The 57,671-nt window shown below is 61.9% G+C and carries 46 protein-coding genes, 4 tRNA genes and 2 riboswitches (2 of these 52 running past the window's edge); of the genes, 21 read left to right on the top strand and 29 right to left on the bottom strand.

Going from position 1 to position 57,671, the window contains the following annotated elements; translation table 11 throughout:
- The 6 genes from murB to E8L22_RS02595 form a co-directional block, all read left to right on the top strand.
- Positions 1-184, top strand: partial view of a UDP-N-acetylmuramate dehydrogenase gene (gene murB, locus E8L22_RS02620; protein WP_136523717.1) — the 3' end only. Its footprint begins 722 nt before the window's first position; the window shows 184 of its 906 coding nt (coding positions 723-906); its start codon lies beyond the left edge, outside the window; it ends in the stop codon at positions 182-184.
- Positions 185-208: 24 nt separating this feature from the next.
- Positions 209-1,126, top strand: coding sequence for a D-alanine--D-alanine ligase (locus tag E8L22_RS02615; RefSeq protein WP_136523716.1), 918 nt, complete (start codon positions 209-211; stop codon positions 1,124-1,126).
- Positions 1,127-1,242: 116 nt separating this feature from the next.
- Positions 1,243-2,067 carry a cell division protein FtsQ/DivIB gene (locus E8L22_RS02610; RefSeq protein WP_136523715.1) on the top strand — a complete coding sequence of 275 codons (825 nt, stop codon included), beginning with the start codon at positions 1,243-1,245 and terminating at the stop codon, positions 2,065-2,067.
- Between the two features lie 15 nt (positions 2,068-2,082).
- On the top strand, positions 2,083-3,321 hold the full coding sequence (gene ftsA, locus E8L22_RS02605) for a cell division protein FtsA (RefSeq protein WP_135868487.1): 1,239 nt from the start codon (positions 2,083-2,085) through the stop codon (positions 3,319-3,321).
- Between the two features lie 110 nt (positions 3,322-3,431).
- Positions 3,432-4,586, top strand: coding sequence for a cell division protein FtsZ (gene ftsZ, locus E8L22_RS02600; RefSeq protein WP_136523714.1), 1,155 nt, complete (start codon positions 3,432-3,434; stop codon positions 4,584-4,586).
- 491 nt (positions 4,587-5,077) lie between these two features.
- Complete coding sequence (locus E8L22_RS02595) at positions 5,078-7,183, top strand: sensor histidine kinase (protein ID WP_136523713.1); 2,106 nt, start codon at positions 5,078-5,080, stop codon at positions 7,181-7,183.
- On the opposite strand, the gene E8L22_RS02590 is transcribed toward E8L22_RS02595, so the two are convergent.
- The 3 genes from E8L22_RS02590 to lexA all read right to left on the bottom strand — a co-directional run bounded on the left by E8L22_RS02590 (position 7,180) and on the right by lexA (position 12,262).
- Entirely contained in the window at positions 7,180-10,218 is a 3,039-nt protein-coding gene (locus tag E8L22_RS02590; protein ID WP_136523712.1) for a DNA polymerase III subunit alpha, read from the bottom strand. The genes E8L22_RS02595 and E8L22_RS02590 overlap by 4 nt on opposite strands.
- 107 nt (positions 10,219-10,325) lie before the next feature.
- Positions 10,326-11,576 carry a DNA polymerase Y family protein gene (locus E8L22_RS02585; protein ID WP_136523711.1) on the bottom strand — a complete coding sequence of 417 codons (1,251 nt, stop codon included), beginning with the start codon at positions 11,574-11,576 and terminating at the stop codon, positions 10,326-10,328.
- Positions 11,552-12,262 carry a transcriptional repressor LexA gene (gene lexA, locus E8L22_RS02580; RefSeq protein ID WP_136523710.1) on the bottom strand — a complete coding sequence of 237 codons (711 nt, stop codon included), beginning with the start codon at positions 12,260-12,262 and terminating at the stop codon, positions 11,552-11,554. Before lexA ends, E8L22_RS02585 begins: the two co-directional genes overlap by 25 nt.
- Before the next feature lie 276 nt (positions 12,263-12,538).
- Positions 12,539-12,615: riboswitch (cyclic di-GMP riboswitch) on the top strand.
- Between the two features lie 77 nt (positions 12,616-12,692).
- Here lexA and E8L22_RS02575 point away from each other — a divergent pair.
- The 5 genes from E8L22_RS02575 to E8L22_RS02555 all read left to right on the top strand — a co-directional run bounded on the left by E8L22_RS02575 (position 12,693) and on the right by E8L22_RS02555 (position 18,667).
- Positions 12,693-12,887, top strand: coding sequence for a hypothetical protein (locus tag E8L22_RS02575; protein ID WP_136523709.1), 195 nt, complete (start codon positions 12,693-12,695; stop codon positions 12,885-12,887).
- 37 nt (positions 12,888-12,924) lie between these two features.
- Positions 12,925-14,157 carry a DUF4388 domain-containing protein gene (locus E8L22_RS02570; protein ID WP_136523708.1) on the top strand — a complete coding sequence of 411 codons (1,233 nt, stop codon included), beginning with the start codon at positions 12,925-12,927 and terminating at the stop codon, positions 14,155-14,157.
- 75 nt (positions 14,158-14,232) lie between these two features.
- Entirely contained in the window at positions 14,233-15,039 is an 807-nt protein-coding gene (locus tag E8L22_RS02565) for a DUF2459 domain-containing protein (protein ID WP_136523707.1), read from the top strand.
- Between the two features lie 181 nt (positions 15,040-15,220).
- Entirely contained in the window at positions 15,221-15,421 is a 201-nt protein-coding gene (locus E8L22_RS02560) for a hypothetical protein (protein ID WP_136523706.1), read from the top strand.
- Between the two features lie 231 nt (positions 15,422-15,652).
- Positions 15,653-18,667, top strand: a complete 3,015-nt coding sequence (locus E8L22_RS02555; protein WP_136523705.1) for an ATP-binding protein — start codon at positions 15,653-15,655, stop codon at positions 18,665-18,667.
- Between the two features lie 24 nt (positions 18,668-18,691).
- On the opposite strand, the gene E8L22_RS02550 is transcribed toward E8L22_RS02555, so the two are convergent.
- The 6 genes from E8L22_RS02550 to E8L22_RS02525 all read right to left on the bottom strand — a co-directional run bounded on the left by E8L22_RS02550 (position 18,692) and on the right by E8L22_RS02525 (position 23,098).
- Entirely contained in the window at positions 18,692-19,312 is a 621-nt protein-coding gene (locus E8L22_RS02550; RefSeq protein WP_136523704.1) for a class I SAM-dependent methyltransferase, read from the bottom strand.
- Positions 19,313-19,406: 94 nt separating this feature from the next.
- Positions 19,407-20,327, bottom strand: coding sequence for an AEC family transporter (locus E8L22_RS02545; RefSeq protein WP_136523703.1), 921 nt, complete (start codon positions 20,325-20,327; stop codon positions 19,407-19,409).
- Positions 20,328-20,399: 72 nt separating this feature from the next.
- The gene (locus E8L22_RS02540) at positions 20,400-21,296 is read right to left on the bottom strand and encodes a LysR family transcriptional regulator (RefSeq protein WP_136523702.1); all 897 of its coding nucleotides are present in this window, start codon (positions 21,294-21,296) and stop codon (positions 20,400-20,402) included.
- Positions 21,297-21,318: 22 nt separating this feature from the next.
- Entirely contained in the window at positions 21,319-21,666 is a 348-nt protein-coding gene (locus tag E8L22_RS02535; RefSeq protein WP_136523701.1) for a helix-turn-helix domain-containing protein, read from the bottom strand.
- A complete protein-coding gene (locus tag E8L22_RS02530) occupies positions 21,650-21,910 on the bottom strand; it encodes a type II toxin-antitoxin system RelE family toxin (RefSeq protein WP_136523700.1) in 261 nt (86 codons plus the stop codon). The genes E8L22_RS02535 and E8L22_RS02530 overlap by 17 nt, the downstream gene beginning before the upstream one ends.
- 48 nt (positions 21,911-21,958) lie before the next feature.
- A complete protein-coding gene (locus tag E8L22_RS02525) occupies positions 21,959-23,098 on the bottom strand; it encodes a PQQ-dependent sugar dehydrogenase (RefSeq protein ID WP_136523699.1) in 1,140 nt (379 codons plus the stop codon).
- 173 nt (positions 23,099-23,271) lie between these two features.
- On the opposite strand from E8L22_RS02525, the gene E8L22_RS02520 reads away from it, so the two are divergent.
- Entirely contained in the window at positions 23,272-23,508 is a 237-nt protein-coding gene (locus E8L22_RS02520) for a hypothetical protein (protein WP_136523698.1), read from the top strand.
- 95 nt (positions 23,509-23,603) lie between these two features.
- Here the strand turns inward: E8L22_RS02520 and E8L22_RS02515 are convergent, their stop codons facing one another.
- Positions 23,604-27,206 carry a DUF748 domain-containing protein gene (locus tag E8L22_RS02515; protein WP_246044526.1) on the bottom strand — a complete coding sequence of 1,201 codons (3,603 nt, stop codon included), beginning with the start codon at positions 27,204-27,206 and terminating at the stop codon, positions 23,604-23,606.
- Between the two features lie 209 nt (positions 27,207-27,415).
- Between E8L22_RS02515 and E8L22_RS02510 the strand changes: the two genes are divergently transcribed.
- A complete protein-coding gene (locus tag E8L22_RS02510) occupies positions 27,416-28,153 on the top strand; it encodes a sulfite exporter TauE/SafE family protein (protein WP_162604767.1) in 738 nt (245 codons plus the stop codon).
- Between the two features lie 26 nt (positions 28,154-28,179).
- Positions 28,180-28,695 carry a GNAT family N-acetyltransferase gene (locus E8L22_RS02505; RefSeq protein WP_246044523.1) on the top strand — a complete coding sequence of 172 codons (516 nt, stop codon included), beginning with the start codon at positions 28,180-28,182 and terminating at the stop codon, positions 28,693-28,695.
- Between the two features lie 30 nt (positions 28,696-28,725).
- Here E8L22_RS02505 and E8L22_RS02500 read toward each other — a convergent pair whose 3' ends face one another.
- Complete coding sequence (locus E8L22_RS02500) at positions 28,726-30,786, bottom strand: tetratricopeptide repeat protein (protein ID WP_162604766.1); 2,061 nt, start codon at positions 30,784-30,786, stop codon at positions 28,726-28,728.
- Between the two features lie 478 nt (positions 30,787-31,264).
- Between E8L22_RS02500 and E8L22_RS02495 the strand changes: the two genes are divergently transcribed.
- From E8L22_RS02495 to E8L22_RS02485, 3 genes are all read left to right on the top strand, one after another.
- Positions 31,265-33,016: a flavocytochrome c gene (locus E8L22_RS02495; protein WP_136523695.1), complete on the top strand. Its 1,752-nt coding sequence runs from the start codon at positions 31,265-31,267 to the stop codon at positions 33,014-33,016.
- Positions 33,017-33,108: 92 nt separating this feature from the next.
- Positions 33,109-34,377 carry an MFS transporter gene (locus E8L22_RS02490; protein WP_136523694.1) on the top strand — a complete coding sequence of 423 codons (1,269 nt, stop codon included), beginning with the start codon at positions 33,109-33,111 and terminating at the stop codon, positions 34,375-34,377.
- A gap of 103 nt (positions 34,378-34,480) precedes the next feature.
- Positions 34,481-35,101 carry a DUF922 domain-containing protein gene (locus tag E8L22_RS02485; protein WP_136523693.1) on the top strand — a complete coding sequence of 207 codons (621 nt, stop codon included), beginning with the start codon at positions 34,481-34,483 and terminating at the stop codon, positions 35,099-35,101.
- A 65-nt stretch (positions 35,102-35,166) separates the two neighbouring features.
- On the opposite strand, the gene E8L22_RS02480 is transcribed toward E8L22_RS02485, so the two are convergent.
- Both E8L22_RS02480 and E8L22_RS02475 read right to left on the bottom strand, forming a co-directional pair.
- Positions 35,167-36,126: a hypothetical protein gene (locus tag E8L22_RS02480; RefSeq protein WP_136523692.1), complete on the bottom strand. Its 960-nt coding sequence runs from the start codon at positions 36,124-36,126 to the stop codon at positions 35,167-35,169.
- Positions 36,127-36,413: 287 nt separating this feature from the next.
- Positions 36,414-37,367 (bottom strand): HD-GYP domain-containing protein, encoded by a 954-nt coding sequence (locus E8L22_RS02475; RefSeq protein ID WP_136523691.1) that lies wholly within the window; start codon positions 37,365-37,367, stop codon positions 36,414-36,416.
- Positions 37,368-37,622: 255 nt separating this feature from the next.
- Here E8L22_RS02475 and E8L22_RS02470 point away from each other — a divergent pair, with 255 nt between their 5' ends.
- The gene (locus tag E8L22_RS02470) at positions 37,623-40,520 is read left to right on the top strand and encodes a patatin-like phospholipase family protein (RefSeq protein WP_162604765.1); all 2,898 of its coding nucleotides are present in this window, start codon (positions 37,623-37,625) and stop codon (positions 40,518-40,520) included.
- Between the two features lie 17 nt (positions 40,521-40,537).
- On the opposite strand, the gene E8L22_RS02465 is transcribed toward E8L22_RS02470, so the two are convergent.
- The 7 genes from E8L22_RS02465 to E8L22_RS02435 form a co-directional block, all read right to left on the bottom strand.
- Complete coding sequence (locus E8L22_RS02465; RefSeq protein WP_136523690.1) at positions 40,538-42,136, bottom strand: hybrid sensor histidine kinase/response regulator; 1,599 nt, start codon at positions 42,134-42,136, stop codon at positions 40,538-40,540.
- Positions 42,130-42,333 carry a hypothetical protein gene (locus E8L22_RS02460; RefSeq protein ID WP_136523689.1) on the bottom strand — a complete coding sequence of 68 codons (204 nt, stop codon included), beginning with the start codon at positions 42,331-42,333 and terminating at the stop codon, positions 42,130-42,132. Before E8L22_RS02460 ends, E8L22_RS02465 begins: the two co-directional genes overlap by 7 nt.
- 82 nt (positions 42,334-42,415) lie before the next feature.
- Positions 42,416-42,492: riboswitch (cyclic di-GMP riboswitch) on the bottom strand.
- 118 nt (positions 42,493-42,610) lie between these two features.
- A complete protein-coding gene (locus tag E8L22_RS02455) occupies positions 42,611-44,512 on the bottom strand; it encodes an Lnb N-terminal periplasmic domain-containing protein (protein WP_136523688.1) in 1,902 nt (633 codons plus the stop codon).
- Positions 44,513-44,608: 96 nt separating this feature from the next.
- On the bottom strand, positions 44,609-45,079 hold the full coding sequence (locus E8L22_RS02450) for a DUF3015 family protein (RefSeq protein ID WP_136523687.1): 471 nt from the start codon (positions 45,077-45,079) through the stop codon (positions 44,609-44,611).
- Positions 45,080-45,395: 316 nt separating this feature from the next.
- Positions 45,396-47,384, bottom strand: coding sequence for a methyl-accepting chemotaxis protein (locus tag E8L22_RS02445; protein ID WP_136523686.1), 1,989 nt, complete (start codon positions 47,382-47,384; stop codon positions 45,396-45,398).
- A 247-nt stretch (positions 47,385-47,631) separates the two neighbouring features.
- Complete coding sequence (locus E8L22_RS02440) at positions 47,632-48,942, bottom strand: NCS2 family permease (protein WP_162604764.1); 1,311 nt, start codon at positions 48,940-48,942, stop codon at positions 47,632-47,634.
- Complete coding sequence (locus tag E8L22_RS02435; RefSeq protein WP_136523685.1) at positions 48,942-49,496, bottom strand: hypoxanthine-guanine phosphoribosyltransferase; 555 nt, start codon at positions 49,494-49,496, stop codon at positions 48,942-48,944. The genes E8L22_RS02440 and E8L22_RS02435 overlap by 1 nt, the downstream gene beginning before the upstream one ends.
- A 204-nt stretch (positions 49,497-49,700) precedes the next feature.
- On the opposite strand from E8L22_RS02435, the gene E8L22_RS02430 reads away from it, so the two are divergent.
- The gene (locus E8L22_RS02430; RefSeq protein WP_136523684.1) at positions 49,701-51,380 is read left to right on the top strand and encodes a radical SAM protein; all 1,680 of its coding nucleotides are present in this window, start codon (positions 49,701-49,703) and stop codon (positions 51,378-51,380) included.
- Positions 51,381-51,450: 70 nt separating this feature from the next.
- On the opposite strand, the gene E8L22_RS02425 is transcribed toward E8L22_RS02430, so the two are convergent.
- Together E8L22_RS02425 and elbB are read right to left on the bottom strand one after the other, a co-directional pair.
- On the bottom strand, positions 51,451-52,038 hold the full coding sequence (locus E8L22_RS02425; protein WP_136523683.1) for an outer membrane beta-barrel protein: 588 nt from the start codon (positions 52,036-52,038) through the stop codon (positions 51,451-51,453).
- Positions 52,039-52,163: 125 nt separating this feature from the next.
- The gene (gene elbB / locus E8L22_RS02420) at positions 52,164-52,820 is read right to left on the bottom strand and encodes an isoprenoid biosynthesis glyoxalase ElbB (RefSeq protein ID WP_136523682.1); all 657 of its coding nucleotides are present in this window, start codon (positions 52,818-52,820) and stop codon (positions 52,164-52,166) included.
- Between the two features lie 134 nt (positions 52,821-52,954).
- Between elbB and E8L22_RS02415 the strand changes: the two genes are divergently transcribed.
- A complete protein-coding gene (locus tag E8L22_RS02415) occupies positions 52,955-53,152 on the top strand; it encodes a 4Fe-4S binding protein (protein ID WP_136523681.1) in 198 nt (65 codons plus the stop codon).
- On the opposite strand, the gene E8L22_RS02410 is transcribed toward E8L22_RS02415, so the two are convergent.
- The gene (locus tag E8L22_RS02410; protein WP_136523680.1) at positions 53,153-54,388 is read right to left on the bottom strand and encodes an MFS transporter; all 1,236 of its coding nucleotides are present in this window, start codon (positions 54,386-54,388) and stop codon (positions 53,153-53,155) included.
- A 171-nt stretch (positions 54,389-54,559) separates the two neighbouring features.
- Between E8L22_RS02410 and E8L22_RS21455 the strand changes: the two genes are divergently transcribed.
- The gene (locus E8L22_RS21455; RefSeq protein WP_198420107.1) at positions 54,560-54,718 is read left to right on the top strand and encodes a hypothetical protein; all 159 of its coding nucleotides are present in this window, start codon (positions 54,560-54,562) and stop codon (positions 54,716-54,718) included.
- Between the two features lie 64 nt (positions 54,719-54,782).
- Here the strand turns inward: E8L22_RS21455 and E8L22_RS02405 are convergent.
- From E8L22_RS02405 to E8L22_RS02380, 6 genes are all read right to left on the bottom strand, one after another.
- Positions 54,783-54,857, bottom strand: a tRNA-Glu gene (locus E8L22_RS02405).
- Between the two features lie 49 nt (positions 54,858-54,906).
- A tRNA-Lys gene (locus tag E8L22_RS02400) sits at positions 54,907-54,982 on the bottom strand.
- A 37-nt stretch (positions 54,983-55,019) separates the two neighbouring features.
- A tRNA-Glu gene (locus E8L22_RS02395) sits at positions 55,020-55,097 on the bottom strand.
- Positions 55,098-55,100: 3 nt separating this feature from the next.
- Positions 55,101-55,176 (bottom strand) — tRNA-Lys (locus E8L22_RS02390).
- A gap of 72 nt (positions 55,177-55,248) precedes the next feature.
- Positions 55,249-56,547 (bottom strand): adenylosuccinate synthase, encoded by a 1,299-nt coding sequence (locus tag E8L22_RS02385; protein WP_136523679.1) that lies wholly within the window; start codon positions 56,545-56,547, stop codon positions 55,249-55,251.
- Positions 56,540-57,671: the 3' portion of an ATP phosphoribosyltransferase regulatory subunit gene (locus E8L22_RS02380; protein ID WP_136523678.1), read on the bottom strand. 188 nt of this gene lie beyond the right edge of the window; only the last 1,132 of its 1,320 coding nucleotides appear in the window; its start codon lies off the right edge, out of view; it ends in the stop codon at positions 56,540-56,542. The genes E8L22_RS02385 and E8L22_RS02380 overlap by 8 nt, the downstream gene beginning before the upstream one ends.

Below are 57,671 nucleotides of genomic sequence, written 5' to 3'. Positions count from 1 at the left end.
GGGGCTGCGCGGCAAGACGGTAGGGGGAGCACAGGTCTCCGAAGTACACACGAACTTCCTGGTGAACCGCGGCGACGCCCGGGCCGCCGACTTTCTCACTCTGGCCGCTTTCATAAAGCACCGGGTCAAGGAGGAGAGCGGCGTCGAGCTCGAGGAAGAAGTGAGGATCGTCGGCGAAGGGTAGTGAACAGGAAAAAGGAATCAGAGCATGACCATAGATGAGCTGAAAACCAAAAAGATCGCCGTGCTGCTGGGGGGGCTTTCCGCCGAGCGCGAGGTGTCCCTCAACAGCGGCAAGGCCGTTCTCGCCTCCCTGCAGCGCCAGGGTTATGACGCCGTCGGCATCGACGTCGGGCGCGACCTCGCCCAGCGCCTCGCCGAGGAGAAGGTGGAGCGGGCCTTCATCGCCCTGCATGGCCGCTTCGGAGAGGACGGCTCGGTCCAGGGGCTCCTCGAACTGATGGGCGTTCCCTACACCGGCTCCGGCGTGCTCGCCTCGGCGCTGGCCATCGACAAGGTCGCGGCCAAGGTGATGTTCGCAGCGGCGGGGCTCAAGCTTGCTCCGTACCAAGTACTGCGCCGCGGCGAGGAGCTGAAGCTCGAGAACCCGCTTCCGGTCGTGGTGAAGCCCTCCAAGGAAGGGTCGTCGGTCGGCGTCAGCATCGTGAAAGAGCCAGGGCAGATGGAGAAGGCGCTGGAAGAGGCCTTCCGCTACGACTCCGAGATCCTGATCGAAGCGTTCATAAGCGGCAAGGAAGTCCAGGTCGGCATCCTGGACGGCCGTGCCATGGGCGCCATCGAGATCGTTCCGAAAAACGAGTTCTACGACTACGAGGCTAAATACACCGACGGCGGCGCCGAGCACATCCTCCCCGCACGCCTGCCGGAGAACGTGTACCAGGCGGTTCTGAAGGAAGGAGAGAAGGCGCACGCCGCTCTCGGGTGCGACTGCTACAGCCGCGTTGACTTCCTGGTCAACGAGCAGGGCGAGTGCTATCTCCTCGAGGTCAACACCCTGCCGGGGATGACCGACCTGAGCCTTTTGCCGGAGATCGCACGCGGCTCCGGGATCGATTTCGACCAATTGGTGACGCGCATCCTGCTCGCCGCGTCGCTCAAGATTTAGAAGGAAAGTGCTGCCTTTACCCCCCTTTGCGAAGGGGGGCGAGGGGGGATTTAAACCAGTCAGTCAAACCGTTGCTATGCAGTGCATTGAAATTAAATTCGAACGGTAATTGTGCCATGCGCGATCTTCATACCAAAAAACAGCGGATACCCAACAACAGGGTCAAGAAACCGCCCAAACAGCGCAAGCCGATCAACTGGACTCCCATCCTCAAATGGCTCTCCAGGGGGATCGGCGCTTCGGCCGTCTGCGCGGTCGTTGGCTTCGGTGGCTGGAAGGCCTATGGGGTGGTATCCCGCACCACGCTCCTGCGTCTCGAAACGATCGAGGTCTCACCGCTTAAGAGGGTGAGCCGGGACGAGCTCATCACCTTGGCCGGGATCCGCCCAGGCGACTCGATGCTCGGGCTCGACCTCAAGACGGTCATGGCCCGCCTCGGGAAGAACCCCTGGCTGGAGCAGATCCAGGTGCGCCGCTACTTCCCGCACACCCTCTCGATCACCGTTGCCGAGAGAACACCGGTCGCGGTGGCGAACGTCGGCTGCCTCTATTACCTGGACGACAAGGGCGTTCTCTTCAAATCGCTGACGGAGGGTGACCGGCTCGACTACCCGCTCATAACCGGGATTACCGAGGAAGAACTGGCTCAGGACCCGAAGGGGACCCAGGAGGCGCTCAAAAGCGCGCTGCAGCTCATCGGGACGCTCAAATCCGGCAGCGTCTTCAGCCTCGCCGACATCTCGGAGATCCATTACAGCAGGGGGTACGGATTCACCCTCTTCACCATGCAGGGGGGGATCCCTGTGAAACTCGGCAATGGCGAGTTCGGTGACAAGCTGGCGCGCCTGTCCCGCATCTACGGCGACCTGAAAACGCAGATGCAGGCTTTGGATTACATAGACCTCGATTACATAGACAAAATCATAGTTAAAAAAGTGTAGGAAAAGGGGGGGAGCATGTCTGCAACAAGAAGGGATAACCTGATCGTAGGCCTCGACATAGGCACAACCAAGATCTGCGCCATCGTCGGGAACGTCACCGAAGACGGCATCGACATCGTCGGCATCGGTACCAGTCCTTCCAAGGGGCTGAGAAAAGGCGTCGTGATCAACATCGAGAGCACCGTCTCCGCCATCAAGAAGGCGATCGAAGAGGCGGAGCTCATGGCGGGTTGCGAGATCAAGTCGGTCTACGCCGGTATCGCAGGCGGGCACATCAAGGGGTTCAACTCCCAGGGTGTCATCGCCATCAAGAACCGCGAGGTCTCTCCCGAGGACGTGAAGCGCGTGATCGAGGCCGCCAAGGCGATCGCCATCCCGATGGACCGCGAAGTGATCCACATCCTCCCCCAGGAATTCATCATCGACGACCAGGATGGCATCCGCGAACCGCTCGGAATGAGCGGCGTCAGGCTCGAGGCGAAGGTGCATATCGTAACCGGCGCCGTGGCGAGCGCGCAGAACATCGTCAAGTCCTGTAACCGCGCAGGTCTTGAGGTTGCCGACATCGTCCTCGAACAGCTCTCCTCCTCCGAGGCGGTCCTTTCCGCGGACGAGAAGGAGCTCGGCGTAGCTCTCGTCGACATCGGCGGCGGCACCACCGACATCGCCATCTTCGTGGACGGCGCCATCAAGCACACCTCGGTGCTCTCCCTTGGCGGCAACCACCTGACCAACGACATCGCGGTAGGTCTCAGGACCCCGATGGCCGAGGCCGAGCGCATCAAGCAGAAGTACGGCTGCTGCCTCTCCTCCATGGTCGGCAAGGACGAGACCATCGAGGTGCCGAGTGTGGGCGGCAGAAAACCGCGCATCCTCTCCCGGCAGCTTCTGTGCGAGATCCTCGAACCCCGCGTCGAGGAGATCTTCACCCTGGTGAACCGCGAGATCGTTAAGAGCGGCCTTGAGGACATGATCGCCTCGGGCGTCGTCATCACCGGCGGCTCCACCATCCTCGAGGGGATGCCGGAGTTGGCCGAGCAGATCTTCAACCTCCCGGTGCGCCGCGGCCTGCCGCAGCGGATCGGCGGTCTCACAGATGTCGTCAATTCGCCCGTTTACGCGACCGGTGTAGGCCTTGTCGTCTACGGTTCCAAGAACGTCGGGGTACACGAGTTCCCGACCCAGCAAAGCGACGAGACCGTGTTCCGCAGGGTGAGCCGCAGGATGAAGGACTGGTTCGGAGAATTCTTCTAAAAAAGCACTATATGTAGTGCTTTTGGGCTTCCATTCTCTACATAAACGTAGTATAAAACGGCCTAATATTTTAACGCCGCCGGGGGGCGCGCTACTAAGGGGGGTAGTTCATGTTTCAATTCGATGAAAGCATCGACCAGAGTGCGAAGATAAAGGTGATAGGCGTTGGTGGTTCCGGCGGGAACGCAGTCAACACCATGATGGCAGTGGGCGTCACCGGGGTCGACTTCATCGTTGCCAATACCGATGCCCAGGCGCTCAGGATGTCCAAGGCGCCGGTTAAGATACAGATCGGCACCCAGCTCACCAAGGGGCTCGGGGCCGGGGCGAACCCGAACGTCGGCCGTGAGGCCGCCCTCGAGGATAAGGATAAGGTGACCGAGGCCCTCAAAGGCGCGGACATGATCTTCGTCGCCGCGGGCATGGGCGGCGGCACCGGCACCGGTGCAGCCCCGATCATCGCTGAGATCGCCCGCGAGCAGGGCGCGCTCACCGTGGGCGTCGTGACCAAGCCGTTCACCCGCGAAGGTCGTCAGCGTCTCGCCAAGGGCGAGGACGGCATCAAAGAACTGAAGAAACATGTCGACTCCCTGATCGTAATCCCCAACGACAGGCTCCTCGGCCTTGCCGGCAAGTCCATGTCCATCCTCGACGCGTTCAAGCCTTCCGACGATGTGCTGCGTCAGGCGGTGCAGGGCATCTCCGACCTGATCACCCAGTCCGGTCTGATCAACGTCGACTTCGCCGACGTGAAGTCGATCATGAGCGAGCGCGGCATGGCCATGATGGGCATCGGCCTCGGCAACGGCGAGAACCGCGCCGTCGACGCAGCCCTCAAGGCGATCTCCAGCCCCCTGCTTGAAGACATCGACATCTCTGGCGCTAAAGGCGTCCTGGTCAACATCTCCGGCTCCTCCGCCATGACCATGGACGAGTTCGACGCGGCCAGCAAGGTGATCCACGAGAAAGTGCACGAGGATGCCAACATCATCGTCGGTCTTGTCATCGACGAGACCCTGGGCGAGACCATTAAGGTCACCGCGATCGCCACCGGTTTCGGCGACCGTTTCGACCTCGACAAGGGGCGCCACGAGATGAAGAACGTGAGCTCGCTCGTGAAGCCGCAGCCCGAGATCAACCGTGAGATCCCGACCTTCATCCGCGAGAAGCATCAGCGCGAGACCGTCAGGCAGCAGCGCTCCTTCATGATGGACGACGAGGACCAGTACGACATCCCGACCTTCCTCAGGAAGTCCGTAGACTAGCTTCAGACGCAGCCAAGGCAACGAGGCCCGGCCCCCGAAAGGGAGCCGGGCCTTTTTCGTCCGGCAAATCCGCTCGGAGGGAATTGCAGCTCCCCGCGCGCTGCACAAGCCCAAGCGTTCCCCCCTTTGCGAAGGGGGGCAGGGGGGATTTGCCTTGGTCTGACCATACCAGCACCTGCTGACAACGATTGCGCACTTCTCGTCCAGGTAGAATGCAAGTTCTGGAACCTGTTCAACCAACGGGAGCTGAGGAACAAAAGTAAATCCCCTCCGTCCCCCCTTCGCAAAGGGGGAAGCGCGTGGGCACCTGCTACGCTTCGTGGACCCATTTTTCCGACCACCGCGGAATTCACAGATGAACGTTCGCGCGGTCTTTTATCCCCGCCTGCCCACTTTATCCTTAAGGATTCCCTGTCTTATCCGATGAAGCGAGAATGGCATATCCCCGATGCGTGGTGCAGGACCCGTCCGACCAGGAGTATTTGCAGTCAATGAGCGAACAGCCCCTCTACAACAGCAAGATCATCAGCATCTTCGTGACGCTGCTGAAGAAGAAATATCCCGGCGTCGACGTGCGCGACATCCTGTGCTACGCGGGCATCACAGCATACGAACTGAGTGATGAAGGTCACTGGCTCACCCAGACTCAGGTGGACCGTTTCCATGCCAGGATGACGCAACTGGTCGGTACCGACATCGCCAGGGAAGGTGGCCGCTTTGCGACCTCCAAGGAGGCACTCAGCGCGAGCGCCAAGTACACCCTCGGGCTCATCGGTCCCGGCAACACGCTCCTCGCCGCAGGGAAATGCGCGAGTCACTTCACCCGTTCCTCCCGGTTCGTCGGACGCAAGATCGCGGAAAACAAGGCGGAGATCACGGTCACCCCGTACGAGGGGGTGCAAGAGAAGCCGTACCAGTGCGAAAACCGCATCGGTTTCTTCGAGGCGATCGTCACCATGTTCGACTACGACATTCCCCAGGTCGAGCATCCGGAATGTATCTTCAATGGTGGGAGCTGCTGCCGTTACGTGGTGACCTGGAAGAAGACGAGATTCGCGACCATACGCCGCGCGAGGAACATCATGATTCCGCTCGGCCTCGCGGTTTACGCGCTGCTGCAGCATCGCTTCGGGATCGGGCACCTGCCCGAGGTGCTGGCGGGGATCGCCATCTCCGCCCTCGCCGCCTCTTACGTCGCGGAGCGGCTCGAGAAGCAGGAAATCCTGGTCACCCTGGCGAACGTGAAGGAATCGACCGAGCGGACCATCGACCAGATCGGGATGAACTACAACAACGCCCGGATGGTCAACGAGGTAGGTCAGGCCTTGAGCCGGCAGACCCGCACCGACGAGGTGCTGCGCAACGTCATCGGGGTAATCGAAAAGCGGCTTTGCTATGACCGCGGCGTCATCATGCTTGCCGACGACCGCAAGTCGCGTCTTAGGTTCAGCACCGGGTTCGGCTATAGCGACAAGCAACTCGAGGCGCTGCTCAACAAGTCATTCGATCTCACCTCTCCCGGCTCACAAGGGGTCTTCGTGACTGCCTTCCGGGACAAGGAAAGCAAGTTCGTCGGGGACTTCTCCGAACTGGAGCACCTACATTCCGAGCAGAGCGTGGCCTTGTCCCGGGAGATGGAGGCGGAATCCTTCATCTGCTGTCCCATCGTCTGCGAAGGGGAGTCGCTGGGAATCATCGCCGTGGACAACAACACGTCGAAGCGCCCGCTCACGCACAGCGACCTGAGCCTTCTGACCGGCATTGCCCCGGTCATCGGCATGAGCCTGCGCAACGCCATCTATCTGGAGCGCGAGCAACGCATGGCGGAGCAGATCCGGCAGTCGCAGAAGATGGAATCGGTCGGGGTGCTGGCCGGCGGTATCGCCCACGACTTCAACAACCTGCTTACCGGCATGATGGGGTTTGTCGCCCTAGCGCAGATGAAACTGGCTGAGGACAATGACGTCCAGCCCTTCCTGGAACAGGTGATGAGCGCCGCAGAGAAGGCCGCCTCGCTCACCCAGGGGCTCCTCGCCTTCAGCCGCAAACAGGTCAACCATCCCGAGCCGGTCAACCTGAACCAGGTGGTGGAAAACGTGCGCAAGCTGCTAATCCGCCTGGTCACCAACAAGATCCGCCTCAATTTCGAGCTCTGCGACGCGACGCTGGCAGTGGTCGCCGACTCGAGCCAGATCGACCAGTTGTTCACCAATCTCGCCAACAACGCCCGCGATGCCATGCCCGAAGGGGGAACCCTCACCATCAGCACCGGTTCCATGGAGATCACCGAGGAATGGGTGTACGAGCACGGCTTCGGCGTCATCGGGTCGTACGCCGTGATAACGGTGACCGATACCGGGGTCGGCATGGACGAGGTGACGAAATCCCACGTGCTCGAGCCCTTCTTCACCACCAAGGAGGTGGGGAAGGGGAGCGGGCTCGGGCTTGCCATCGTGTACGGCATCGTGAAGCAGCACGACGGCTATCTGGTCGTCGACAGCAAGCCGGGCGAAGGGACCACCTTCACGATCCTGCTGCCGCTCATAGGGGGCATTCCCGCGGGGATCGACGTCGCCGACCAGCCCGCAGCGCTCTAGCCGTTTTCCCCCAGGAAGCCAACCCACTTCACCCTTAGCGTCGCCACCCCGAACTCCTCCTCCACAACTCCCTTCAGGAGATAAGGGCGCCGCTGCGAAAGTTTGCGGCAAAAACGGGCGTAGACGTCGGGGAAGAAGGTCGCGTCAAAGATGGCGGTGACGTCCTCGAAGGAGACGAACTCCATGGGACGCCCGTGCTTGTCCTCCACCATCTTCGTCGTGATCCACCACCCCACCATGGTCACCCATTTTCCCGAATGCTTGATGAGTTCCGCCGCCCTGATGGGACGGTGCCGCTGCCACTGCGCCTTATAGAGGGAAAGGGGGTGCCGGGAGGCGAGAAAGCCGAGCGCCTCCACCTCCTGCCGCAGCACCGTCTCCGCATCGTAGGGAGGAGCCTTCGGGAGCGCCGTCTTATGTTCGAAGAGAAGCGCCGCGTCCTGCTGTTGGAAATGGAGCAGCTCCCAGAGAAGGGCAGGCCGCCTTTCCACCCCTTCCAGCGCATCGAAGCATCCCGCCTTCACGAGCCGCTCGGCATCGGCGCGCTGCACGCCGCTTCGGCGCAGGAAATCGGCGAAGGAGGCGTAGCACCCCCCATCCCGCCGCTCCTTGAAGAGCCGTTTTGCCCCTTCCCGGGTGAGCCCGTCGATCTGCATTAGGCCGATGCGTAGCGTCTTTTCCTTGCCCAGGTAGTGGTACTCGCTCTCGTTGATGTCCGGCGGCAGGATGGCGAGCCCCAGGCGGCGCCCTTCCGAGATGTAGGCGAAGGGGGAGTAGTATCCCCCCTGGTTGGAGATCACCGCCGCCATGAACTGGGCCGGATGGTTCGCCTTCATGTAGGCGGCCTTGGCGCTCAAAAGGGCGTAGCTCGCCGAATGCGGCTTGCAGAACGAGTAGCCGGCGAAGGAGAGGATCTGCTCCCAGATCGCCGCGAGGACCGGGGCGGAGACGCCCCGCTCCGTTCCGCCTGCGACGAATTTCGCACGGAAGTCGGCGAGCCTCTTCTCCTTGTGCTTTTTCGTGATCACCTTGCGCAACTGGTCACCTTCGCTGGCGGAAAAACCGGCGAGCTCCATGGCGATCTGGGTGATCTGCTCCTGGTAGATGGCGATGCCGAGCGTCTCCCCGAGGACCCCCTCAAGAAGCGGGTGCAGATGCTCCCACTTTTTCCCCTGCATGCGCGACACGTACTCCTGGATGAAGCTGTTCGCCGCGGGCCTTATGATGGACGACGCCTGCACCAGCACCTCGAAGAGGTCGGCGTCGAAGGTCTCCGGCGGCGCCGTGGAACTCCATATCTTGCGCAGCAGAAGGCGCACCGAGGGGGATTCGAGGTAGAAACAGCCGATGGTGAGGCCGCGCCGCATGAGGCTCCGGGTGCGCTCGTCCTCGAGCGGACGCCAGCTCGCGTAGTCAATCTCGACTCCAGTCTGTTCCTTCACCGCCGCCATCGCGTCGCGGATCACGGCGAGCGAGCGGTTCCCGAGTATGTCGATTTTGACGAGCCCCGCATCCTCGGCTTGGTCCTTCTCCCACTGGATGACCGGCAGCCCCTTGTGTGAGATCTCCACCGGGACGTACCGGCGTATCTCGTCCGGGACGATGACGAGCCCGCCGCAGTGCAGTGAGAGATGGCGCAACTGCCCGTTCAGCCTCCTTGCCGTCGCCACGATCTCCAGCCAGTCCGGAGATAGGCTCTCCCCCTGGAAGAGCGGGTGCTCCGACATGGCCGCCGCCGTCTGTTCCGGCCGCCAGAAGCCGGAGACGCGCTCGGTCATCTCCTTGATCTCGCAGTCCGGCAGGCCGTAGACCTTCGCCACCTCGCGCAGCGCCGATCTCCCCTTGAAACCCACCTGGTTCGCCACCATCGCCGCGCGCCGCGCCCCGTAACGGGCGAAGGCGAAATCGAGGATCGCATCGCGCTCGTCCCACGGGAAGTCGACGTCGATGTCCGGGGGATCGCTGCGCCCCTCGTTCAGGAAGCGTTCGAAGAAGAGGTTGTGCCGGATCGGGTCGACGTGGGTGATGCCGAGGCAGTAAGCGACGAGAGAAGCCGCCGCGCTGCCGCGTCCGCAGGTGCGCTGGGACTGTTTGGTGATCTCCTCGACGACGAGGAAGTAGTGCGCAAACCCCTTGTCCCGGATGATGGCGAGCTCCTTTCCGAGCCGGGCCTCTACCTTTTCGTCTATCACGCCGTAGCGCCAGACGGCACCGGTGCGGGCGCGGGACTTCAGGGTCGCGAAGGCGTCGTCGTTATTGAGTTCCCGGAAGGCGGGGAAGATGGTCGTCGAGAAATCCCACTCCCTGCGGCACATGGCGGCGATGCGGGCCGAGTTTTCCAGCGCGTGCGGGCAGTGCGGGAAGAAGTCTGCCATCTGCGTCGCGCCGTATAGCGCGTCCGATGCGGAGCCGGTCAGGTCCGGCGTGAGTCTTGAGAGTTTCGTGTTGAGGTGGATGGCCCGTAGTACGCGGTGCAGATGGAAGTCGCACAGATCCGCCCCGCCCCGCGCAGGGGACTGCACTTCGAGGTGTGGGGCGCGTACAAGCGCCCGTGCCGTAGCCACCGGCGGCAGACCGAGATCACGCGACAGCGCGAGCGCCCGGTGCATGTCGTGCCCCGGCGACAGCTCCACGAAGAGCCGGTCCGCGGAAGCCGCTTTCAGTTTAGAGAGAAGGCGAGCGTCGTCGCTCAGGATGACGACCCCGCGTCGGTAACGGGTGAGCGCCCCGCAGAGGTCGAAGCCCTTTTCGCAGTGGAGGTCGGAGAGAAGCCGTGAGATGTTGGCGTAACCCTCTTGGTCCGAGGCAAGCAGCAACGCGCGGTTTTGCTCCGTCACCGCCTCCGTTCCGATGATCGGGGCGATCCCCGCCTCCCGTGCCGCGTCCAGGAAGCGCGGCACGCCGTAGAGACCGTTTCTGTCGGTGATGGCGAGAGTATCGAAGCCAAGGCGCGCCGCCTCGGCGCAAATCGCCTCCGGAGCGAGCACTCCCCAACCGGGGGATAGGGAACTATGTACGTGGAGATGGACGAACATCTGAGACCATGAAAGTGACAGTGATGGAGGGGGAAAAGGGGATACCAGAAGTCCCAGCCTTCACAGTTATCCCATGAGTCCCGTTTATCCCAGTCAACGGAAAGAGTTTAATTCCTGGTAACAGTCATATATCTGTTCTGCTCCGGGTCCCAAAGCGGGGGCGCCTCGCTGGCGACGGTGACTTCCCGGCGCGCCGCGAGCCCCTTGCCCCAGCGCACCGCGTTCTTGCCGTGCTTTTCCCGCAATAAGTCCAGCGTCTCCTGCAGGTCGTTCTCCCTTCTCGATACCTCGGCAGCCGCAGGCGCGAAGAGATCCATCTGCCCCGCCTCCCCGGCCACCTGGTCGCAGGAGAGACGCAGCCCCTTCACCCTTTGCCGTCTCTTGCATGTGGAGAAGAAAAGCTCCTCCGCCGCAGCCATAAGCGCCAAGTCGAGAGCGGTGGCCGACGGAAGGAGCTTCTTACCTTGCTGCGTCACCCCGTCTGCGTACATCACCGAAAGCATGATCTTGCGCGCCCCCTTGTTGAGCTGCCTTAGCCTCAGCCCGCAACCCTCCACGAGCCGCAATAGTTCCGAGAGCAGGACCGCGTCGTCGTTCTCCTCCTGATCGAGAAGCCCCTCCTCGACGATCTCCGTTGAAAGCCGCGGCGGTTGAACCGGAGAGCGGTCGATGCCGCAGGCCCGGTCGTGCAACAACGGAGCGAATGCTCCCACGGCCAACCGCAACTGCGGTACCGACAGCGCCGCCACATGCTCGACCCGCTGCAGGTTCAGGTCCTGGAAAAGAAGCGTCTGCCGCGATTCCCCGACGCCTGGAAGCACCGACACAGGGAAGGGGGCGAGGAAGCTTTTTTCGGCGCCGTGGAAGACGTCATAGACGCCGGGCTCCTGCATGACATCCGCGGCCACCCGCGAAACCATCTTGTTCCCGCCCGCACCGGCCATCGCCTCTAGGCCGAGCCCTGCGGAAATCGACTTCTCAAGGCGCGCCGCCACGTCGCGTGCCGGTCCGAAAAGCCGACGCGAGGCGGTGACGTCGAGGAAAACGCGTCCGGCACCCGGTTCCACGATCGGGGTGAATTCAGCCGAAAGCTCCGTGAGAGCATGGCTCCCTTTCGCCATCAGGTACGGATCGGGGGCGATGACGATGAGCGAGGGACAGGACCTGCGTGCATGGTATATCGGCGTCCCCACGTGCACCCCTTCCGCCGCCGCCTCGGCAGAGATGCACTGTAAAAGCGCCCGCTCCGAGTTTAGCGGAGCCACCGCCACCGGTCGGCCGCGCAGGTGTGCGTGCACCACCCGCGCGAGCGCGATGGGGAAGGCCGGAACCGTTATGTGGAGGATTTCCCGGTCCACTTGCGATAAAACCTCATCGAGCCCACCAGGATGCCCCTGATGTGAAACTCGTCCTCCTCCGTCACCGTGATCGGGCTCATCGCCGCATTCGCCGGCAGGAGCTGGATAATGTTTCCCTTGCGCTGATACTTCTTGATGGTGATCGAGCCGTTCACCTCGGCGATCACCGTCTGCCCGTTTTCGGCGACCGACTGGGGGTGCACCGCCACGTAATCGCCGTCCATGATCCCCATCTCCACCATGGAATCCCCGCGCACCTCGTAGACCACGTTCCCCGGTCCCGCCATGGCGGAGGGGACCTCGATGGCGTCGGCGAGTTCGAAAGCGTGCACCGGCTTACCCGCCGCCACGATCCCCACCAGCGGCAGTTCCAGGAACGTTACATTCCCTCCCTGCGCAAAAGACCCTGCGGGAACAGCCCCTTCCTGTGCGAGGGGGGGTGTCATAAGCGTTCCCCCTTTTGCGAAGGGGGAGCCTGGGGGATTTGCCGTCAACTGCAGCCCCCTTTTCGCATTCGACTGTCGTGCAAGGAGTCCGTGCCGCTCCAGGATGCGGAGGTAATGCTGCACCGTCCCAAGCGACTCAAAGCCGCACCCCTGCGCGATCTCCATCTGTGAGGGCTGGAAGCCGTGCTCCTCGACGAAGCCCAGAATGAAATCAAGAACCCTCTTCTGTTTAGGCGTCATTTCCACCTCCACCGCATCCTTCTTTCCTGCCCGATCAGGAAAGCGAGAATACTCGTAAGTTTTTCGTAAGTCAATAGGGGTGAGCGTGGGGAGCGTGACGCGCAGCAGCGCGACGACTGTGGGGAGAGGGGGAACTGCGGGAATTGTTGCATCAGGATGGTGAAAAGGTAAAGAACAGCCTTTGGACTTCTTGATACAAGGTTCTCATCGTTTACTCTTGACGAAGCAGGCTGCTTGGGCTATCGTGCGCCGCAAGCCAACACAATTAAAGCCGGATAACGACAATACTAAACCATCCGCGAGGATGGGACGGAAAGCCTACAGGGTCTCATCGAGACAGCCGGGTCGCCGAAATATCTCAAGATATTCCGGCCCCGGCTTTTTTTATGTCTCACGCTCGAGAACGATACAACCATCTATGAGGTGTCCTATGACGAAATTGAGCAAAGTTATGGTCGCAGCGCTTGTATTGGGCAGCATGATCGCCGGCGTTACCGGCTGCAAAAAAGAGGGGCCGGCGGAGCGCGCGGGGAAGGAGATCGACAAGTCCGTAGAAAAAGCCGGCAAGGAAATTGACAAAGCAGGAGCCAAACTGAACAACGTGATCAACGAAATTAAAAAATGATCCCCTATGTGAGTCTGGGGCATGAAAGGCTACAACCATGAGTCTTGTTGGCAACATCGACGATCTGGGACTCGGCGAGATCATGCAGATCGTCAGCTTGAGCCGAAAGTCCGGCGTGCTGTCACTGAAAAGCCTGGGGCGCGAGGCCAGCATCATTTTCCAGAATGGCTACGTCACCAGGGCGAGTTCAACCGTGTTTCGACAGAACATGGGCGAGCTGCTGATCCGCAGGGGCGTCATCGACCGAAGCACCCTCAACCTCGCTCTGAGCGCACAGGCGGATGAAGGGTACCGGCGGCTTCTCGGCACCATCATGGTCGAGCGCTTCGGGGTGAGCGCCGACGCGATCGAGAACGTGGTGCGCGACCAGATCGAGAAGGTGGTCTACTCCCTCTTCGCCTGGACCAAGGGAACTTTCGAGTTCGAGATGCAGGAGGTGACGGAAGGAGTCGCCGTAAAGCTGGATCCGGGGCAGTTTCTGCTGTTGCAGGGGCTCAATCCGCAGTTTCTTGCCATGGAGGGTTCGCGGATCCTCGACGAAAAAAGACACCGCGGCGAACTGGTCGAAGAGCGGGAGGACCTCGCCGCGCCAAAGGGTTATGGCAATCCTCCCATAGAGTCCTCAGCTATCCCGGCAACACCAGAACCGCCGTCTCTGACCTTGGAAGAAGGAGCACCTCCACCGGAGATAGTTGAGATAACCGCCTGGCTCGTGATGGCGGTCGGTGCGGCAGCTCTTCTCTATGGAGGCACCGGGCTCATGAACTATTACGGTAAGGACTGGCAGGCGGTAATGTCGGAGCCGTATCTGGTCCCGGTGTCCAAACTGTCCGTGTTCTTCGATCTGGGCTTCATACCGTGGACCGTCACCATCGCCGGCATCCATCTGCTCTGGGCCGCCTACCAGTTCTGGAAGCTCAAGAAGGGAGGCTTGCGTCGGTTGGTTGAAGGGGCCTGGTCCGGTATCACGGTCGCGGTAATCTACGAAGTCGTTGAGTTCCTCCAGTGGGTGAACCTCGCCTCCAGTCACGCAGCCCTTTCCTATTACGCCGTCGGCGTCGTCGGTCTCATCTTCGGGACCGCCTTGTTGTCTGCCCCCTTCGCCGGGCTTCTGCTCTGCCTCCGGAGCGAGTGGATGTTGCGCGAGCTGAGAAAGGTTTACCCGATACCTGTAGCTGTAACCAATCGGAGGGAAAGGCAGAACAGGAACTTCTTTAGGATGATCACTGAACTGCGACATGGTGTCTTCAAGAAAGCGGGGACGCGGTGATGGTAGTACGTCTGCTTTGACGGATGGGGGTGACTTGGTAAGATCTCCGGGGCACGGGAGCTCTTGGAGGTCCACATGGAAAAGCGAGGGGGCATGCAAGCGGTGCTTGCCAGGCTTCGCGGGGAGATAGGGCGAAAATGGCTGCTCATGCTGCTTGTTCTGCTTGTGTCGGCGTTAGCCGGATGCGCCGCAGGCAAGAAATGGAACTACCTGCCGGCGACGAGAGGCGAGGAACGCTCGATATACGTGATAGCACACGGATGGCACGCGGGGATCGCGCTGTCAAACGAGGACCTGGGGAGCGAGCTTGGGTTCGTGAGGGAATATCTTCGCCCGGGGCGCTACTACGAGTTCGGCTGGGGGGAGGCGGACTTCTACCAGGCCGACAAAGTGACCCCCACCATCTTCTTGAAGGCGGTGTTCTGGAGAAATCCTAGCGTCATGCACGTATTCTCCATGCCCGCCGCCCCGCCTGAGCAGTACCGAGGAGGCGACGTGGTCGAACTCAAGCTTTCGGAAGCCGGGTTGAAACACTTGAAGGATAAGTTGCGGACCAGTTTCCAATTCGACGCGGGACAACGCCCCTACCCCCTGAAGGCGGGACCGCACGGCGAAGACAGGTTTTTCAAGGCCGAAGGGTATTACCTCATCACCAATACCTGCAACACCTGGACGGCCAAGGTGCTGGAAAGCGGGGGGGTACCGATGGACACCGTTTTCACCCTGCGTTCGGCGAGCGTGATGAGGCAGGTAAAAAAAGCCAGGGAGGAGTATCGGAGGTTGCGCCCCTTCGGCCCAGCAGAGCCGCCATCCGCGAGCAGTACTCGCATAGACCGAAGATCAGAGCCCTTTCAGGCGATGGTTTCTCCAGCTCATTTATGAACAATCCACATCTCTTCAGTGACACGCAGATTTTATGTCACCCCTCACCGCAGCTCATAGCGCAAATTTAATTTACACTTAATCACATTTGCCATATATTTGGGTGCCTTTTAACGGGGTACCCCATGCCGGGAACTGCGTATCCGCTCGGGGAAAAAGGCTCGAGTGGTCCGTTCGGGCGATGGTTGGACTGCGAGCGAACCGTTACGATGCGGACTACCACTACAACCTGGCCGAGGCCTATGCGATGAAAGGTTGGACGGACAAGGCGAAGGAGGAGAAGGGTATCGCGGAGAAATTGGAAGCGGGCGGTGCCAGGTTGGTTGCACAGACAGGATATCCCCGCGGCAAGTCGAGCCCCTCGCGCGCGGTTACTAGATAAAATAGCCCCCTTAATCTTCGGCTACACTTCAAGTCTTTAGTGAAGACTTGGCCACTGGCAAATCCTCTGGTGCTGTAGGCACAACGGCTCTAATTGCTCAAAAGCGTGAAGATGTGATAACTGGCAATCCTATGTTCGGATTGTCACGTTCAGCAGCCAGGCAATTTCTGCTAAGCTGACACAGCATTTGGCCGATGTTTATAGTAACCACTGTGCGCCGAGAGAAGTCACATGACTCGTTCTTCCACACTTTCCACCCGTTTCCTGCTGCTGCTTATCACCTTCGTCGTAGCCCTGCCGGCTGCGGGCGTCATCATTTACTCCGGGATACAGTTCCGCAACGCCATGATAGACGATGCCGGGAAGGAGACGCTGCGCGTTACCGAAAGGATCGGGGCCGAACAGCGAAACCTCGTGGTGGCGGCTGAGCAACTCATGACCTCGCTGGCGCAACTCCCCGAGGTAAAGGCGCGTGACGCGGCTCGGGTGGAGCCGATCCTAAAAGAGCTGCGCAAGTTGAACCCGATGTACGGCAACATCATCGTTGCGGATCGGCAGGGACGGGTCTGGGCAACCGCTATGCCGATGCGCCAGCAACTGATCACCTCAGACCGCCGCTTTTTCAGAGCTGCCTTGGCCAGTGGCAGACTTTCCTCGGGCGAGTACGTGGTAAGCAGGATCACGACGAGGCCCATCTTCAACCTCGGCTACCCGCTCAAGGACGAGAAAGGGGCGGTGGTCGGCGTCATCAGCGTCACCCTCAATATCGAGAACTACCGGTCCCTGCTGCAGCAGATGCACCTGCCGGTAGGGACCAGCTTCGTGATACTGGACCACAAGGGGGTCATTCTCGCCAGGGGGATAGACCCGGAACACTACCTCGGCAAACCCTACCCCGCAGATGCCTTCAAGAAACTCCAGGAGGGCCCCGACCGTGGGACCCACATCAGAGTCGGGCTCCAGGGGGACAAGCGCATCATCTCCTACCTCAAGCTTTGGCTTCCCGGCGAAAACACCCCTTACATGTACGTCACCGCCGGAATACCGATCGAGGCGGCCACGCGTAACGCAGACCGCTCGCTTGCCTACAGCATGACTTTGCTGTCGTCGTTTCTGCTCCTTGCGTGCCTCGCGGCCATCTTCATCGGCAAGCGCTGTCTGGGCGACCGCATCAAGATCCTCGAGGAAGCCTCCAGGCGGCTGGCCGATGGGGAGACGGGTATGAAGGTATCCGACCTGGTGCATGGGGGGGAGCTTGGCGGGCTCGCCCGCACCTTCGACTTCATGGCGGAACAGCTGCGTGCCAGGGAGGACGCGCTCGCGCGCAGCGAGGCCTTCATGAACACCATCATCGAGACGGAACCCGAATGCGTAAAGATGCTCGACTCGGAGGGGCGCCTGCAGATGATGAACCGCGCGGGTCTGAACATGATAGATGCCGACTCTTTTGCGCAGGTACAGGGGAAGTGCGTTTTTGACAGGATCACCCCTGAATTCAAAGAGCCTTTCAAGGAGCTGACCCGTAACGTGTTCCGTGGCATCCCCGGCAACCTGGTTTTTCAGACCTCGGGGCTTAAAGGAAGGCGCGTCTGGCTCGACACCCATGCGGTCCCCTTCCGCGACGACCGCGGAGAGATCGTGTCGCTGCTCGGCATCACCAGGGACATCACCGAGCAGATGAAGAGCGAGGAGCAGCGCCAGGAGACCTTACTGCTCTTCGAATCGCTCCTGCAGTACTCGCCCATGGGGATCCGCATCTTTGACGGTGAATCCGGCAAATGTATCCTGCTGAACCAGGCGACTGCGGATATCGCGGGCGGTGACGTGGAGCAGATGCAGCAGCAGAACTTCCGCTCCTTGCAGTCCTGGCGGGAAAGCGGTTTGTTGGAGGCGGCCGAAACGGTTCTCGGCGACGGTATCGCGCGTGTTCACGAGGTGGAGCTGCATACGAGCTTCGGCAAGGACATCGCCATGTCGTACGTGCTTTCCCGGCTCATGATCAAGGAGAAGAAGCATCTCCTCGTGGTCGGACGTGATGTGACCGATGAAAGGCGGCTGACCGATGACAAGAAAAAGATGGAAGCCCAGATGCTGCATGTCCAGAAACTGGAGAGCCTGGGGGTCCTGGCGGGGGGGATCGCCCACGACTTCAACAACATCCTGATGGCGATCATGGGGAACGCGGAACTGGCTCTGCTCAGGCTCCCACAGGAATCTCCCATACGGGGAAACCTGCAGAACATAGAAAAATCGTCGCAGCGGGCGGCCGACCTGGCCCAGCAGATGCTGGCGTATTCCGGCAAGGGGAGCTTTCTCATCGAGGAGGTCAACGTCAACACTCTCGTCGAGGAAATGAGGCACATGCTGGATGTCTCGATTTCGAAGAAGGTGGAGGTGCACCTTGAGCTCGCCGAGGATCTCCCCCTGGTGGAAGTCGATGCGACGCAGGTCCGCCAGGTGGTCATGAACCTCGTCATCAACGCCTCCGAAGCGATCGGCGACAACAGCGGCGTCATCTCGATCAGGACCGGCGCGCGGCGGTGCGACGCGGTAACGCTCTCGCAGCTGTGGCTAAACGACAGACTCCAGGAGGGGGAGTACGTCTATCTCGAGGTTTCCGACAACGGTTGCGGCATGGACCCTGAGACCGTCGCGAGGATATTCGATCCCTTTTTCACCACCAAGTTCACCGGGCGCGGCCTCGGGATGGCGGCGGTCCTCGGCATCGTGCGCGGCCATAAAGGGACCATACAAGTGCGCAGCACGCCGGGCGAAGGGTCAACCTTCACCGTCTTCATCCCGGCTGTCGCGGGAGAAGCGCGGCCGCAGCCGCAAGCGCAGGAAACACTCACTGCGCCGACCGGCACCGGGACCGTTCTTCTGGTGGATGACGAAGAGACCATCCGCAGTCTCGGGACGGAGATGCTGGAAACCCTCGGCTACCGCGTGTTGACTGCGGAGGACGGGGCGGCCGCCATAGATATCTTCCAACGGCAAAAGGACGACATCGCGTGCGTCATCCTTGACCTCACCATGCCGCATATGGACGGGGAGCAGGCGCTGCGCGTGCTGCGCTCCCTCGATCCGGGGGTACAGGTCCTTCTCTCCAGCGGCTTCAGCGAACAGGAAATCACCCAGAGGTTCACCGGGTGGGGCCTGACGGGATTCATCCAGAAACCCTATCGCCTAACCGATCTGAGCCGAAAGCTCCAGCTTGTTCACAACAAGGGAAGAGCCGATATCTGAGACAGGCGGTTCCCCTTGCTTTGTTCAGCGCTTCGCGGCGCTGCCGCGATAGGTGTACCCCGCAATCCTGGGCACGCCACCCATATAATCCTCGTCCATCTCCAGGATGCCGAAGCCGCCGGTCTTGAGAAGCGTCGGGATGGGGCGGTCCAGGTGGCATCCCCCGGCCGCGTGTTTCCACCATGGTGTGATCCGCTTCTGCCACTTAAAGATCGATGCGTCCGGCGCCGCGCCGTGTTCGCAGAACAAGAGCCTCCCCTGAGCCTTGAGCACGCGCCGCATTTCGGCCAGTGCTCCCTGCCAGTCCGCGATACTGCACAGGGTGAAAGTGAGCAGTACCGTGTCTACGGTCGCGTCACCAAGCGGGATCCGCGCCGCCGGCAGATCCAGCCACTCCACCTGAATTCCGCTACGCTTAACGTTTTCCGCCGCCGCCCTGCGCATCCCCGGGGACGGCTCCAGACCCCAGACGCGACTCACCTTCTCTTTGTCGTAAAACGGCAGGTTCAGCGCCGTTCCCATCCCCACTTCCAGGACGTCGCCTTGCGCCTGAGGGACGATCAGCGCCCGCTGACGTGCCAGCGGCTTCATGCCGCAGACGCAGTTGGTGAGGTGTGGCAGGCAGTGCTCATTGTAGATGTCCATCTTGGTACCTCTCGCTTCTCGATCATGGGTGCATAACCCGGAAGCGCCTCAGTTGCAACACATTTATTACCACGACCACGGACTTCTAGAGGGGCTAAGTGAGTATCCAGATGGTGAGCGGGAGCGTTAGGAAGGAGAGGCAGGTCTGGGCGGTGATGATGGCCGCCATGCTGTCATGGTCGCCACCCATCTGCCGCGAGAGTATGTAGGAGGCCGGTGAGGTGGGGACGCTGAAAAGAAGCAGCACGACCCCTGCGGCGGTACCGGACAGGCCGGTCGCCGAGGCGAGCTGCCAGGCGACCAACGGCTTACAGAGGAATTGTACGGTGCAGCTTGCGACGAGCGGCTGCCAGTGCAGCGCGAGGTTCCCGGCGCGGTAGGCGGCGCCTACGGCCATGAGCCCGAGCGGGAAGGCCGCCTTTCCGGCCAAAAGAAGGGTCCCGTCCAGCGCGGTGGGGAGCTTGAGTCCAGAGGCGTTGAGCGCGATACCTGCGACGCACGCGATGATGAGCGGGTTTCGTGTCAGATCCCGTCCGAGCCTTTTGAAATCGATGCCGGCGCTGCTGCTGACGGTGAGCGAGAAGGCCGAGACGCAGAGCACGTTGATGAGCACGATCATGAAGCCGGCGCCGAGGGCCGCGAGGAAGAGACCGTCCTTGCCGAACAGGCTCTCGGCGAGCGCCAGGGCGACGAAGGTATTGAAACGCACCCCTCCCTGGAAAAGCGACGTGAAGACGCCCCCTCCCATGCGCCGGTTGGCGGCTCCAAGGAGAACGACGAGGAGGGCGCTCGCGACGATGACCCCCTCGACGGTGAGCAGGATGTTGAGCCAGGGTAGCGTCCCGATCTTCTTCCCCGCCAGGCTGTGGATGAGGGCGGCGGGCATGAGCAGGAAATAGGTGAGCCTTTCGGCGGAGGGCCAGAACGAGGAGGGGAGAAACTCGCTGCGCCTGATCAGGAAGCCGACGAGGATCAGCGAGAGAACCGGTGTGAGGGCGTTGATGATGGTTGCCACGTTACTCTCCTTTACTTCGGTATGGTGAGAATAACATGGGTGATTGTTTGGCAAAAGTTGATAATTCTTGCGTTAGGCTTGAGTATTTCTTGAGGATTGGCACTCCACTTGGAGCTCGTCCAGCACCAGTTGTGTGAGCGCCAGGCGCGGGTGACGTAGTTTCTGGTACATCCCGACCCGCCTGGTCAACTGCGGGGTGCCGAACGGGGCGAGGCTGAAATGCCCCTGCGCCTTCTCGAGGCGCTGACGGTTCAACGGCACGACGGCGATGCCGAGCCCCTGCTCCACAAGGCTGATCGCCGCCTCCAGGGAGTCGAACTCCATCACCTCGCGCGGCTTTATCCCCTGCGCCAGCAAATGGGCGTCCACGAGGGCCCCGGCCCACGCGGTTTTGTCGAAGCGGACGAAGGGGTATGTCTCGAAGAGTTCCTGTACCGTGGCGGCGGCAGCACCCTGCGGGGCGACCACGAAGAAAGGCTCCTCGTCGTACGCCTGCCACCGGCAGTGCGGCGGGATGGCGAAGGGGGGCTCGGTGGTGAGCGCCGCATCGAGATCCCCCTCTTCGACCTGGCGCACGAGCTCTGCCGACAGGCTCGAGACCAGGCGCACCTGCATCTCCTCGTGTGTTTTACGCAGCCGCCCGAGTACCGCCGGTAGAGGGCCGGTGAGCACGGTGGGGACCGCCCCCAGCGTCAGCACCCCCTTGATGGTGCCCGATGGCGAGAGGTCCGCCTTGATCCCGTCGTAGATGTCGAGGATCTCGCGGACCCGCTCCACGACCAGTTTGCCGTTCATGTTGAGTTTGGGGCTGCGTCCGGTCCGCTCGAAGAGCTGCACGCCGAACTCCTCCTCCAGGTTCCTGATCTGGAGGCTGACGGCTGACTGGGTCAATCCCATCTGTTCCGCGGCGGCGGCGAAACTCCCTTTGCCGGCGACTGCTGCGAGGATGCGAAGGCTGCGCAAGGACATTTGTAACTCCAAGAACGATGGTTCAAATATGCAGTTGTTCCAATGAGATCCCCAGCGCAGCGGCTATCTTTCTAAGAGTTGCCAGCCGTGGGCGTGCGGTGGGATGCTCGAACTTCGCAACGGCGGCTTGCGATACATTCAGTCGCTTTGCGAGGTCCTCCTGCTTCAAGCCCAGTTCTTCCCGCCAAGCCCTTATCAGAGACATGTCGTGCAGCACGTGAGCTTCGACAACGGACTGGGGGATTCCTGAGGCCTGGGCTTTCTCAGCTGCCAGCATACGGCGGATGCGCTGGAACTCTTCCCATGGCACCAGCACAAAAGCTGGTTGACCTTCATGCTCTATGATTTGATATTCAGTAGGTTCGCTCATCGCGTTTTTTGATCTCCTCTATACTGACGATGTCGATTTCCTCCTGCACGTTAAGTAGTACGCGCCAGTCTCCTACCCGCATCCTGTGAGTGTACTTGTGACCGACAAGTTGCTTGACGTTTGGACAGGAAGAAAGATCTACGAGACTCCGGGCAGCCAAGACTATCCTCTGCTGCACAGAGCGGTCGCCGATCTTTTTGAGCTGTTTCACAGCCTTTGGTTGCCAGACGACTTCCATGACCATTATAACCTGATATAACCTTTGATCAACAGGAAATTGACTGCTCAGCGATCAGCGAACCCCGACCCTGTAGATGGTCCCGCTGCCGTAATCGGCGAGGTAGAGTTCGCCATCATCGTCCTCGCCGAAGGTCGAGATGGCGTAAGGCGTGTCGGCCAGAAGTTTGGTCTCCCATTTCGTACCGATCCTGCGTAGCCCCCAGATACGGCCGCTGCAGAAATCCCCGTAGAAGTAGATGCCTTGCAGCCCCTTTATCCTGCCGCGGTAGACGTAGCCGCCGGTAACGGAGCAATCCCCCTTGCCGTGACGGTAGACCGCGACCGGCATGGTGAGGCCGCTCTTCTTGCACTTGGGTTCGCGGAAGCAGCGGTCCCCTTCCATGATGTTCCAGCCGTAGTTCGCACCGGCACCGGAGCCCGCAGGCTGGAAGTTGATCTCCTCAACTTCATCCTGTCCCACGTCGGCTATGTATAGATCACCGGTGCCACGGTCGAAAGAGAAGCGCCAGGGGTTGCGCAGACCGTAGGCCCAGATCTCGTTGCCGAAGGGATTTTTCGGTAGACGGTAGGGGGCAGCGCCGGAAGCCACCTCGATGCGCAGGATCTTTCCGAGCAGGGTGTCGAGCCGCTGGCCGTTGCCGTGCGGATCGCCGCCGCTGCCGCCGTCTCCGGTGCCGACGTAGAGGAGTCCGTCCGGGCCGAAGGCGAGCTGGCCGCCGTTGTGGTTCGCGTACGGCTGCTTGATGGTCAGGATCTCCCTGCGGCTGCCGGGATCGGCCGTGTCAGCGCCTTTGCTCGCCTTGAAGCTCGCCACCACCGTGTTCCCGATGCCGGTCCGGTTGGTGTAGTTGACGAAGAAGGTCTTTTTCGAGGCGAATTCCGGGGGGAAGGCGAGACCCAGAAGGCCCTGCTCGCCGCCGGACTTCACCAGTGAGTCGATGTCGAGAAAGGGCCTCTGGAGCAGCTTGCCGTTTTTGACGATCCGGATCTTCCCTTCCTGCTCGAGTACGAAAAGCCTCTTGCTGCCGTCTTTGGCGCTGACGATCGCCGTCGGCTGCCGGAGCCCCTTTACCACCGGCGTCAGGGTTATCCTCGCAGGGAACCAGGCATCGGCGGCGCAAGCGGGAGAGGGGAGGGCGGTAAGGGTGAAGCAGAAGAGGAAGCGGATGGCGTGGTTCTTCCAACTGAGCATGGGGCACCTCCGGCGTAATCTGCGGAAAGGGCATGGAAAACTGGCAAATTATATCGGCGCGACCCTGGTTGTCCATGCGTAGCGCGGGAGCGCGGCTCATGAACTACATTTGAATTGATAAAGGTTGGGGGCGCATGTTATGCTGCGTTGCCTAAAACTCATTGGAGCGGGGAGTGGTAACATCCCTGGACCAGTGCGGGAACCTTGAATATGTCTTGGAAGAGTTTGAATTGGAGGGAGCTATGTCCACACCGCTCATCGCAGTAGCGGCTATTCTGGCTGTCTTTGCTCTGGTACTGATTCCGTTGATGATGATGAAGGGGGGCGAGGAAGAGAGCCACGCCCAGCAACAAGACCATCCCGCCCATCAAGGAAGAAGATTCACGAAGAAAAAGAAGAAGAGGAAGTAGCATGGGCCGAACCGTCCCCCCTCACCCTGACCCTCTCCCAAGGGGAGAGGAGATTGTGGAAGTCTGGGCGGAAGAGCTGGCACGTACCGGCGGGGTCACCGTGCGATGGCGTTGAACTCGACGCGGCTGCTGGTCGCCGATTCCTTCTCGGGGGCCTTGTAGATATCCCCGCTCCCCTGGAAGAGCTTCTCAGCCGGAAGCCCCCCCTTGGCCACCAGGTAATCGACTACCGCTGCCGCGCGCTCACGTGCGAGCGACTGCAGTTCGTTCTCGCCGACCACGGTGTTGGCGATGATCAGCTTCTTCATCTCGTTGTCCGGCAGGTCCTTCACCATGCCGAGGGCGTTACGCGGTTTCGGGAATTTCTCCTTCTTGTAGACCGCCTTCAGGAATTTACTGTACTCCTCCGGCGTCACCTGCACCGTCTCGCTGTTCTCTCCTTCTTTGACCTGCTGTTCCTTCACCAGGAAGAGGAACTTCTCGTTGCGCACCTTCCGCGCCAGGAGTTCCTGCCGATATCCCTCCGGGTCCCTCCCCTTGTCGACGAACCCTTTTATCTCCAGTTTGAGTGCGGGACGGTCGGCGACCACCTTGGCCAGCTGCGTCAGTTTCTTCGCCTCGTTCGCTGATAGCGCGCTGGAGCCCGCCTCGAAGCTCACCATGCTGAAATCCTGCCCGCCGCCGCCAAGCGAAGAGAGCAGGGCAAAGGGGGAGGTGGCTGCTTTTACCAACAGGTTCTTCAGCACCTGGCCGATCAGACGCCAGACGCTGAACTGGGGATCGTCGGTCCGTCCGGTGACCGGGAGGTCCAGGTGGATCTCGCCGTTGCGGTCCTTTAAAAGCGCGATGGCGAGCCTTACCGGCAGACTGGTCGCCTGGTCGCTGTCCACCTTCTTCCCGAAGGTGAACTGGTCGATGAAGACCTTGTTCTCGGAGGTGAGCTGCTTTCTCTCGATGAGGTACTTGAGATCGAGAAACAGCTTTCCCTTGTCGATGGCGTAGCCCAGGTAGGTGCCGGAGTAGGGGGTGGCCGGGGCGAGCTCGATGTCGCGGAAAGAGATCTTCAGGTCGACGAAGAGGTCGTCCCGCAGCGGGTTGAGCCTCCCGGAGATCTGCATGGGCGAATGGTTTTCCAGGTTACCGCGCAGGTCCACGTCGGCGAACTTGGAGGCTTCCGAAGTGAGCCCGCTCACCCTCCCCCCCAGGTTGTAGAAGGTGCTGTTGAAGGTCTGGGGGAGGTGGTTGTCCGTGAAGGCGAGCGTGCCGTTTTGAATCGTCACGCTCCCTACCGAGATCTGGCGCTGGCTCGCGGGAGGCGCTGCAACGGCGCCGGGTGCGGCCGCCGGTAGTGCAGCCGGAACCGCCTGTGCCGCGGGAGCCGCTGGGGCTGCCTGTGCTGTGGGTGCCGCCGGAGCTGCCGTCTGCGCTTCCGGCTCCTTCCGGACCAAGTCCTGCAGGTTGAGGGTGCCGTCCTTTCTGATGATGATGCGAGAATAGACGTCGTTCAGCGCGACCTCGCGGATGCTCAGAGTGAATGGCGCGAAGGTACCCTGGAAGGCGTCGAACTGCAGGCTCTCCCACTTGAGGAGGTCCTGGTCGCCGGTGAGGTCGATACTGTGGAAGTCGCGCACCCCGGCGTTACCTCGGAAGCTCCCCACCGCCTTGCCGTCCTTGAGGGCGAGATCGAGGTCGACCGACGTATCGAGGTTCCCGCCGATGACCGAGAAGTTGAAGCTCTCGGGGAAGTAAGGCTCGAAGTCGCTGATCGGCAGCCTGCTGATGCCGATGCTCCCACGATAGCGGAAGGGAACCGGCATGAGGGTGCCGTTCGTCCTAAGCGTGGCGCCCTTGCCGTAGGTGGTGGAAAAGCGCAGGGGAGACGGCTGGAACTTCGGCCCCTGCAGGTTTCCGAGGGTCAGGTTCGCGTTGCGCAGCGTGAAGCGGGGCGGCTCCTCGAAGGTCTTGTCGGTAAAGGAGACGTTGATTTTCTCAAGCCTTGTCTGTTTCACCACATAGGAAAACGGCCTTCCCTTCGGTTCAGCCTTGGCCTTTTTCGGCTTGGACGCGGGGGCTGGGGCGGATGGCGCCGGGAAGAGCGACATTATGGAGAGCTTCCCGTCCGCTTCCTTTGAAAGGGAGATGCTTCCTTGCGCCAGGCGGATGTCGCCTATCTCGAGGCGGTTCTCCTTTTGGCGGAAGCTTGTTCCGGATACCTGCAAAAGGGCCAGGTCGAGCCCTTCCTTTCCGTAGCGGGTGGAAAGACCGGCGACGGAGATATCCCCCTTGTTGAGCGATAACCCCTCCTCGGCCCGGTAGCCGAGTTCCGTGGTCAGGCCGAGCGTCCCCTGAAGCGGCGCGGTGAGGTAGGGGCTGAGGTAAGGCCCGATGCGCTGGATTTTGAGTCCAGTGAGGGTGATGGACGATGTGATTGCGACGGGGGAAGCGGAGAAGGTCCCCTCGGTTTTCAGCGCGGCTTCTCCGTCCGCTTTGAGGGAGAGTTGGTACGCGGCCTGGGCCCCCGGAGCGGTGCTGAAGTTTTTAGCGGCGAGGTTTATCTCGGAGATGTTGGTGTTGAAGCCCCCCTTGGGGAGCTCGTCCCGGAAGTGAACCGTCGCGTTGGACACCGCAAGGGAAGTAAGCACTACCTCGGTTTTTTCGGCAGGTTCGGCCGCTTTCGGTTTGTCACCTTCCGGCGCGGACGGAGCGAGCCGGGAGAACATCCATGCCCCTTGGCGGTCCCGCTCGACGAAGAGTTCGAGCCCCTCGGCCGTTATCGCGTCGAAGTGGAACTTCTTGGCCAGCACCTCGAGGGAGGCGGCTTTCACCTCCAGCGCAGGGACGCGTGCGAGCGGCTTCTTACCCGGAAGGTCGATGCTGACGGCGTCGAGCCTGCTCGTTCCTTTGAGTAGCAGTTCCGGTTTTTTGTCGGCCGAGATGCGGTAGGCGATGTCGAGGTCGACGGTGAGCTTGCCGGAGGTGAGGTCGACCGGGGGCTTCACCGGTGCATAGGCCAGGTACTGCGGCAGGTCGAGTCGCTTGAGTCCCACGTGAACAGAAGTCTCCAGCGACTTGCTGAGCGGCTTCAGTTTTCCCGCGAAGGTGAAGGGGGCGCCGTCCACCTGCGCCGAGATGCGCGGGTCGACGTATTTATCGGCGAGGTAGGGGCTGTTGCTGATGAAGGGGATGTCGACGTTCAGCGCCCGGACCGTATGTTTTCTCCCGCCGCCGACGATGCGGTCGTCGAAGTCGATCGATCCGTTCCTGATGCTGATGTTGTTGAGCGAGAAGCGCAGTGCGCTTTGCTTTTCCTCTTTCTTCTTCGGTTGTCTTTCCAGGATGTCGGTGAAATTGAAGCGGTTCGGCGCGTTGCGCACCAAGTTCACCGTCGGGGTGTCGAGGGTGACTTCGGAGAGGATGAGGGCCCTTCTGAAAAGGGATGACGGCGACAGGGACGCCTGAAGGCGCCGGAAAGCGATGAAGGGGTGTCCCTCTTTCTCCGCGATGGCAAAACCCTCAACCGTGGCAGTCAACGTGAAGGGGTTGAAGCGCACCGATTCGATGTGTGCCTTGCGTCCGGTGCTCTCTTGCAGAGCCTCCACTGCTTTGATCCTGACAATGGTGGGAAGGATGGCTACCATGAACAAGAGCAGGAAGACAAGGACTGCAGATGTTATGAGAATATATTTTTTGCGTGACACAAGAACCTCGCTGCAACGCGTGGAGTTGGGGAAGGCTTTTACAAAAATTATCACGTTTTGAGTCAAAGCGCACGACTGAGTGGGCGGAAAAAGCAAAGTAATAACAGAACCGCCGTGAGAGACGGATGTCGTGAGATACTTCCAGCGCCCTTTGACATTGAATGTTGCCGGCGGATGGGGTAGAAAGGAGCTGCCTCAGGGAGGGGCTCATGCGTTTTTTTATCATCCTTTCGGTTGCCTTTCTTGCCTCGCTGCTGAGCTCGATGAGCGGGGCGGGGTCGGCCATGCTGACCACGCCGGTCTGGCTCGCGCTCGGGTTTCCCCTGCCGGTCGCCATCGCCTCGAACCAGTTGAACGGGGCGGCCTGGACGCCTCTGGCGGCGCGAAACTACCTGAAGGGGCGCCCGGTGGACTGGGCGCTGCTCCGGATCATGGTCGTCTGCGGTCTCGCCGGTGCGTGGGGGGGGACCCTCATCGTGCGGGGGATCGACGCTGCTCTTTTGCAGCGGGTCATCGGCAGCATCATCCTCCTGCTCGTCGCGGTGGTGGCGTGCAACCCGGCGCTTGGGCGCAGCGAGGGGGAGCCGCTTCTGTCGCGCGGGATGACCGGCCTGCTCGCCTACCCGCTCGGCGTTTACGAGTCCTTCTTCGGTTCGGGGAACGGGCTCTTCACCTCCATGCTGCTTGCCAAGGGGCGCGGCCAGACCCTGGTCGCCTCGCTTGGCTGTTATTACGCCATCGCATTTTTCTGGAACTGCTTCGCCGTCGCCGTCTACAGCGCCGCCGGCTTTGCCGATGCCAGGCTCATGATCCCCTCGACGGTCGGCTCGGTGTTCGGTGCCTACCTGGGGTCAAGACTTGGGCGGCACAAGGGGCATGACTGGGTGCGGGGACTTTTCGTGTTGCTCGGCGGGGTGCTGGGGCTCAAGCTCGCGCTCGGGTGGTAGGGGCGCTGCCGCGCCAGGGAGGAAGATTGGAAACGGGAGAATTGACGATACGCAAGGAGCGGCCGGAGGATGCGGCCGCCATCACACGGGTGGTCGAAGCGGCCTTCCACAGCCACCCTTACAGCAACCAGACCGAGCACATCCTCGTGGAGCGGCTGCGCTCGGCGGGGGCGCTCAGCGTCTCTTTGGTGGCCGTGCTGGACGGCGCGGTGGTCGGGCACATCGCCTTTTCCCCCATCACCATCGACGGCAAGCCGTGCCGCTGGTTCGGCCTGGCGCCGGTCTCGGTGCAGCCGGAGCACCAGGGGGAGGGAATCGGCTCCATGCTGATCCGGGCGGGACTCGCAGGGCTTGAGCGCCTTGGCTGCGACGGCTGTGTCCTCTTGGGCGAGCCGGCGTACTACGGGCGCTTCGGCTTCAAGGTCCGTGACGGGCTCACCCTGCCTGGCGTTCCTCCCGAGTACTTCCTCGCGCTCCCCTTCCGCGCCGAGAACGCGGCCGGCGAGGTCGCCTACCACGACGCCTTCGAGGTCTGCGGCTGATCCATCCGGCACTGTCCCACCGCCTTCGCGTCACCCCCCTTGCGCTTTGGCGTGGTACAGGTTGTTGAGGTACTTCTGCTCCTGCGGACTAAGCTGCACCGCTTTTTCGAACGCGGAGGCCGCGTCCCTGAAACGCCCCTCATTCGCGTATATGATCCCCATGCTGTTGTAAATCTCGGGATTTTCTGGCTGCAGATCGGCCGCCGTCCGCAACTCCGCCATCCCTTCTTCCTGCTTTCCGTTCATACCGAGCGCGAAGCCGAGGTTCTTGTGCCCTTCGGCGGAGCGCGGGTCATATTTCACCGCGAGACTGAACTCCGCGATCGCCTCTTTCATCAACCCCTGGTTGGCGTAGAGCACGCCGAGGTTGTTGTGTGCGTCGGGGTATTCCGGGTCGACCTTGAGCGCCAGCTGCAGCTCGGAGCGCGCCTGGTCCGTTTTCCCCTGTTTGCTGTAGGCAACCGCCAGGTTGTAGTGCGCGTACTTGTTGTCCGGGTTCCCCTGCAGTGCGGCCCGGTACTGGCTTATCGCCTGCTCCACTCCTCCCGTCTTCTCGTAGGCCGCTCCCAGGTTCCTTAGCGCCTCCACGTTCCCCGGGTCGAGCTTCAGGGCGGTCTTCAGTTCGGCGGCTGCCTCGTCGTTGCGCCCCGCTGCGAGGAGCGCTATGGCCAGGTTGTTGTGGGGGCGCGCCTTGCCGGGTGCTTTCTCGGCACAATCCTGCCACAGACTGACCGCGCTCCCCCATACCAGGTTGCGCTGCCAGGTGGAGACGGCAAGCGCGAGGACGACAACACCGACCGCGGCGGCCGCCGCACGGGGCGCGAGCCGCGCGAGCAGGGGGGCGAGAAGCGCTGCGGCGGCACAGAAGATCCCTACCGAGGGGAGGTAGACCCTGTGCTCGAAGATGACGTCCCGGATCGGGATGACGCTCGACTCGACGCTCAGGGTGATGAAGAACCAGAAGATGCCGAACCCGGCCAGCCGCTGCAGCGGTGCGCGCGACGAGCGGCGGTACAGGTAGACCCCGGTCCCGGCCAGGGCGACGAGCAGCAGCAAGGAGAAGAAGACCCGTGGGGCGAAGAGGGTATGGAAGACGGGGTAGTCGTAGTCGAGGTTCTGCCCGACAGGGAGGAGCAAGAGCCTTAAATAGGTGACGATTACGCTGAACTGGGTGAGCAGGTAGTCACCCCGCGCGATGCTGGTCGTCTCTCGTGCGAGCCGGTCCATTTCGCCTAGCAGATCTCCGAGCGGTTTGCCCGACTGCATGAGACCGAGCGGGACGACGAGCAGGGGCGCCGCGAGCGGAAGCAGCAAGAGTAACCGCTTCCGCGACGGGGTGCCGAAGAAGGAGAACTCGTAGAGCGCGACGGTCAGGGGGAGGGTGAAGGCGATCTCCTTGGTTTTCATCGCCAGCAGGGCGCAGAGAAGAGCGCCCAGGTACCAGACGACGATACGCCCCCGTGCTCCCCCTCCGGAATTCTGCCGCAGACGCGCCAGGATATAGCAGGTGAGCGAGGCAAGGTAGAAGAGGGTGGCGAGCGAGGCGAAGCGCTGCACCACGTAGGTGATCGCCTGGGTCTGAATCGGGTGGGCGACGAAAAGGAGGGCGGCTATGAGCGGCGCGAGCGTTCCGGGAGCGATGCCGCGGTCCGCGCCTTCCGCTTCCTCCGTCGTCTTGAGGAACGGTGTCTGCTGCGTCAGGCGTACGAGGAGGAAGACGAAGGCGCCGTTCAAGAGGTGCACGGCAGTGTTGAAGATGTGGTACCCGGTGACCTCCACCCCACCCATGCTGTAGTTCAGGGCGAAGGTGAGGTACCCGATGAAGCGGCGTGGGTTGTAGCGGTAGCCGGTCCCGTCGAAGAGGAACGAGGCGAGGTTCTTGATGACCGGATTTTCCGTGATGGAGCCTTCGTCGTCGATGACGAAGGGGGCATGAAAGGTGTTGGAATAGGCCAGAAGTCCCACCAGGGCGATCAAGGCGAGCTGCAGCCACGCGCTGCCGCCCAGGATCTCAAATGGCGAGCGCCTTACCCCCGTCGCGGTACTTTGATTTTGCCGCGTCTCCTGCCTTGCTGCTCTCTCTTTCCCCATTGGAACACCTCCGCTTGAAGGGCCAGCATCACATTTCACCGCCGTGCAGCACGCGGCCCGCATTACATGCAAAAAACTGCGTATGCATATCATGTTTGCGTGTGCGCTGGCAACTGATTTGCCCCGTTGATTTGCCCCTGGTATGGGAGAAATGGGACCACGAAAAGGTATTGCCGAAGGGTATAACCATAACCCTGGGTTATACCTGTTGGTAAACATTTGAAAGTATTGGATACTTTACTAATGAGCGGTGCTCGTTCCATAACCTATGGTTATCGTTGGCCCTTCTTGCGCTCTTGAAGGCGGTGGCTAAAGTTATCATTAAATCAGCATCTTTACGGTCGGTGGTGGTGTTGGCATCGCTCGTGCTCTGTCAGAAGGCGCAGGGGCGCCCCCTTCGGGAGGGCGCTTTCCGGTAACGGTCATACCAACCGGAGGCGGGCGGTAATACGCAAACAGACGCGAAAGGAGAAAGATGATGAAATCAAGGTTGGGCATTTTGTTGGCGGCACTGTTGGTGCTGGTATCGGCTACGGTGCTTTGGGCCGGCGGTGCAGAGCCCCTGGCAAAACTGCACCAGGGGAAGGTGGCGTGCTCGGATTGCCACGGCAAGGGGAAGAAGGTCGTCGTTGACGACAGCGAGAAGGGGGTGAACAGCCGTTGCGTCGGTTGCCACGGCACCCTGGCCGAGCTTGGTGGCAAGTCCCGCGAGGAGGTGAACCCGCACCGCTCGCACCTGGGCGACATCAACTGCACCACCTGTCACCACGGCCACACCGCTTCCTGGGCCTACTGTCTTAGCTGCCATGCCTTCGATATGAAAATCCCGGGGGGAGGGGCGGTCGCGACAAAGGCTGCAGCGACGTCAAGGCAGGCCAAACGGGCCGACAAGGCGGACATCGTCGTGATCGGCGCCGGCGCCGCCGGCTTCACCGCGGCGATCACCGCCCACGATGCCGGTGCCAAGGTGATCATCATCGAGAAGCAGCCGATCACCGGAGGCAACAGCATGCTCGCGGCAGGCGGGATGAACGCGGCCGAAACCGTCTATCAGAAAGAGAAGGGGATTCCCGATTCCGTCGACCTCATGTACAAGGACACCATGACCGGCGGCGGCAACCTGAACGACCCGGCGCTCGCCATGGTGCTGGCCAAAAATTCCGCTTCGTCGGTCGACTGGCTGACCCGCCTCGGCGCTGACCTGAGCGATGTCGGCCGCATGGGGGGGGCGAGCGTGAACCGCACCCATCGCCCGAAAGGTGGCGCCGCGGTCGGCGCTCACATCACCGAGGTGCTGCGCAAAAACGCAGCCCAGCGCAACCTCGACATCCGTATCAACAGCAAGGTCGTGAAGATCCTCGAGGACAAGAAAGGGCGCGTGATCGGCGTACGGGTGGCCGGCAAACACAGCGGCGAGTACACCATCAAGGCCAAGGCGGTCATCATCGCGGCGGGCGGTTTCTCGGCCAACCCCGAGCGCGTCGCCTTCTACCGCCCCGAGTACAAAGGGATGACCACCTCGAACCAGCCCGGCGCGACCGGTGACGGCATCGAACTCGGGAACCAGGCCGGCGGCGAGCTGAAAGACATGAAGGAGATACAGATCCATCCCACCGTGGCCGCCGGAAGCCGCACCCTGATCACAGAGGCGGTACGCGGCAACGGCGCCATCCTGGTGAACCACGAAGGGAAGCGTTTCGTGAACGAGCTCACCACCCGCGACAAGTGTTCCGCCGCCATCCTCGCCCAGAAGGGGCAGTCCGCCTTCCTGGTGTTCGACGAGGGGGTACGCAAGAGCCTGAAGCAGATCGACGGCTACTTCCACCTGAACCTGGTCAGCCAGGGGGGCTCGGTGCGCGATCTCGCCGCCGCGATCAAGGTGCCTGCCGACGCGCTGGAAGCCTCCATCGCCTCCTACAACAAGGCGGTCGACGACAAAAACGACGCGGAGTTCAAGCGCCCCGACCTGCCGCGCGCCCTGCGCACCGCCGGGTATTACGCCATTGAGGTGAAACCGGGCGTGCACTACACCATGGGCGGCCTGAAGATCACCATCGGCAGCGAGGTGCTCGGCAAGGACGGCAAGGTGATCCCGGGCCTCTACGCTGCGGGAGAGGGGACCGGCGGGGTGCACGGCAAGAACCGCCTGGGGGGCAACTCCATCTCCCAGACCATCACCTTCGGCAGGATCGCGGGCGAGAATGCCGCGAAGATGGCGATGGGCAAGTAACTAAGGAATCATAAGCAGGGAGGCGCCCGCGTGGCGCCTCCCGAATCCTGCGGCCCTCCTCTCTTGGCCAGGATAGTTTCAATGAGGCAGGTATGGAGATCGCCAAACGCATTCCCCTGATCACCGACGGCAACTACCGCCTCTTCTGGACCGGGCAGGGGCTCTCCTGGCTCGGAAGCGTCATGCAGTCGGTGGCCCAGGGGTGGCTGGTCTGGTCCCTGACCGGGTCGCCGGCGCATCTGGCGCTCACGGCGGTGATGCTTTCCCTGCCGGTGCTGCTCTTCGGGGTGTTTGGTGGGGCGAGCGCGGACCGCTTCGACCGTCGCACCCTCCTCCTGGTCACACAGCTTAGCTCGATCGTCCCGAGTCTTACGCTCGGGGTGCTGGCTTTTCGAGGTGCGGCGACCACGCCGGCCATCATGGCGCTCGCCTTCTTTCAGGGAACGCTGAACGCCTTCGACGTCCCTGCGCGCCAGGCACTCCTCGCTGAGCTCGTTCCGCGCGAGCAGCTCGGTCAGGCCGTCGCCTGCAACGCGGTAGCCTTCAACGCGACCCGCCTCCTTGGCCCCGCCGCAGCGGGGTGCCTCATCGCCTCCTGCGGAGCCGCTTCCTGCTTTTTCATAAACGCCATGAGCTTTCTTGCCGGAGGGGTGACGTTACTCTTCGTGCGCGTTCCATACCACGGGGGTGAGCATCCCGTGAGGTGTCGGTCCCTGTCTGCGGCGGAACTGCGCGAAGGGGTGCGCTTTGTAATGATGCACCGGGAGATCACCCTGCTCCTCACCTCGGTGCTGCTTGTGAGCCTTCTCGCTATCCCGTTTGTTCCCCTGCTCCCGGTGTTCGCCGACTCCTTGGCTGCGGGCCCCCGGGGCCTCGGCACCATGTCCGCCTCCCTTGGCGGAGGGTCCCTGCTTGCCGCCCTCTGGCTCGCCGCCTCCGCACGGCTGCCGCAACGGCGCGACGGCCACCTGCCGGCGGGGATGCTGTTACCGCTTGCGCTGCTGCTCTTCGCGCTTTCCACGAACTATCTGCTATCCCTCGTCTCGCTCTTCACCGCTGGCGCCGCCGTCGTCATCTTCCTGGCCCGGGTGAACTGCTCTCTGCAGCAAAAATGCCCGGACCGGCTGCGCGGCCGCGTCATGGGGGCGTACACCCTGGCCCTTCTGGGCGCGGCACCCATCGGTAGCCTCCTTGTCGGCGTCATCGCCGCGTGCACCGGGGCCCAACTTGCCCTCACCCTCACCTCGTCCACCTGTGCGGCGTGTCTTGCCGTTTTGCGACTGGGCGGGCACCGGGAAAGATCCGCTGCGGCGCCGTGGGACCGCACCCTTGTCGGCAGCGACTGTGCACGCGACTGGTAAAAGGCGGAATCTCGCTTCATTGTGACACGTGTCACCCGTACCTTCTCCTCATTGGGATATCGTGGCTTCACCTTTTCATCCCAATATCGGAGTTTCCTTCCCTATGGTGCACCGTTTAACCGCCCGCGCGGCGATCGCCCTGCTTGTTTTAGCCTGCTCGTCCAATCTGTTTGCTTCGGAAGCGCCGTCCTGCGAGCTGAAGGTCCGTGAGGGGTACCGCTTTTATGAGATAAGCGGCAACAGCCTCGATCAACTGAGGGAGCAGATCAACCAGAAAGGGACCAAGTGGAGCGACGGCAAGGTCTACTCGGCCCTGACCAATTGGGACATCCATTACAAGTACCGCGTCACCAGCAACAACGGCCGCTATTCGGTACGGTCCGCGGACACGACGGTGGAGATCTGCTACTACCTCCCCCGGCTGGATGCCGACTCCTGTACGCCCGAGCTTGCCAGCCGTTGGAAGGATTACCTCACTCATCTGCAGCGTCATGAGTACGGCCACAAGGATCTGGCGGTACAGGCTGCTTCCCAGGTGAACGAGATGTTCGCCACCCTCCCCAGTTTCGGCAGCGAAGAGGAACTTGCCGCCGAGATAACGAAGCGGACTGAGGAGAAGTTCCGGCACCTCAAGGAGATCCAGATCGACTACGACCGGGACACAAGGCATGGCGAGACCCAGGGCGCCGTGCTTCTTTCCGCGGGCGGCGCTGGCGGAGCATAAAAAAAGGGCTACGGGAAATCCCGTAACCCTTCCTTCCTCTTCTGCAATCTCATAATCCATCCCGATTATCTACCGACACCACCGCCGGTACCCATCGAGCCCGTGCCACCGGTTCCGGTACCGGTGCTACCGCCTGTTCCCATCGAGCCAGTGCCGGTTCCCATGGTGCCCGTGGTGCCGCCGGTACCGGTGCCCATCGTGCCTGTGCCGGTCCCGGTCCCCATACTGCCGGTCCCCATGGTTCCGCCTGTGCCGGTGCCGATGCCGGTACCCTGGTTGTAGTACGTCCCGCCGGCACCCTGGTTTTCATTGGTGCCCGGGGTGGTCTGGTTCAACGTACCGCCGGTGCCGGTCCCGGTTCCCTGGTTGTCGTAAGTACCGCCGGTGCCCTGGTTGTAGTAGCTGCCCGGGGTCTGGCTGCCCGGAGTCTGGTTCAGCGTGCCGCCGGTGCCGCTACCGGTCCCCTGGTTGTAGTAAGTACCGCCGGTCCCCTGGTTGTAGTAGCTGCCCGGGGTCTGGCTGCCCGGGGTCTGGTTCAGTGTGCCGCCGGTGCCGCTGCCGGCGCCGGTTCCGTAGTAGGTGCCGCTACCTCTTTGATCGTAACGCCCAGTCCCCTGGTTATAGGTACCGCCGGTGCCCCTCTGATCGTAGGTGCCAGTGGTTCCACCCACAGTTCCGCCTGCGCCGGTGCCCATGGCGCCGCCGGTATCCGGACCTAGCCGTTCAACGGTGAAGTCCTGCCGCACCGTAGTTCTCGCGCCGACGCCGCTTGGCAGCGATGTCCCGGACTCGAAGCTCTGGACACTACCACCAGCGCCTGTGCCGGAAGCGGCGCCCGTCCTGTGTGTTGTACCCTTATGCATCGTTTTGTGGGCGCCTGTTTTGTGCGTCGTTTTATGGGTCGACGCCTTGTGGGTCTTGCCCGAGTGCATGCCGGTGTCCGCGGCATAACCTGAGCCGGTCGTCATTCCCATCAGGCCGAGCATTGCCACCGTTGTGAATAGCAACCTTCTTACTGTTCTCATCTTCTGACCTCCATGCCCCGTCTCGTGGGGAGGCCCCGCCTGCGTCCGAAGCGGCATCGCCTGCTTGAGAGCGTCGCGGTGCCAGGTTGCAGATGTATACAATCCGGTGCTGCTGACATCAGATTAGCATATATTATTAGCAAAGGTCAATTTTGTGGCGGGCGGGGTGAAATGGGTAAGTGGCGGTAAATGCGGGGTAAAAGGCGCGTCGGCGGGTTGCGTTGCCATCTCGGCTGTGGGGCTGATGCTTAAAAAAGAGGCTTGTCGCCCGGCTAATGTGAGGAGCGTTATTCCTTGCGGTCGCTGACGAGCTCGATGAAATGTTCGAGGAGCTGCGGGTTGAACGCCTTCCCCGATTCCTCGTGCATCATGCGGACCGCTTCCTGGTGGGGGACCGCCTTGCGGTACACCCGGTCGAGGGTGAGGGCGCTGTACATGTCGCAAAGGGCCGAGAGCTGGGCGCTACGGGGGATGTTGTCGCCCTTTAGTCCCGTGGGATAGCCGTTGCCGTCGTAGCGCTCATGGTGGTGACGCACGATGGTGAGGGAGACGTCGCTGAAGTGGTGGCTGTCCATCAGGAACTCGTAACCCTTCTGGGTGTGCTGCTTGATCTTGTAGTACTCGACGTCCGAGAGGGCGTCCGGCTTGTTCAGTATCTCGTTGGTGACGAAGATCATGCCGTAGTCGTGCAGCATGGACCCCACCCCCACATCCACCAGTTCGTCCGGGTCCACCTGGAAGAGCTTTTCGTGTGCCAGGAGGTTCAGCGCGGTGACCTGTACGCTGTGGGCGTAGATGTAGAGGTTATGGGCCACGACGCCCTGAAACGAGTGCAGGGCGTGCTCGTCGCCTGCCACGTAATGCATCAGGTGACGCACCAGTTGCCGGCATCGCTCCAGGTTCGCCGCCTGTTCGGGGGCCTCGAAGGCGTCGACCAGGTAGTTGATCGAGGTCTGGTACAGGATCTTCCCTTTCCTTGCGCTGTCCAATTCATCGTTGTTCAGCAGCTCATCCAGCCCCTTCTCCAGGTACGCCGACAGCTCCTCCATATCGCCAGATCTGACGTACATGAACTCGATGCCGTTTCTTTCCATCCTGCTGCGGTCGGAACTGGAGAACTTTCTCTGAGCGTCCTTGTACAGCACGTAGTTCCCTGCACTCTTCATGAACAGCGGGATGGACGGAAAGAATTCGGGATCTATGCTGTCGATGCTTATGGCACGCCAGTAGTGGTCTTTCATGGGCTAACCTTCCGGTTCAGTTGGATAGAGTCGTGGCAGTTAGATTACGTCCGTGGTGATGCTGCATTCGTCTTCTTTTCGGCTTTTGCAGTAGAAACTGAAGGAGAGATTAGCACCGCGCTGTGCCTTCCCGTCTCGTCGTTCATACATCGCATCCCTTTTTGTGACAGCACTTATGACTGATGCAATAGTTGACGCGCCGTCTGTAGCCGGTATTCTTGAGCAATTAATTGTAGTTAATGCTTGGGAGGGGGCATGAAAGCGAAGACGCTTTACCGGGTCTTTCTGCGCAGCGGTCCGAGCAGGGTGCTGTGGTATCCACGCATGTCGATAGCTGCAGGTACCGAGGTCGAGGTGCTGGTGCTGGGGCGGGAATGGCCCTGCGTCCGCTGCGCCGGGAAGGAGGGGTTTCTTGACCGGGAGGATCTCGAGCTGGAGCCGAGCCACGACGATCAATTCTTGGAACTCCCCGAGATGCTCATCGAGGAGCTGGTCGAGATCGGGAAGGGGCGGGGCGTTGGGGGATGGGAGCGGGAGTCTCCGCAGGGCGGGAAGGAAAAGGAAGCCCGTCTGCTCCGGGTGTTCCACCGCTTTCATGACGCACGGCTCGCCGCGCTCTGCCTTTCCGGCGGCGGCATCAGGAGCGCCACCTTCAACCTCGGTGTCCTGCAGGGGCTCGCCAGGTGTGGCGTGCTGGGGGAGATGGACTACCTCTCGACGGTGTCCGGCGGAGGATATATCGGGAGCTGGCTCACATCCTGGATATCGGCCCAGAACTGCACTCCCCGGCAACGGGTGGCCCGCGTCATGGAGGAGCTGGCGCAGGAGTCCCCGCAGGCGCGGCGCAGGGAACCTTACCAGGTGCGGTTTTTGCGCGACTACAGCAACTACCTGACCCCGCGGGTGGGCGTGCTCAGTGTCGACACCTGGAGCATTATCGGAACCTACCTCAGAAACCTGCTGCTCAACTGGCTCATCCTCATCCCGCTCTTTGTCACCTTCCTGCTGTTGCCAAGGTTCATGGTGCTCCTGGTCGGCGGGGGATGGGCCGATCCCGGCGGCGGACTTGACCTGCTACGGCTTGCCGCGTTCTTCGGCGTAATCCCCATCGCCTACACCGTGGCAGATCTGCCGAGCATAGGGGACGGGAAGCGGGACCGGGGCGATTTCGTCCTCTTCTTCCTGGCACCGCTGCTGCTTATGGCCTGCTTCCTCTCGGCCTACTGGGGAAACGGTTATCTGAGTGGGGCGGTTGCTTATCCGGGCATCATGGACTTCGCAGTGTACGCCGCCTGCGTGCACTTTGTCGGCTGGGGGGCGGGGATGGCGTGGCTGTGGGCGAGGAAGGATGTCACAATGCCGCCGATGGCGCGTATTGTGACGTTCTGCGTCTGTGCCGTGGCTACCGGGATACTCGCCGGCGTGCTCGGCTGGGTTGCCGCCGTGAGGCTTCTCCCCTTGCTGCCCGAGGATATAGGGCACCGCAAGCTTGCCTACGCGGTGGTCGCCGTGCCGTTGGTGCTCGCCGATTATCTGCTGACCGGGACCGTGCTCGTCGCCCTTTTGTCCCGCTGCACCGGGGACCAGGACCGGGAGTGGTGGGGGCGTGCCGGGGGGATCACCATCATGGCGGCCCTACTCTGGAGCCTGTTGATGGCGGCGGTGGTTTACGGCCCGTGGTTCATTCTCCCGGAGGGGGCGCCGTTTTGGAAAGGACTCTACACGGCTGTCGGTGGGGGAGCCGGCATAGCGGCGGCCTTGATGGGAAAAAATTCGGCCACGCCGGCCCTGCGCCCCGGGGCCTCCATGGACCGCCTCCGTACCCTGCTCCCTGCCGTGGCGGCCGTGTTGTTTTTGCTCTTCCTGCTGCAGGGAGTTTCTCTTCTCACGACCTGCATCCTCAGGTGGGCCGGCACCTCTTCAACGGCAGCACTTCCCGTCGATTTGACCACGCATCTCGGGCTCCTGCTCGACCCCCCTGCTCTTACACTGGCTAAAGTCGCGCTCTGCTCCTCGGCACTCGGGTTCGCGATGGCGCTCATGGTCAACATCAACACCTTCTCCATGCACTCCATGTATCGCAACCGCCTGGTCCGGTGCTATCTCGGGGCCTCTCGTGCTAGGCTGAAGCGCTGTCCGAACCCCTTCACCGGCTTCGACGGGAGGGACGACCTCGACCTCGACAAGGTCGCCACCCGCCCCTACCACGTGATCAATATGGCCTGGAACCTCGTGAAGGGGAAGCGGCTCGCCTGGCAGCAGCGTAAGGCGGCCTCCTTCATCATGTCGCCTCTCTTCGCCGGCTCCGATCTGATCGCGGAAGATGTGGCGAAAGGGGCGAAGCCCGGCGGATATCGCCGCATGGACGCCTACGGGGCGGGGAGGAGTGCCCGCACAAGCCCCGTCACGCTTGGGACCGCCATGGCGATCTCGGGTGCCGCGGCAAGCCCGAACATGGGATACCACTCCTCTCCCTTGGTCACCTTTGTGATGGCTTTGTTCAACGTCAGGTTGGGGTGGTGGCTGGGTAACCCGGGGCTCGGTATGGGGGGGGCGTGGCGCAAGGCGTCACCAGGGCTCGCCCTGCTCCCCCTGATTAAGGAGACCCTGGGGCTGACCCGTGAGGACAGCAGGGACATCTACCTCTCCGACGGCGGTCACTTCGAAAACCTCGCGCTGTACGAAATGGTGCGCAGGAGATGCCGGTACCTCATCGTCTGCGATGCGGGGTGCGATTGTGAGGGGCGGTTCGAAGACCTGGGGAACGCGGTGCGCAAGGTGAGGGCGGATTTCGGCATCGAGATCGAGATCGATCTCACCGGCATGCAGGCAAAGAAGCTCCACTTCGCCGTCGGCACCGTTAAGTACTCCTGCTGCGACCCTGGGGCAGAAGACGGTGCACTGCTTTACCTGAAGCCGATGCTGACCGGGGACGAGCCCGCCGACCTCCTCAACTACTTGAAGACGCACCCCGAGTTTCCCCACGAGCCGACCTCGGACCAGTGGTTCGACGAGGCACAGTTCGAGAGCTACCGCCGGCTCGGCCTGCATGCCGTCAACCGGGTTTCCTTGGGAGATACACTGGACCTGGAGCACCTGTTCGCATGCGCCTTGAAGCAGCACAGGCACGTGTTGGGAAGCGGGGACCTTTAAAGCTGCGGAGAAGGTGTTTACAGAGGGGGGATGCGGTCGACCTGCCACAGTTTCGCTAACATCTCGTGCAGCAGGTCCATCCGGTACGGCTTCGCCATGAATGCGGCACGACGATCGCGGTCGATGAACGGAGAGACCTCCTTCTTGCCATAGCCGCTGCAAAAAAGGACGGGGAGCGCGAGGTTCTTTTTGCGCAGTTCGTGGTATGCCTCGAGGCCGTCCATCTCCGGCATGGTGAGGTCCATGACGACCAGATCGATGTCTCCTTCGCGGTCCCGGTAGACTTCGAGCGCCTCTCGGCCGTTGCCGGCGGTGACGACCCTGCATCCGAGGGCGGTGAGGAGGACCGTACCGACGCTGCGCAGCTCGGGTTCGTCGTCGACCAGAAGCACGGTGCCGTTAAGCGGCTCGCGCGGGCCGGGTGCCCGGGAGGGATCGTCACTACCCGCAGGCTTTTCGCCTGAAACGGTGGTTACCGGGAAGTAGACCTTGAAGGTGGTGCCGTTGCCAGGTGTGCTGAAAAGCTGCAACGCACCCTTGTGGGACTTGATGATCCCCATGATGGCGGACATCCCGAGGCCGCGGCCGGTAAATTTGGTGGTGAAGAAAGGCTCGAAGATACGTCGCTGGGTCTCCTCGGTCATCCCGCAGCCGGTATCGCTCACCTGGAGGCGGACATACGGACCGGGAGGGATCTCGCCGCCGAAGAAATCGGCGTCGCCTTCCCCCACCGTGCAGCTGTCCAGATCGACGCGTACCGTCCCCTTGCTGTCGCCGATCGCCTCCACCGCGTTCACGATGATGTTCATGATGATCTGCTGGACCTGGCTCCGGTCTCCGGTCACAAGCGGCACCCGTGGGGGGAGTTCGCAGCGGAAGGCGACGTTCTTCTTGAAGGCGGGCTGGAGCATGCTGATCATCTCCCTCACCTGGGCACTTAGGTCGATCTCGGACTGCACCAGCGGGCTTTTCCCTGCGTAGGTCAGCATCTGGCGGCAAAGCTCGGCGGCGCGGTTCCCCGCGGTCTCGATCTGTTCGAGGTGCCTTTGCGTCGTTTCCGGGAGAGAGATGCTGCGCGCGAGCGCGCAGTGACCGAGGATGATGGTCAGGATGTTGTTGAAATCGTGCGCGATGCCGCCGGTAAGGACACCGAGGCTTTCGAGCTTTTGCGTTTGCTGCAGCTGTTGTTCCAGTGCAAGTCGATATTCCTCGGCCTTCTTGCGTTCGGTGATGTCGCGGGCTACGTGCACGCAGGCGGCAAGCTCGCCGACCTCGTTGTAAAGGGGAGAGACGGATATCTCAAAGAAGCCGCCCAGATGCTTTTCCTCGATCTCAACGTTCGGGGCGTCGCCGTCTTTCATGAGCCGCAGGAAAGGACAGGTGTCGGGGGATGCCATGAGCCCGTGGAAGATCTCGTAGCATTTGCGGCCGGGGAGCTCGGAGGGATGCATCCCGACACGTTCCGCCATGGCGCGGTTGACGCGGGTGATGGTGTGCCGGGTGTCGGTTATGAAGATGAGGTCGGGAACCGCGTCGAAGGTGAGTTCCCATTCCCGCTTCCCACGGCTCAGGGCCTCGTAGAGGAACTGGGTGGAGAGGTTGGGTTCTTCTAGCATGCCTTCCCCTCCATGTGCGCCTGAGGGTGTTGCAGGAAGAAGGCGCAGCCGGCGCGGTGGCGCAGGTGCACCCCCTGCTGCAGGGCGAGGCTTAGATTTATATAGCAGCCGCAGTTTTTCAGTGGTACGCCGCTTATCTGGCGCGTCACGATGAGCGAGCGGAAAACCACGACGGGGCTGAAGAGGGTGCAACGCATGACGATAATCTCCCCTGGGCCTGCACTCCAGTCAGCTCCGCCGCGGAACGCAAAAAAGCCGGGGCAGAATATCCAGTGATATTTCGGCAACCCGGCTGTCTCAGGGAGACCCAATAGGCTTTCCGCCCCATCCTCGCGGATGGTTGAGTATTATCGTCTATCTTGCAGTTATGTATGTGTTTTGAAAATTATGCACATTGCCCTCTCCGATGTCAATAAAATGGCTATGTACTTGCGGTGAATCCCTGTGAGTTGAATCACTAAAAGAGAAGTTACCTCAGAAGTAGCAGTTAAGGAGAACTCTTGCTTCTGGGACTGCGTGCCCGGAGACATCGCCGTAACTCAGTACGAATGCAAGGCTTTGGTGCTGTGCCAGTCTGAAGTTTTGCGCGAGACTTGCTTTGAGCGATACGCGGTCGTCCCCGACCACGTAGAAGAAGGCCTCACCCAGAAGCTGAACCTTCCACCAGTCGCGCACCTGTTCGAGCGCCCCAAGCGACACGCCAGGGGCCGCCGCAACCGACCCGCGCAGCCTTTTCCCCGCGTTTACGTCCGCCTCCGCGAAGGCGTACAGGATGCCGCCGAAGGGGGACCTGCGTGCAAGCCCGCCGCCGCTGTTCAGCCGGAAGATCAGGGAATCCCGCCCGTCCTCCATCACCTCGGTGTCCCATCCCGCTGCGATTTTCCAGGAGAAGGGCCTGAAGAAGCGGTCCCTGGGGGCGGCGGAGAGGATGTCGAGCAGGTGCATGGTGCGCAGCCTCAGGCGTTCCTGCTCCGGTACGTAGTCGACGAGTGTGTCGAAGAACTTGATTTGCGCCCCGGCAAGGTACCCCTGGTCCGGGTCGAGGAGACTGTGGAAGGCCGGTTGCAGGTGAAGAGCTGCATAACCGTCGCCGCGGCGCACCCCGCCGCCGATGCCGACCGCGCTGGTGCGATGCCCGGCGTCGGGAGGGGGAGGGGGGGCGATGTCGTAGGCGGCCTCTCCCTTGCCAAGTGCGCTCCGCTCCGCAAGGATCTTCAGGTAGAGCCGGTTGTAATCCTGCTGCTCGAGTTCCTTTCTGGACAGGCGCAACTGGATGAGTTCCGCCCCCAAGTCAAGGATCTCCCGCCTTTGCTCGTCGCCGGCATCGCCGGCCCGCAGGCTCTTCGCCTCCCGTTTCCCCCGGGCGAGCTCGAGGGCCGCCTGCTGCCCTTGTTCGTCAAGCAGCGAGGCGATCTGCGCGATGCGCCTTCCCTGCGAGGGGCGGTAGACCGCGTCCTCGAGGATGCCGCTTTGCCTTGCGATGTCGATGGTGTTGGTCGGCAGCACGAAGACGCCGGTTTGGTCCGACAGGTGCAGCGTCGGGCGCGCCGCCTCGAGCAGGAACAGGAGGTTGTAAGAGCAGTTCTCGTCGAGGAAATAGTAGTCCGAGGAGATGCGCTGCAGCTCCAGGGCATGCAGGAGCAGGCGCTCCACCTCCTCCCTTGAGAGCTTAAGCCGGTACTCCCACATGTCGCGGTGCTCGAGGTCGGCGTACTCCTTCACCTTCTCGTAGTAGGGAAGGAGGGAATAGTACCCCTTGTAGAAGCCGGAGAGCCCCTTGAAGGCGTAGAGAAAGCCGTTCGTGTCGTTGGCGTCGGCCGCGTAGTTCACCGCGTAGGAGATGAGGCTGCTCTTGCTGCTGCCGTCGATGCGGATCAGGGTGTGCCCGAACATGGAGGCGGGACTGTTGATGTGTCCGACCGGGAAGACGAGGACCGCGGAGCGTGCATCGATGGTGCGCAACTGTTCTTTTTGCTCCGAGCAGGCGGCGGCAGGAAGCCGCGCCGGGTCGATTTGCAGCTGTTCGCTGAGCCAGGCAAGGCGCGCAGGGAAGCGGCAGATGGGGTGCTCCCCGTCGGGAGCGGACGGCGTGAAAAACGCACCGATGGTCGCTTCGAGCTCAGCCTCGGGGTCGGTTCTGCCGGAGCGGGAAAGAAAAAAGGCGGGATCCGAGATGCGGCTTATCGTACCGCCGGTGAGCCTTTTCTTGTAGTGCAGCAGGATGTGCCAACCCCGCTGCTCTGCGAGATGAGTTTCTCTGGCGCTGCGGATCAACTGCTCAGGGTAATTACCGGCGTCCTCTGCAACTGACGCGGCGGCGGTGCAGGTGACGAACGCGAAGGCAAGGAAGGCGTGGCGCAGCAGGGATCGGATCATTACAGTGCTCATAGCATGGTTTGAGGCGGTGCGACAGACAAAAAAACGGGTGCACAGCTTGCGCTGCACACCCGACTGAGAAAAGGCGGCCCTGTTCTAGTTGTTGTTTACCGCCACCGCGTTGTCGATCACCTCGGCCATCACGATCTTGTCGGAGGTGAAGATGCTGCTGAAGTTAGCCTGCAGCTTCGCCTTGAAGGCGTCCCCTTCGGCCCCTTTCACCCCGAGCATCTCGACGAAGGTATCCAAGGTTTCACCTTTGCCCATGGCGATTTCTTTGGCGAGGTTGTCCATGTTCGCGCGCACGAACTGGTTCAGCTTCTCGTTCTGGGCGATCTTGCTCGGCTGCTGGCACTCGGAAGTACCGGAGGTGATGCCGAAGGTCTGGGAACCCGAGGTGCCGTTGGTGGTGGCCTGGAAGGCCTGGAGGATGATCGAGTTGTCGGCTTTGTTCTGGAAGATCATGGTGCCGAGGCCGCATCCTACGTTGGTATGGGCTTGGCCGGCGGCGAAAGCGGAAGCACTGCTTAACAGGGTGAGTACGAAAGCGATCAGTACCTTTTTCATGTTTTGGTCTCCTTTTTTAGGAAATTTTCACCAAGTATAAGGGGACCTTTCTTGCTGTCAACCTTCCGGTGCAAAAAGATCGATGCCCGACGCGGGAGTCATCACTTTGCATGCGTGGCGGGCTGGATCAATGCCCACGGCACCCGGCATGGATGTGCGAGCGCCCTGAGCGGGTGCAATGAAAAGCCCCCCCTGTGAGATGGGGGGGCTATTGGATAAGCCATGCTGCGCAGAGCATCGACGCCTGGCGAGTTTCTGTTGTCTTCTGCGTAGATGCGGCGAAGATGCAGCGGTCGTGAGTTTGTGCCTTGCGCTTTTACGCGAGCTTGAACCGCCCCACGATCTGTTGCAGTTCCGAGGCGAGGGTGGACATTTGCGTCGCCTCCCTTGCCGTCTCGTGCGCCCCGTTTGCCGTCTCGGAGACCACCCCGGTGATGGTGCCGATGTTGGCGGTTATCTCGCCGGTCACTGCGGTCTGCTCTTCCGCCGCCGTGGCGATCTGATGGATCTGTGTGGTGAGCTCGCCGATTGCGTTCAAGATCTGGTCGAGGGCCTCGCCGGAGCGGCGCGAGCTATCCATACCGCTCTCCACCTCCTGTACGCCTAGCTTCATGCTCGTGACCGCCCCGTTCGTGTCCCCCTGGATCGCCCTGATCATGGTGCCGATCTCCTTGGTCGCCCTGGTGGTTCTCTCCGCGAGCGCCCGCACCTCGTCGGCCACCACGGCGAAGCCGCGTCCCTGCTCGCCGGCCCTGGCCGCCTCGATGGCTGCGTTCAGCGCAAGCAGGTTCGTCTGGTCCGCAATGTCCTCGATGGTACCGACGATGGCGCCGATCTCGTCGGAGCGGGTGCCGAGGTTCTGTACCGTCCGCGCCGACTCCTGGACCCTTTCGGCGATCTTTTGCATGCCGATCAGGGTCTGCTGCACCACTTCGGCGCCGCCGCGCGCCGTGTCGCTGGCGCGGTTCGAGGATTCCGCCGCCTGGGAGCAGTTGGCGGAGATGTCGTTCGATGTGGCACTCATCTCCTCGCTCGCCGTGGCGACCGCGCCGGACTGCGAGGCAACCTCCTCGGCGGCGGTCGCTATCTGAACCGCGGTTGAGCTCAGTTGCTGGCATGACGCGGAGAGCTGCAGGGTGTTGCTGGATAGCTGCGCGACGATGCCGTGCACGTTCTCGATGAAGCGGTTGAACCAGGTGCTCACCTCGCCAAGTTCGTCCTTGCGCCCGACCTCAAGCCGCTTGGTGAGATCGCCTTCCCCCTCCGCGATGTCCTTGAGCATGCCGAGCATCCGGGAGAGCGGTCTCGTGATGCCGGCCGTGATGATGAAGCCGAGCAGGCAGGTGCCGAGGCTCGCCAGGGCGGCGAGTACGAGGCTCATTATGAGGGTGACTTTGGCGCTGTGCGCGAGCCCGCCGGCGGTGGCGAGGATCTCTTTGGTGAGCACGTCCTCGACCTCTTTCATGGTGTCGATTTTCTCGGTGATGACCGGGAACCAGGTCTCGGCCGGGATGCCGAAGTGGCCGGCGATCCCCTTGGAGAGCACCGCACCCCTTATCTCCTCGACTTTCGCGAATACCGGGGCTTTTGCCTTCTCATCAAAGGCGCTGACTGCCTCAGGTGAGGCGAACTTGCGGAACAGGTCGAGGTAGTCCTGCTGCGCGGCGAGTATGGTCATGGTGCGCTGCAGTCTGTCCTGGTCGAGCGTATCTGCGGCGAGGACCGCGTTGAGGGCTGCGCGTTCCTTGCCGGTCTCCTCCTTGGCTTTAACGAAGCTGTAGTAGGCGGTTGCCTGGCGCATCACCTCGCGCCTGCCGCTGGTGGTGGCGACCGCGGCCACTACGTCCATATAGGAGTTGATGAGGCCGGTGTAGAAGGTGTAGGCCTGGGCGCCGGTGACCTGCAGGGTGTCGATCCCGGCACGGGTCGCCTTCAGCTTGTCGATCGCGGCTGCGGCCGTGTCGAGGCTCGGTTTCACAAGCTTCACCGAGTCCTCGTTTTTATTCTGGAAAGCGGTCACATCCTCGATCGCTTTGTCCACCTTGGCACGCTGCCCGGCGAGCTCCTCCTTGAACTTCGTCCCTTTTGCATTGAGAAAGCCGGATGTGTAGCCGCGCTCTTTCTGGATCTGGTGCGATAGCTCTCCCACCTGCACCGCGAGAGCCGTCAGGTTCTGGGTCTGGACCAAACCCTGGAGCTGCGCGTAGTCCTTCTTTGCGTTCCAGAGTGAGAAGAGCACCATGCCCAGGACGGGAACAGCGATCATCAACGACAGCTTTGTGCGTATCTTCAGGTTCTTCAACATGATGGATATTCCTTTCTTGCGGGGATGTTCCGGCCTCCCCTACCTTCGGCCGCGGCGCAGCCTGCTTCTTATCGTTGTCTCTAAGAGGTTTTGAATTTCGTTTTCATATCGGCCGCGGCCAGCGAAAACTTTAGCCAAAAAATGCGGGGTGAAATGCTGGGGGGCGAAACGCCGTGGAGGGGACAAAAAAAGGCCGCTGCACCTTTCGGTGCGGCGGCCTCGGGTTGCCGGTTGCGGCGGCGCCGGTTTACTTGGCGCCGAAGAGGAAGTAGGAGAGCGACAGGAGCGCCAGTACCCACATGCCCCCCTTCATCTCCTTGATGCGGCCCGTCGCCCCCTTCATGAGGGGATAGGCGATGAAGCCGGCGGTCATGCCGACCCCGATGTTGTAGGTGAAGATCATCAGCACCACGGTCAGGAAGGCCGGAATCAGCTCGGTGAAGTCGTCGAAATCGATCTTCGCGAGGGGGCTGATCATGTAGGAGCCGATCACGATGAGTGCGATGCCGTAGGCGTGCGCCGGCACGATGGTGAAAAGCGGTGCGAAGAAGAGCGCGAGCAGGAAGAATAGCGCGGTGACTAGCGCGGTGAAGCCGGTACGGCCCCCTTCCTCGATACCGGCGGCCGACTCGATGTAGGCACCGGTGGTGGTGGTGCCGAGAAGCGGCGCGGCGACGGTGGCGAGCGCGTCGGCCAGCATCGGCTTCTCGATCTCCGGGAGGTTGCCGTTGTCGTCGAGGAGGTCGGCGCGCATGGAGAGGCCGAGGAGCGTCCCGACGGTGTCGAGAAACGCCATGATGAAGATGGTCAGGATGATCGGGAAGAAGCCGGGGGTAAGGGCGCCAGCGAAGTCGAGCTTGAAGAGGATCGGGGTGATGTCCGGGGGCATGCTCACGAAGGAGTTCGGAAGCGGGGTCACCTTGAGGACGATGGAGGCGATGGTGGTGACCACGATGCCGATCATCATCGACCCGAGCACCTTGCGGGAGATGAGCACCACGGTGAACAGCAGGCCGCATACGGCAAGGAGCACCGAAGGCTGCGAGAGATCGCCCAGTTTCACCGGCGCGCCCGGAACGCCGAGCACGACGATGCCGGTTTCGTTCAGGCCGATGAAGGTCAGGAAAAGGCCGATGCCGGTGGCGAAGGCGCATTTGAGCGAGAGCGGGATCGATTCGGCGAGCCAGCTCCTCACCTTGAACAGGGTAAGGAGCGTGAAGATGACGCCGGCGAAGAAGACGGCGGCGAGCGCGGTCTGCCAGGAATACCCCATTACCTTGACGACGACGAAGGCGATGAAGGCGTTCTCGCTCATGTATGGGGCGATGGCGAAGGGGCGGTTGGCGAAGAAGGCCATGAGCACGGTGCCGAAGACGGCGGCGATGATGGTCGCGGTGGTGGAGGGACCGCGCGGGATGCCGGCGTTCTCGAGGATGGCCGGGTTGACGATGATGATGTACGCCATGGTGAGGAAGGTGGTGAGACCGGCGATGATCTCACGCTTCATGGTGGTGCCGAAACGCTGGAACTGGAAGTAAGAGGCTATACGTGAGGTCATTACTGGTTTTGCTCCTTCATAGCGTAGAGTGCGGGCAGATTGCGCCAGTATCCTGCGATGTCCATGCCGCAGCCGAACAGGAAGCGGTCTTCAACCTCGAGACCGACGAAGTCGGCCTTGGCGCCGGGCGCCTTGCGGTCGTGTATCTTGTCCACGAGAACGGCGGTGTACACCTGGGCCGCCCCTTCCTCCTGGCAGAACTTGGTGATCTCGGCGAGCGTCACCCCTTCGTCCAGGATGTCGTCGATCAAGAGCACCGTGCGTCCCTTCAGCGAGCGTTCCGGCTTCACCTTCCAGAGCAGGTTGCCGCCGAAAAGCTCCGCGCCGTAACGGGTGGCGTGGAGGTAATCCAACTCCAGGGCAAAGGGGAGCTTGTCCACCAGTTTGCCGGTCACGAACAACCCGCCGTTCATGATGCAGAATGCCACCGGGTCCGTTCCCGCCAGGCGCTCCGCGATCTCCTGCGCCATGCGTGACAGCGCCTCCTCGACTTCCTGCTCCGACTTGAGACAATCCGCTTTGTTTCGGATGTCCTCCATGTCCTTGAGTACCATTACCGCTCCTTCGGAACATTTGTTTAAAATGGCCGAACCATAGCAGATTAGTCGTGTAAAAACAAGTAATTGTGCTTTCATTAGTTTTGATCCCACGTATACGGCGCGCGTGCAGGGTCCAGCGCGAGCAGCGGAGCGGTTCCATAAGCTGCGCTTTCTTCTTTTTTCTTTCACCCGGTCGCCCAAAGATGGTAATTTGGCGCAATGTCTTGGAAGATCATCGAAAGAAAACGCGCCCTTCTGGCAGGGGAAAGCGGCCCGGTCACCGGCAAGGGTGGCGGAGGCCTCTCCTGCTGTCTGGTTTACCCCAACCGCTACCACTCCGCCATGAGCAACCTGGGCTTCCAGGCGGTTTACGCCATGCTGAACGCCCTCCCCGGCGTCACCTGCGATCGTGCCTTCCTGCCGGAGCGGGAAGAGCTGGAGGAGCTCGAGCGGACGCGGGAGACGATTCTCTCCCTGGAGACGGAACGTCCGCTCTCCTCGTTCGACCTCATCGCCTTTTCCATATCCTTCGAGAGCGATTACCTGAACCTCCCCGTCATCTTCCGTCTCAGCGGGATCCACCCTTTCGCGGCGGGACGTTCGCCGCTGCAGCCGCTTGTCATGGCGGGAGGAGCGGCCTTTTTCCTGAACCCGGAACCGGTTGCCCCCTTCCTCGACCTCGTCTGCGTGGGGGAGGCCGAGCCCATCCTCCCCGCGCTAATCGAGCTTTTGCAGCGCGGTGCCGGGTCGCGCCGGGATCTTCTCGCGGAGGCCTCCGTCCTCCCCGGCGTGTACGTGCCGTCGCTGTACGAACCGGAGTACGATGGGGCACGGCAGGTGGCGCTCAAGGTCGCGCCGGGTGCACCTGACAAGGTGTGCCGCCTCTGGGACCCCGACCCGGAGAGCCGCCCTACCGCCACCGTGCTCCACACCGAGGCGACCGAATTCTCCGGGATGCACCTGGTCGAGCTCTCACGCGGCTGCCCGCGTGCCTGCCGTTTCTGCGCCGCCGGATTCATCTACCTGCCGTACCGGACGCGCTCCCCGGAACTCGTGCACCGGGAGGTGATGAAAGGTGTGGGGGAGGGTAGGAAGGTGGGCCTCGTGGCCGCCGCGGTTTCGGACTACACCGGCATCGGGGATCTCTGCTGCGACATCGTCGCCGCGGGGGGGAAGTTCTCGGTCTCCTCGTTCCGGATCGACCATCTGGACGGCCGGATGATCGAGGCGCTCAAGGCGAGCGGGCAGAAGTCGGTAGCGCTCGCCCCCGAGGGAGGCTCGCAGCGCCTCAGGGATCTCGTGAAGAAGGGGATCGACGAGGAGCAGATCCTTGCCGCCTGCGACATGCTGGTGAGTCACGACATATTGAACCTGAAGCTCTACTTCATCATCGGGCTTCCCACCGAAACCCAGGAGGACCTGGAGGAGCTGGTGGCGCTCACGGTGAAGATCAGGGAGCGGGTGCTGGCGGCGGCGAAGGCGAACCGGCGCCTGGGCGAGATCCAGCTTTCCGTGAACCCGTTCATCCCCAAGCCCTTCACCCCGTTCCAGTGGTGCGCCATGGAGCCGGTGAAGTCGCTGGAGAAGAAATGGAAGTTCCTGCAGAAGGCGCTCGGGCGGCTTTCCAACGTGAAGCTGCAGATGGAGAGCCCGCGCGAGGCGTACCAGCAGGCGCTTTTGTCGCGTGGGGACCGGCGGCTTGCCGAACTTCTCATCGCGGCGGACCGGCTGCACAACTGGAAGGAGGCGCTGCGGGAGACGGACCTCGATTGCGACGGGTACGTGCACCGGGAGGTGCCGCTCGACGAGATGCTCCCTTGGGATTTCATCGAGGGGGGCGATACCGGCCGTCTGAAGCGTGAATACCTGAAGGCGTTTGGCGGGGAAACAGCGGGTTGAGAGGTGTTGGCTCCCTGCCCTTCGTTAGAGGGGCGAGGGAGCCGGTCGTTCTTTTCCTGATGCCGCTTTCTTAGTTGAAAAAGAACCTCGCCCCTACGGTAAAGGAGAGGGCGGAGGGGTCGAATTTACCGCTGCCGTTCGGGCCGTCCACGTCCGCCTTGAACGACTCGATCCCCTTGAGCTCGAGGTTGAGGGCCACCTGCCGGTTCACGAAACAGTCCAGGCCGCCGCTTACGTGGGCGCCGACAGTTGTGTTGGTGTACTTCCGATCCAGGTCGTTGATGAGGACGTCGAGTCCGGCACCCACGTACGGAACCACGGTTCTCTGTCCCTGAAAGCGGTACTGGGCACCTATGGAGACGTCGGTCACGTCGGCGTCGCCGAAGTCCGAGGTGTCGAAGGACGAGCGGCTTACTTCCATCTCCACCGCGACGTTGTCATCCACCCCGAACATGAGCCCTAGGCCCCCGATCAGTCCCGCGTCGCTGGAAACCACCATCTTGCCGTACTGGCTGTTCATCTCGGAGTCGGCGGGGTTCGTGATACCGATCTTGCCGCTCACCGCGATCCTCCCCCTCAACTCCTCCGCCGATGCCTCTCCCGCAAGGGGGGCTGCCATGAGCAGCGCGCCCGCCAAGAGCAGTAACATTTTGCGCATCTGTAGTATTCCCTCCATAAAAGCGTTCATTGAAGCTGCCGCATCTTAGGGCAAAATGCGGCAGCCTTCAAGCCCAATGAAGTTTTTTACGGTGAGGAGAGACGTGGTCGTCCTGCGCGGGGCGATTACTTTATCAGTTCGAGGGTCGCCTTGATCGCCTTCTCGATCCCCTTTCCCGCCTCGGCGATGCCGCCGGCAAGCATGTAGGCGGGGGACGAGACGATCAGGTTGTCGCGGTCTACGATGCAGTCGACCGCCGGGCACTCGACGTGAGTCGCGCCGGTTGCGCCGATCGCCTGGGCGGTGCCCGGGTCGTTGCCTATGGTGAGTTTCGGTGCCAGTTCCTTGCCGAGGGCGAGGGCGATGACGGCGGGTGCTATGCAGATGGCGCAGATCGGCTTTTTCGCCGCCGCCATCTCGCGGATCAGCTTGAGCACGTCGGGCTGCACGCTACCCTGAGGCCCCGCCGCCGCGAAGTTGCAGAGGTTCTTGGCGGCGCCGAAGCCACCCGGGAAGACGATGGCGTCGAGCTCGGCGGCCTTCGCGTTCTTCACGTCGGAGATCTCGCCGCGCGCGATGCGGGCCGCCTCCACGAGCACCCTGCGCTTCGCGCCGGTCTCCTGCATGGTCACGTGGTTCACCTCGTCGAGTTCCACGTCCGGTGCGAAGCAGACCGCCTTGGCGCCGTTGTTGTCGATGGCGAGCAATGTGAGCACCGCCTCGTGAATCTCGCTGCCGTCGCGCACACCGCAGCCTGAGAGAATTACGCCTATCTTTTTCATTCAAGAACCTCCTGTCTTGTGTAGTGTAGGTCGACTGCGATATTCTAAGCGCTGCCCCGTTGCTGTGCAAGGGGTTTTAGCTCTGTTTAATAGAAGCTGTCGGTCTCAACCAGTCACGACAAGGATCAGATACAATGCCGCTGCCTCATGACTTTCCGGAGATAGATCCCGACCGTTGCACCGGTTGCGGGCGCTGCGTTGCCGCCTGCCGCGAGCGGTGCATCACCCTCGAGGTATCCGGGTACCGGAAGTACGCCCTGCTGGTCCGCCCGCAGCTTTGCACCTGCTGCGGCGCCTGCGTCGCTGCCTGTCCGGTGCGCGCCCTCTCCTGATCACTCCCTTCCCAATCGGTCCACTTCCAGGAGTCTCGGGAAGAGACGCATCCACAAGAGCACGACGAGCATGGTCCCGACGCCACCGATCAGTACGGCGGGCACCGTGCCGAAAAGGGCGGCCGTCACCCCTGACTCGAACTCCCCCAACTGGTTCGAGGTCCCGACGAACATAGAGTTGACCGCGCTCACCCTGCCGCGCATCTCGTCCGGCGTCTCGATCTGCACGAGCGACGAGCGGATGACGACACTTACTATGTCGGCCGCTCCGAGTACGGCCAGGGAGAGCATGGAGAGGGTGAAGGAGCTGGAGAGGCCGAAGACGACGGTGGCCGCGCCGAAGAGGAACACGCTGACGAACATGGTGCGCCCGACCCGGCCACCGAGCGGGTTCCGGGCGAGAAAGAGCGAAACGGCGAGGGCGCCCAGGGCCGGGGCGGCGCGCAAGAGACCCAGACCGAGCGGACCGGTGTGCAGGATGTCTCGGGCGAACACCGGCAAAAGTGCCGTCGCACCCCCCAGGAGTACCGCGAAGAGGTCGAGCGAGATGGCCCCCAGGATCTCCTGTCGGCTTCTGATGAAGGCGATCCCGGCAAAGAGGGAGGTAAGGGTGGCCGGCTCACGGCTTGCGGGGGGACGCTCCACATCGATGCGGGAAAGAAGGAAGCTCGCGCAGAAGAAGAGGGCGGCGGCGGAACCGTAGACCGTGGTGGGGCCGAGGGCGTAGAGGAGGCCGCCCAGGGCCGGGCCGGCGATGCTCGCGGTCTGGTTCGCCGATGCGGACCACGCCTGTGCGCGCGGGATCAGGTGCTGCGGCACAAGCCACGGGACCAGGGTGAGCATGGTCGGCCCCTCGAAGGCGCGCAGCGCGCCCGCGACGAAGACGACGGCGAGAATCCCCTCCTTTTGCAGCCATCCCATCCACGTCCCAAGAGCCAGTACGACCAGGGCCGCTCCCTCCAGCACCTGGCAGGCCCCGGCGATGCGGCGCCTGTCGTAGCGGTCGGCGACGTGTCCCACGGCGAGGGTGAGCATGAACATGGGGAGGAACTGGGCGAGCCCCACGAGTCCCAGGTAGAAGACGGAGCCGGTCAGGGAATAGATCTGCCAACCGACCGCTACCGCCTGCATCTGCAGCGCAACCGAGGAGCAGACGCGGGCGAGCCAGAAGAGACGGAACGGCTCGTGGCCGAGCACGGACTGCGGGTGCTGCGTCTTGGTGTCGAGAGAAGTCATAGAGGATGGGTCGTACCGGCATTTACTGACATTGGCGCTGGACGCGTGACACTGTCTGCAGCAGGATGAGTTTTAGACCAGTTTCCCACTGTTGACAACATCGTTCTTTACCATACTCTTCAATTGGCGGTGATTTCGCCGGGAATCCTTTTGGAAATAAGGAGGCAGGTCATGCTGTACTTCATCAAGCAGAACACCATCCACACCTATCCGGTTGCCAAAGGGTGCGCCGAAAGCCGTGACCAGGAGCAGTTGCGCGATACGGTGCCGTACGAGGTGAAGGAATGTCCGTACTGCATGCGGGTGTGGCCGGGGAAAAAGGAAGCGTAAGGCTGGGCCGGAAGCGGCAAAAAGAAAAGGCCGCCTTCCCTGAGGGAGGCGGCCTTTCTTTTGGTGGTGATCCCAAGGGGACTTGAACCCCTGTTACCGACGTGAAAGGCCGGTGTCCTAACCACTAGACGATGGGACCGAAAAAAACAGGTTAAGTTTGGGTGCAAACTTAACCTGTTTTTGAGGGGTGGTGAGCCGCGTTGGGATCGAACCAACGACCACCTGATTAAAAGTCAGGTGCTCTACCAACTGAGCTAGCGGCTCCCTCGAAGGGGAAATCCCCTTTATGCTGTTGTTTGAGTGGCGTCCCCAGCCGGATTTGAACCGGCGTCGCCGCCGTGAAAGGGCGGTGTCCTGGGCCGGGCTAGACGATGGGGACGGATGGTGAGCCGCGTTGGGATCGAACCAACGACCACCTGATTAAAAGTCAGGTGCTCTACCAACTGAGCTAGCGGCTCAAACAGTGCAGCGAAGCAAGAACAACCTTATAGCAAATCGATTTCTGCCAGTCAACACTTTTTATTAAAAAATCAGCGGCGCTCGAAAGGGTTCCTGAGCACGATGGTTTCGTCGCGGCGCGGGCCGACGGAAACGAGCACTACCGGGGCTCCGGAGAGCTCCTGCACGCGCGTTACGTAGGCCTGGGCGTTCTTCGGGAGCTCGGCAAGGCTCTTCGCGCCGGTGATGTCCTCGCTCCAACCGGGGAGTTCTTCATAGATCGGGGTGCACTGCTCCATCACCTCGAGGCTCGCCGGGATTTCGTCGAGGATCTGCTCCTTGTATTTATATGCGGTGCAGACCTTGATGGTCTCAAGCCCTGTGAGTACGTCGAGCTTGGTGATGGCGATGCCGGAGAGGCCGTTCACCCGCACGGCGTAGCGCGCGACCAGTGCGTCGAACCAGCCGCAGCGGCGCGGACGCCCGGTGGTGGAGCCGAATTCGCGTCCTGCCTGGCGCAGCGCCTCCCCGGTGTCGTCGAGCAGCTCGGTCGGGAAGGGACCGCTCCCCACGCGGGTCGCGTAGGCCTTGGAGATGCCGACCACCTCGTGGATCTCCCTCGGCGAAACGCCGCTGCCGGTGCAGGCGCCGCCGGAGCAGGTGGAGGAGGAGGTGACGTACGGGTAGGTGCCGTGGTCGACGTCGAGGAGCGTACCCTGTGCCCCTTCAAAGAGGAGGCTCTTGCCCGCCTTGATCTCGCGGTGCAAGAGAAGGGAGGTGTCCGCGGCGTACTTGCGCAGCACCTTGGCGTACTCCATGTATTCGTTGTAGATCTCCTCGAAGGTGAAGGGCTCGTCGCCCAACAGCTGGGTGAGGATCAGGTTCTTCTCGTCGAGCACCTCTTTCACCTTGCGGGTGAAGGCCTTCTCGTCCAGGAGGTCCATGAGGCGGATGCCGCGGCGCCCGATCTTGTCCTCGTATGCGGGGCCGATGCCGCGCCCGGTGGTGCCGATCTTCTTGGCGCCTGAGTTTCTCTCGCGGGCGATGTCGATCCGCTTGTGGTAAGGCATGATGATGTGCAGCGCCTCGGAAAGAAGCAGCATGCTGTCATCCTTGAGGTACCCGTTGCTCTTGAGACGGGTGATCTCCATGATGAAGACCTCGGGGTCGAGTACGACGCCGTTGCCGATGACGCAGCGCTTGCCGTCGTGCAAAATCCCGGACGGGATCAGGTGCAGGATGACCTTCTCGTCACCCACCACCAGCGTGTGCCCGGCATTGTTGCCCCCCTGGTAACGCACCACGTTGTCGGCATATTCCGTATAGATGTCGACTACCTTGCCTTTACCCTCATCGCCCCACTGGGCACCAATTACAACGACGTTAGCCATGATTCTCCCCTTCTTGATCGAATTTCAAATCGAGACCCTTGTCGAACAACTCCTCTTTGCTGACGGCGACGGCGCGCCGGTCCGCGACGCGTACCAGGTAGAGCTGGTCCGCCGCGCACTCCTCGGCTCCGATCACCAAAAGCATACGGATGTCCGTCTTTTTGGCGTAATCCAACGAGCTTTCAAAGTCACGCTTGATGATGTCCCTGGCGCATGTATAGCCGAGGCTCCTCAGTTTCTGCGCCACCTCGAGTGCCTCGCGGCGCTCGTCCTTTTTGTTGAAGATGAGGAAGTCGCGGCTGCTCGACGCCTCCACCTCAGGCCGCTTCGCCATGCAGGCGAGCAGGGCGAGGATGTTGAAGGTGAAGCCGGTCGCCGGAGCGGGGTAGCCGTACTTCGCGGTGAGGTCGTCGTAACGGCCGCCGCTGCAGACCGCCTCGCCGATGCCGGGAACGAACCCCTCGAAGGTGATGCCGGTGTGGTAGTCGAGTCCGCGGATCTCCCCGAGGTCGATGGTGAGGTGCTCGGCTACGCCGTAGATGTCGAGGATCTCGATCACCTGGGCCAGGTTGTCGAGCGCCTTCTTGGAGCGCTCGTTGCCGGCGATGCGGGCCGCTTCCTTCAGCACTTCGCGTCCGCCGTAAAGCCTTGGCAGCAGGGAGATCTCTTCCTTCACCCGCTCGGGGGCGCCGGCGGCTTCCAGGATGGAGCGCACCGCGGTGACCTCTTTCTTGCTGATCGCCTCCTGCAACTGCGCCCTGACCTCGGCGCTGAGCCCGGAGCTGTCCATGATGCCGCGGTAGAACTCGACCTGCCCCAGGTCGAGCTTGAAGCCGGTGAAGCCGAGGTTTTTCAGGACCTCGACCGCCATGGCTACCATCTCGGCGTCCGCTTCGGGCGAGTTCAGGCCGATCAGCTCGACGCCGGACTGGAAGATCTCGCGGCTTCTGCCGGACTGCATCTGCGCCTGCCTGAGCACGCGACCGGAATAGTAAATGCGGTGCGGCAGGGGAAGGGCGTGCATCCGTGTGGCGACGACGCGCGCCACCTGCGGGGTGATGTCGGGCGGAATGGCGAGGAGGCGGCCGGTCTGGCGGTCGTCGAAGCGGAAGGTCTTGCTGCGC

Source organism: Geomonas ferrireducens, from assembly GCF_004917065.1.
Taxonomy (GTDB): Bacteria; Desulfobacterota; Desulfuromonadia; order Geobacterales; family Geobacteraceae; genus Geomonas; species Geomonas ferrireducens.
Note: the sequence above shows the minus strand (reverse complement) of the source record. Positions and strands in the feature narration are given on the sequence as shown.

Bases quoted from the DNA above. Each gene is read 5' to 3' on its own strand.
- E8L22_RS02415 (WP_136523681.1), top strand. From the start codon at position 52,955: ATGCCGCTGCCTCATGACTTTCCGGAGATAGATCCCGACCGTTGCACC.
- E8L22_RS02575 (WP_136523709.1), top strand. From the start codon at position 12,693: ATGACGAAATTGAGCAAAGTTATGGTCGCAGCGCTTGTATTGGGCAGC.
- E8L22_RS02480 (WP_136523692.1), bottom strand. From the start codon at position 36,126: ATGAGAACAGTAAGAAGGTTGCTATTCACAACGGTGGCAATGCTCGGC.
- ftsA (WP_135868487.1), top strand. From the start codon at position 2,083: ATGTCTGCAACAAGAAGGGATAACCTGATCGTAGGCCTCGACATAGGC.
- E8L22_RS02550 (WP_136523704.1), bottom strand. From the start codon at position 19,312: ATGGACATCTACAATGAGCACTGCCTGCCACACCTCACCAACTGCGTC.
- E8L22_RS02385 (WP_136523679.1), bottom strand. From the start codon at position 56,547: ATGGCTAACGTCGTTGTAATTGGTGCCCAGTGGGGCGATGAGGGTAAA.
- lexA (WP_136523710.1), bottom strand. From the start codon at position 12,262: ATGACGCCTAAACAGAAGAGGGTTCTTGATTTCATTCTGGGCTTCGTC.
- E8L22_RS02565 (WP_136523707.1), top strand. From the start codon at position 14,233: ATGGAAAAGCGAGGGGGCATGCAAGCGGTGCTTGCCAGGCTTCGCGGG.
- E8L22_RS02555 (WP_136523705.1), top strand. From the start codon at position 15,653: ATGACTCGTTCTTCCACACTTTCCACCCGTTTCCTGCTGCTGCTTATC.
- E8L22_RS02445 (WP_136523686.1), bottom strand. From the start codon at position 47,384: ATGTTGAAGAACCTGAAGATACGCACAAAGCTGTCGTTGATGATCGCT.
- E8L22_RS02595 (WP_136523713.1), top strand. From the start codon at position 5,078: ATGAGCGAACAGCCCCTCTACAACAGCAAGATCATCAGCATCTTCGTG.
- E8L22_RS02525 (WP_136523699.1), bottom strand. From the start codon at position 23,098: ATGCTCAGTTGGAAGAACCACGCCATCCGCTTCCTCTTCTGCTTCACC.
- elbB (WP_136523682.1), bottom strand. From the start codon at position 52,820: ATGAAAAAGATAGGCGTAATTCTCTCAGGCTGCGGTGTGCGCGACGGC.
- E8L22_RS02490 (WP_136523694.1), top strand. From the start codon at position 33,109: ATGGAGATCGCCAAACGCATTCCCCTGATCACCGACGGCAACTACCGC.
- E8L22_RS02465 (WP_136523690.1), bottom strand. From the start codon at position 42,136: ATGCTAGAAGAACCCAACCTCTCCACCCAGTTCCTCTACGAGGCCCTG.
- E8L22_RS02530 (WP_136523700.1), bottom strand. From the start codon at position 21,910: ATGGTCATGGAAGTCGTCTGGCAACCAAAGGCTGTGAAACAGCTCAAA.
- E8L22_RS02500 (WP_162604766.1), bottom strand. From the start codon at position 30,786: ATGGGGAAAGAGAGAGCAGCAAGGCAGGAGACGCGGCAAAATCAAAGT.
- E8L22_RS21455 (WP_198420107.1), top strand. From the start codon at position 54,560: ATGCTGTACTTCATCAAGCAGAACACCATCCACACCTATCCGGTTGCC.
- E8L22_RS02485 (WP_136523693.1), top strand. From the start codon at position 34,481: ATGGTGCACCGTTTAACCGCCCGCGCGGCGATCGCCCTGCTTGTTTTA.
- E8L22_RS02435 (WP_136523685.1), bottom strand. From the start codon at position 49,496: ATGGTACTCAAGGACATGGAGGACATCCGAAACAAAGCGGATTGTCTC.
- ftsZ (WP_136523714.1), top strand. From the start codon at position 3,432: ATGTTTCAATTCGATGAAAGCATCGACCAGAGTGCGAAGATAAAGGTG.
- E8L22_RS02570 (WP_136523708.1), top strand. From the start codon at position 12,925: ATGAGTCTTGTTGGCAACATCGACGATCTGGGACTCGGCGAGATCATG.
- E8L22_RS02460 (WP_136523689.1), bottom strand. From the start codon at position 42,333: ATGCGTTGCACCCTCTTCAGCCCCGTCGTGGTTTTCCGCTCGCTCATC.
- E8L22_RS02450 (WP_136523687.1), bottom strand. From the start codon at position 45,079: ATGAAAAAGGTACTGATCGCTTTCGTACTCACCCTGTTAAGCAGTGCT.
- E8L22_RS02430 (WP_136523684.1), top strand. From the start codon at position 49,701: ATGTCTTGGAAGATCATCGAAAGAAAACGCGCCCTTCTGGCAGGGGAA.
- E8L22_RS02470 (WP_162604765.1), top strand. From the start codon at position 37,623: ATGAAAGCGAAGACGCTTTACCGGGTCTTTCTGCGCAGCGGTCCGAGC.
- E8L22_RS02540 (WP_136523702.1), bottom strand. From the start codon at position 21,296: ATGTCCTTGCGCAGCCTTCGCATCCTCGCAGCAGTCGCCGGCAAAGGG.
- E8L22_RS02560 (WP_136523706.1), top strand. From the start codon at position 15,221: ATGGTTGGACTGCGAGCGAACCGTTACGATGCGGACTACCACTACAAC.
- E8L22_RS02535 (WP_136523701.1), bottom strand. From the start codon at position 21,666: ATGAGCGAACCTACTGAATATCAAATCATAGAGCATGAAGGTCAACCA.
- E8L22_RS02590 (WP_136523712.1), bottom strand. From the start codon at position 10,218: ATGTTCGTCCATCTCCACGTACATAGTTCCCTATCCCCCGGTTGGGGA.
- E8L22_RS02455 (WP_136523688.1), bottom strand. From the start codon at position 44,512: ATGATCCGATCCCTGCTGCGCCACGCCTTCCTTGCCTTCGCGTTCGTC.
- E8L22_RS02615 (WP_136523716.1), top strand. From the start codon at position 209: ATGACCATAGATGAGCTGAAAACCAAAAAGATCGCCGTGCTGCTGGGG.
- E8L22_RS02610 (WP_136523715.1), top strand. From the start codon at position 1,243: ATGCGCGATCTTCATACCAAAAAACAGCGGATACCCAACAACAGGGTC.
- E8L22_RS02495 (WP_136523695.1), top strand. From the start codon at position 31,265: ATGAAATCAAGGTTGGGCATTTTGTTGGCGGCACTGTTGGTGCTGGTA.
- E8L22_RS02425 (WP_136523683.1), bottom strand. From the start codon at position 52,038: ATGCGCAAAATGTTACTGCTCTTGGCGGGCGCGCTGCTCATGGCAGCC.
- E8L22_RS02440 (WP_162604764.1), bottom strand. From the start codon at position 48,942: ATGACCTCACGTATAGCCTCTTACTTCCAGTTCCAGCGTTTCGGCACC.
- E8L22_RS02410 (WP_136523680.1), bottom strand. From the start codon at position 54,388: ATGACTTCTCTCGACACCAAGACGCAGCACCCGCAGTCCGTGCTCGGC.
- E8L22_RS02510 (WP_162604767.1), top strand. From the start codon at position 27,416: ATGCGTTTTTTTATCATCCTTTCGGTTGCCTTTCTTGCCTCGCTGCTG.
- E8L22_RS02475 (WP_136523691.1), bottom strand. From the start codon at position 37,367: ATGAAAGACCACTACTGGCGTGCCATAAGCATCGACAGCATAGATCCC.